We start from the raw sequence: 57,671 nt of genomic DNA, 5'->3' as shown, positions 1-57,671 counted from the left end.
GTGAAGTGCAGCGTCGTCGTTCCCACGTACAACCGGGTGGAGCTGCTCCGGCACACCCTCGATTCGCTGACCCGGCAGGACCTCCGGGAAGACGAGTTCGAAGTGCTCGTCGTCGACGACGGGTCCGGTGACTCGACCGCGGAACTCGTTCCACAGTACGAAGACCGCATCAACATCCGGTACTTCTTCCAGGAGGACCTGGGCTGGCGGGTGGCCAAGGCCCGCAATGTCGGCATCACCCACGCCCAGGGCGACGTCTGCGTGTTCGTCGATTCCGGGGTGCTGCTGCACTCCGGTGCTCTCCGGGCGCACGTCGAAGCCCACGCCGGGGAGAACCCCGTCGCGGTGTGCGGGTACGTCTACTGCTTCAACATCGACAACGAAGACGCCGAGCTGATCAACGCCGAAGTCGACTTCGACAACCCGTCCGCGACGATCGACAAGCTCCGGCGCGAGCGGCGCTGGCTCGACGTGCGGGAGGAGTTCTACCGCCGGCACACCGACGACTTCGGCGACCTGCCCGCGCCCTGGCTGGCCTACTGGACGTGCAATGCTTCGGCGCGCACCGCCCAGCTGCGCGCGGTCGGCATGTTCGACGAGGCGTTCCGCAGCTGGGGCTCGGAGGACGTCGACCTCGCCTACCGGCTGCACCGCGACGGCGCCCGGATCGTCCTCGCCCGTGACGCGGCCGCGATCCACGCGCCGCACCACAAGAGCTTCGAAGAGAACATGCGCGACGCCATGGCCAACCAGCGGTACATGGCAGCCAAGTACGACACGCCGCTCATCCGGATGCTCGCCGAGGACCCGCCGGTGATGTTCTTCGACTTCAACGAGGTCGCGATCGCCCGGGGCCTGCCGACCTGTGCCGAGTACCGCGCCGGGCAGGAGCTGGCCGGATGAGCGCCGCGCACGGCGGGAGCCCCGCGGCGCCGCCCCGGCTCTCCGTGGTCATCCCGACCTACAACCGCTGCGGGCTGCTGGCGAAGCTGCTCGGCCAGCTCGCCACGCAGCGGCTGCCCCGCGACGAGTTCGAGGTCATCGTCTGCGACGACGGCTCGTCCGACGCCACGGCGGAAACCGTCGAATCCTTCGCGGGACAGCTCCACCTCAAATACCACTTCCAGGAAGACCTGGGCTTCCGCGCGGGGGTCGCGCGCAACGCCGGCGCCAAGCTGGCGGCCGCGCCGATCCTGGTCTTCCTCGACACCGGGGCGATGATCGGGCCCGGTTTCCTCGAACACCACCTGGCCGCGCACGACGACGACCCGTGCGCGGTCGTCGGCTACGCCTACGGCTACAACCCCGAAGACCCGATGCCCGGGCTTGCCGACATGCTCGAGTCCGCAACGCCCGAGCAGGTGATCCTGGCCCTCCGCGACGAACCCGCGTTCCGGGACGTTCGCCACGACGCACTCGCGCAGTGCGGCTTCGACCTGAACCGCCGGGCGGTGCCGTGGTCGTTCTTCTGGACCAGCAACTGCTCCATGCGCGTGGCCGACTTCTGGGAGATCGGCGGCTTCGACGAGCTGTACCACGGCTGGGGCGTCGAGGACCTCGAGTTCGCCTTCCGGATCTTCAAGCGTGGCCTGCCCTTCCGGTTCCTGCGCGACGCGTGGCACGTCGAGTGGCCCCACGAGCGTGACATCCAGGGCAACTGGCAGAGCTTCCAGCACAACATGGACCTGTTCCTCGACCGGTACCAGGAACCCGTCGTCGAGATCGGCCGGACGCTGGTGCACAAGCGAGAGCTGTGGACCTGGGACGACGACTACCGGCACCTGAGCGATCTCCGCGATGGCATCGCCGAACCCGGTGCCGGGGCCGAGCTGCGCGACCTCGCCGGCCGGCTCGGGCCCGACGAGCAGGTGGCCGTCTTCGGTGCCGGCGACGACATCCCGGACGAGCTGGCCACGGCCGTGCTCTTCGAGTTCGACCGGGCCGTGCTCGACCGGGCCCTGGCGGACGGCAAGCACCGCGGTCACCACGCCATCGGCCTGCGGACCCCGCTCGCCGACGGGTCGGTGGACCGCGTGCTGCTCACCTCCCGGCTCGCCGGGTTGTGGACCCGCTGGGGTGCCGACCTGCTCGCCGAAGCCCGCCGCATCGGCAGGCGAGCGCCGTTGTTCGACGAGTCGGTTCTCGGGGACCGGCCGTGACACCTCCGGAGGGAGTGTCGTGAAGGAATCGTCATCCCCCAACCGCCTGGTCGGGCTGGTGCTGCCCCGGTGGCACATCGCGCGGCTGCTGGTGCACTCGGGCGGCCCGCTCGTCGCCCTGCTGCTGGTGGTGAACCTCGTCCTCGGCACGCTGCCCGTCGTCTTCGTCCTGATGACCAGCGTCGTACTGGGGCGGGTCCCCGCCGCCGTCGCGGGCGGCCCCGGTTCGGCGGCCTGGACCGGGCTGGCGACCGTGTTCGCCGCGGCCGCGGCCGCCTTCGTGGCCCAGCAGATCATCGCGCCGATCCAGAACTCCCTGGGCGAGTTCGTCGCCCGGCGGATCGACGGCCGGGTCTTCCGCGACCTGATGGCCACGTCACTGCGCAGTCCCGGAGTGGCCCCGCTCGAGGACCAGGACGTCCTCGACGACCTGGCCACGGCGGCACGCGACCTCGAGTTCGGGCCGCTGAGCCCGGGGCAGGCCGGCGCCGGGCTCCTCGCGCTGGTCGCCCGGTACACCCAGCTCGCGGGTTACGCCGTCGTCGTCGGTGTGGTGTTCTCCTGGCTCGCGGCGGCCGGACTCGTCGTGGTCGTCATGCTGTTCCGGTACGGGCAGCGCGGCGGGCTGCGCAAGTACGCCGAAGTGCGGATCGCGCTCGCCCGCGACGAGCGCAAGAGCGACTACCTGCGCCGGCTGGCCATCGAACCGGCCGCGGGCAAGGAGATCCGCGTCTTCGGGCTGGTGGACTGGCTCCGCGACGCGGTTCGCGAGGCGTTCCTCACCGTGATTCGCCCACTGTGGACGAAGAGGCGGAAGGTCTACCTGTGGCCCTTCGTGTTCTTCACCGGGTGCGCCCTCGCGGTCATCGGCACGACGTTCGCGGTGATCGGCGCGACCGCGCCGGAGGCACTGACGCTGACCGGGTTCGTGGTCGTCATGCAGGTCGTGCTGAGCGGGCTGCGGCTGGGCGAGTTCTACCCCGAAGCCGATCCGCAGACCGCGATCGGGATGATCGGGTACGACGCGGTGCGCCGGTACCGCTCGCGGGTGGACAGCTACCTCGAGGAGAACCCCGCCGCGCTGCTCCCCGGCCGCCCGGGCGCGAAGCCGGGCCCCGTCCCGACGCCGGCGTCGGTCATCCACTTCGACAACGTGGTGTTCCGCTACCCCGGGCGGGAACGCCCGGTGTTCGACGGTCTCGACCTGAAGATCCCGGTGGGGCACTGCACCGCCCTCGTCGGGGTGAACGGGGCCGGTAAGACCACGCTGGTGAAACTGCTGGCGCGGCTCTACGAACCGGAAAGCGGTGCCGTGCGCGTCGACGGCGTCGACATCCGCTCCTACCAGGTCGACGAGTGGCGGGCCAAGCTCGCCGTCATCTTCCAGGACTTCCTGCGGTACGAGTCCTCCGTCGCGGACAACATCGGCTTCGGGTCCCGGGACTTCCTCGACGACCGGGCCGGGATCCGCGCCGCCGCCGACGCCGTCGGGCTCGGCGAGTTCCTCGAGGCCCTCCCCCGTGGCCTGGACACCCCGCTGGCCCGCCAGCTCACCGGCGGCGCGGAACTCTCCGGCGGGCAGTGGCAGCGCGTCGCACTGGCCCGGGCGCTCTTCGCGCTGCGTCACGGCTCGCCGGTCATCGTGCTCGACGAGCCGACCGCGAGCTTGGACGTCCGGGCGGAGGCCGGGTTCTTCGACGAGTTCGCCGATCTCACCCACGGTGCGACGACCCTGCTGATCTCCCACCGGTTCTCGACCGTCCGGCACGCCGACCGGATCGTGGTGCTGGAGCACGGCAAGGTGACCGAGCAGGGCAGCCACGAAGAACTGCTGGCTGCGAACGGCCGGTACGCGCACCTGTTCCGGCTCCAGGCCGACCAGTTCGTGGACACCGCCGACATCGAGGAGGTGCCGGCATGAAGGAAGTGCTGGCCGGTTCGTGGAAGCTGATCGCCACGGCGTGGCGGATCGACCGGCGGAAGACCATCGTTTCGGTGGCTTTGATGGTGGCCGGTGCCGTGGCGGCGCCGCTGGTCGCGTTGGCGCTGGGCCGGATGGCCGACGCCGTCGTCGGCGGCCGGTTCGAGGCGGCCGCCTACGCCGGCGTCGTCGTCGCGGTCCTCGCCCTGGCGGCGTTCACCTTCGCCCACTTCGCCCACATCGCGTACTTCGAACTGTCGGAGCTGGCCGAGCTGGACTTCGACGAGCAGCTGATCGGCCTGTCCAACGGCTCACCCGGGATCGAGCACCACGAACAGGCCGCCCGCGCCGACACGATCACCGTGCTGCAGCAGGAAAGCCGTCAGCTGCGGGCGAGCCTCGAGGCACTGCTGCTGAGCGTCGGGCTCGTCCTCGCCGTCGTCGTCACCGGGGTCCTCCTGGCCACGACGAACCCCCTCCTGCTCCTGCTCCCGCTGGCCGCGATCCCGCCGCTGGTGGCAGGCAAACGAGCCGAGCAGGTGCTCGACCGGTCGAAGACGGAGACCGCCGAGCCGACGCGGGTGGCGCTGAACCTCTTCCGGCTCAGCACGTCGGCACGCGCGGCCGGCGAACTGCGCGTCTTCCGCCTGGGACGGGAGGTCCTCGGCAAGCACGAGCAGCTGTGGGACACGGCGACCCGGGGGCTGCGCCGGGCCCACCTCGTGGCCACCGGGATCCGGGCAGCGGGCCAGGTCGTCTTCGCCGTCGCTTACGTCGGCGCGGTGCTGCTCGTGCTCCGCGACGCCATCGCCGGCCGCCGCAGTGTCGGCGACGTGGTGCTCGTGCTCACGCTCGCCGTCCAGGTCAGCCAGCAGGTGACGCTCGCCGTCACCCTGCTGCAGACCCTGCAGCGGTCGGCCGGGGCCTACCGGCGCCTGGACGAGCTGCGCGACGCCGTGACCGAGGCGCACACCGGCACCGATTCCGCGGAACTTCCGCCGCCCGCCCGGCTGAACGCCGGGATCAGTTTCGAGGACGTCGCGTTCACCTACCCGGGCACCGACAGGCCGGTGCTCGAGAACCTGCGGCTCACCCTGCCCGCCGGCGCGACGGTCGCCGTGGTCGGCGAGAACGGCGCGGGCAAGAGCACGCTTGTCAAGCTGCTCTGCGGGTTCTACCGCCCGTCCGCCGGCCGGGTCCTGGTCGACGGCACAGACCTGCGCCGGCTGTCCATCACGGAGTGGCGCAGCCGGATCACGGCCGCTTTCCAGGACTTCGTGCGGTACGAGTTCTCCGCCCGGACCGCGGTCGGCGTCGGCGACCTGCCGCGGGTGTCCTCGGACCTCGCCGTCCGGGCGGCCATCGACCGGGCCGACGCGGCCGGAGTGCTCCGCGAGCTGCCGGAAGGCCTGGACACCCAGCTCGGCACGAGTTTCGCCGACGGCACGGAACTGTCCGGCGGACAGTGGCAGAAGCTGGCGCTCGGCCGGTCGATGATGCGGCAGGATCCGCTCCTGTTCGTGCTCGACGAGCCGACGTCGGCCCTGGACCCGGAGGCGGAGCACGCGCTGTTCGAGCGGTACGCGGCGGAAGGGCGCCGGCTCGGCGCGGAAACCGGGGCGATCAGCGTGTTCGTCTCACACCGCTTCTCGACGGTCCGCCACGCGGACGTGATCGTCGTGATCCAGAACGGCCGGATCGCGGAGATCGGCGACCACGCGACGCTGACGAAGTCGGGCGGCCTGTACGCGGATCTCTATTCCCTCCAGGCACGCGCCTACAGCTGATCCGGTCGGCCGCCGGCCGGCCGGAAAGGTGCACGGCGTCGGCACGATCGTGATGACCGCGGGCACCGTGGTCGGCTCGATGGCCGGCCAGAACTGGTGGCCAAGCTGGGCTTCCGGCCGCTGGGCGCCTCGGGCACGCTGCTGACCGCCGTCGGCTGCCTGCTGCCGGCCCGGGTGCCCGTGGGTGGCACGTACTTCGGCGACCTGTTCTTCGGGCTGCTCGTGTTCGGTCCCGGGCTCGGCGCCGGCGTCGTGGCTTCCTACATCGCGATGCTCACCGGTGTCCGGCCCGAGCACTCCGGCCTGGTGCGCTCGTCCTGTTCCGCTTCTGGCCGCGGCACCGGAAGGGTTCCCACGACCCGGCTCCGAGCACAGGAGCCGGGCAGCGCCCCGGCCCGGCCCGGCGTGGATCTTCGCACCCTGGGAGAAGGTCCTCCGCGGCGGCGGATCCATCATGGAGACGTCGTGCCCGGAGTGCGGACGTCCACCCGGGCGCAGCCGTTCACCCGGCCGGGCCACGGAATCGCTCACCCGACCTCATGCCGGCGCGCGCCCCGGGAACGGGCCGGCACCGGCTCGCACGCTGCCAGAAGAGAAGAGGCTCACCGTGACCGATCAACTGGACCGTCTCGACGCACCGCCGGGTGGCGAGTCGAACCCGGCTGCGACCACCGAAATCCGGAAGCCCTGGTGGCGTCGGCTGGGCATTTTCCCGCCTGCCCTTCTGACACTGGTGTTCTTCAGCTACGCGTTGCCGCCCTACCTCGGCCTCGACCCGAGCAAGGCCCGGGTCCCGAACCTGCGCCAGGACATCTGGTGGCACTACCCGGCGCTGGTGCTGCACATCGCCTGCGGGACGATCGCCTTCACCTCCGTCGTGCTGCAGCTGTCGCCGTGGATCATCCGCAAGCACCCCAAGCTGCACCGCGTCTCGGGCCGGGTCTACATCTACGCCGGCGTGGTGCCCGGCGGGGTGCTGGCCCTGCTCATCACCCCGTTCGCCGGCGGCCCGGTCGGCGACGCGATGGAAGGCGGGCTCTGGCTGATCTTCACGTTCGTGGCCCTGCGCGCGGTGCGCAGGCGCCAGTTCGCCAAGCACCGCCGCTTCATGATCTACAGCTACGCGTTGTGCGCCCAGATCATCTGGGGCCGGATCCTGATCCTCGGCCTGCTGATCTTCTTCCCCGAGGTGATCCAGCACAGCTTCGGGCTGGTGCTCGAGACGGCCAGCTGGATCGGCACGTTCATCAACCTGGCGATCGCCCAGTGGTGGCTGGAACGCACCGCGAAAAAGGGCTATGTCCTGCCGCGTCCGGAGAAGCCCACCCGGCTGACCACCGCGGCCGGCGGACCCCTTCCCCATGCCTGACACGGACGACCACGTCATCGAGGCCGGGCCCCGTGGCCGGGTGCTCGGCGGCCCGCCCCGCTTCCGTTCGTCCACCGGGGAGGGCTTCTCCGGCCCGCTGGCCGGTGCGAAGGTGAAGGGCCGGTGGATCGTGACGCGCCGGTCCGGACAGCTCGAGCTGATGTCGCACCAGAGCAGTCCCCCCGCGGGCTGAGCCCACCGAGACCAAGGAGACGTCGTGGCGATCGACGAAGCGAACCCGGCCGAGAAGCCCTCGCCGGCCCGGATGTACGACTACTTCCTGCACGGCGACAACAACTTCGCCGTCGACCGCGCCGCCGGCGACGCGGTCATCGGCCAGGTCGGCGAGCTGCTGACCAAGGACGTGGTCTGGGAGAACCGGAACTTCCTCGGGCGGGTCGTGCAGCACCTCGCGGCCGAGCACGGGATCCGGCAGTACATCGACATCGGCGCGGGCCTGCCCAGCCAGGAGAACACCCACCAGGTCGCGCGCCGGTCGGTGCCGGACGCGCGGGTGGTCTACGTCGACAACGACCCGGTGGTCGCCACGCAGGGCGCCACCCTGCTGAGCGACGAGGAGAAGCGGATCACGAGCCTCCTCACCGCCGATCTGCGCGACCCCGCGTCCATCCTGGAGCACCCGGGCCTCACCGGGCTGATCGACTTCGACGAGCCGGTGGCGCTGCTGTGCGTCGCGGTCTTCCACTTCATCACCGACGACGACGACCCGGACGGCATCCTGCGCGCGTTCCGCGACCGGATGGTGCCCGGCTCCTACCTGGCGCTGTCGCACCTCAACGCCGACGAGGCGCCGGACGAAGAACGCGCCAAGATGGAGGCCATCTACCGGAACGCGACGTCCCCGATGGTGTTCCGCTCCTTCGGCGCGATCGAGAAGCTGTTCACGGGCTTCGAACTGGAGTCACCCGGCCTGGTCCCCACCGGTCTGTGGCACCGCTCCGGCGACACCAACCGCCGGATGTACGGCGCGCTCGGCCGTCGGAACTGACCGGCCGGCTCCCGTCGGGCCCGCGAATTCGAGGAGATGAGGACATGAGCGAAGGAGCCGGCCGCACCGCGGTCGTGCTCGGCGGGAGCATGGCCGGCCTGCTGGCCGCGAAGGTGCTGGCCGAGTCCGGCGCCGACGTGACCGTGGTCGACCGGGACCGTCTGTCCGATACGGACAGCGCCCGGCGCGGTGTGCCCCAGGGCAGGCACACGCACGGCCTGCTCGCCCGCGGCCAGCAGGTGCTCGAAGAGCTGTTCCCAGGGCTCACCGCGGAGATGACGGCCGCGGGCGTCGAAGCCGGCGACCTGGGCAGCCAGTTGCGCTGGTACTTCAACGGCCGGCGGCTGAGTCCCGCCGAAAGCGGGCTGCTCGTCGTGGGCGGCTACCGGCCGGTGATCGAGTACCACGTCCGGCGCCGGGTGGCGAAGCTGCCGAACGTGCGGTTCCTGGAAGAGCACGACATCGTCGGTCTCGTCACCGACGAAGGCGGGACGTGCGTCACCGGCGCACGGGTGCAGCGGCGCGGCGCGGCCACGGTGGCCGAGACCCTGCACGCCGGCCTCGTGGTCGACGCCACCGGGAAGGGCAGCCGGACGCCGTCCTGGCTCACCGCACTCGGGTACCCGCAGGTCGCCGAAGAGCGGGTCAAGATCGGGCTGACCTACACCTCCTGCCGGTTCGCGCTGACGCACGACCCGTTCGGCGAAGACGTCTCGGTCAACCCCGTGGCCACTCCCGCGCACCCGCGGGGCGGCTTCCTCACGAAGCTGTCGGACCACCGGTGCATCGTCTCGCTGACCGGGGTGCTGGGCGATCACCCGCCGACCGATCCCGAAGGCTTCGTGGCGTACGCGCGGTCGCTGCCGGTGCCGGACATCTACGAGGCCATCCGCGACGCGCAGTTCCTCGAGGAGCCGACCGCGTTCCGCTACCCGGCCAGCATCCGGCGGCGGTACGAACGCCTGGAGCGGTTCCCGGAGTCCTTCATCGTGCTCGGCGACGCCGTCTGCAGCTTCAACCCCGTGTACGGCCAGGGGATCACCGTGGCGGCGTTGCAGGCGCTGACGCTGCGCCGGCACCTGCGCACCGGCGAGCCGATCTCGGCCCACGGCTACTTCCGCGACATCTCGCGGGTGCTGGATGCACCGTGGGAGATCGCCGCCGGCGGGGATCTCGGCTTCCCCGGCGCCGAAGGGCGCCGGACGGTGAAGTCGCGGATCAGCAACGCCTTCACCGCGAAGCTGCACGCCGCCGCCTCAGCCGACCCCGCGGTCACCGCCGCGTTCGTGCGCGTCGCCGGGCTGGTCGACCCGCCCACGGCGCTGATGCGGCCGTCGTTCGCGCTGCGCGTGCTGCGCGGCGCGCGCAAAGCGGCCTCCGCTCCCTCGCCCCCCGCCACTCCGGCGAGCCGGCCGTCCCGAGAAGAAAGCGAAAGGTGAAGACGTGGCCACACCGGAACCGTTCCGCATCGCCGTACCGGACGAGGCGATCGAAGACCTCCACCGCCGGCTGTCGCAAACCCGCCTGCCGGGCGACCTCGGCAACGACACCTGGGCCTACGGCACCAACCAGGAGTACCTCGCCGGGCTGCTCACGGCCTGGCGCGACGACTACGACTGGCGCGCGCACGAAGCGGCGATGAACGTCCACGAGCACTACCGCGTGGAAATCGACGGGCAGCCGGTGCACTACCTGCGCGCCCCGGGCGGGGACGGTGTCCCGCTGCTGCTGATCGGCGGCTGGCCGTGGACGTTCTGGGACTTCGCGGAGGTCCTGCCGCACCTCGCCGGGCACGAGGTGATCCTGCCGGACCTGCCCGGCTACGGGTTCTCGACGCCGCTGGCACGGCCGGGCATCGGCTTCGCCGAGATCGCCGAGATGTTCCACCACCTGATGACCGAGGTGCTGGGTTTCGAGCGCTACGGCGTCTACGGCTCGGACTGGGGCGCCATCGTGGGCCAGCACCTGGTGCACACCCGGCCCGAGGCCATCGCCGGTTTCCACAGCACGATGCCCTACCCGCTGGACGGCGCACCGGTGCCGCAGGAGCTCTGGGCCCCGGACGAGCAGGTGCGGCAGACGGCCAACGCGGCTTGGGCGCAGACCGGCAACGGCTACTTCCTGATGCACCTGACCCGCCCCCAGACGGTGGCCTACCTGGGTGACTCACCGGCGGCGACCGCCGCGTGGCTCGTGGAGAAGCTCCACGGCTGGACCGACCACGAGGGTGACTTCGAGACCGCCTACCCCCGCGACCGGGTGCTCACCACGCTTTCGCTGTACTGGTTCACCAACTCGATGGGCAGCGCGGCCCGGCTGTACGCCGAAAGCTTCCGCGCGCCGTGGGTACCGCGCCACGACCGGCTTCCGGTGATTGAGGTGCCGACCGCGGTCGCCGCCTACCCGAAGGAGCCCGCGGCCGTTCCGCGCAAGTGGGTGGAAAGCTACTTCGCCCTGCGGCGGTACACCGTGATGCCCCGCGGCGGGCACTTCCCGGCCGTCGAGGCACCGGAGAGCCTGGGCCGGGACATCAGCGAGTTCTTCGCGGAGCTGGCCGAGGACTGACCGCGGCGGCGAGCGCCGAGGTTCGAGGCCGAGGACGGGGACCGCTTCTTCCACAGGCACCCGAACACCTGACGCGCGGGTGGTCGCGGGTAGAACTGCGGACCCGCGATCCCCGCTCCCCTCTCCAGAATGGCGGCGGAGACGGGAGTGGCCACGTGCGCGTGTTGTTGTCGACCTACGGGTCGCGCGGGGATGTCGAGCCTCTGGTCGGGCTGGCCGTACGGGCGCGGGAGCTGGGCGCACAAGTGCGGGTGTGTGCGCCGCCCGATTTCGCGGAGCGCCTGGCCGGCGTCGGTGTGCAGCTGATCCCGGTCGGGTGGCCGGTGCGACCGGTGTTGCACGGGGCGACGCCACCGCCGGCCGGCGACCGGTCCCGGCGCGTCGCGGAGCTGATCGCCGCGCAGTTCGACGCGCTGGCCGCGGCGGCGCAAGGGTGTGACGCGCTGGTGGCGGCCGGGCTGATGCCGGTCGCGGCACGGTCGGTGGCCGAGAAACTGGGTCTGCGCTACCGGTATGCGAGCTACTGCCCGGTCATCCTGCCCTCGCCGCACCATTCGCCGGTGCCATTCGCGGAGCGACCGTTCCCGCCCGAGGCGACCGACCACAAGGCGCGGTGGGAGCTGGATGCCCGCAACTACACCGCGGTGTTCGGCGCCGCGCTCAACGCCCACCGGGCGGCGATGGGCCTGCCCGCCGTCGACGACGTCCGCCGCCACGTCCTGACCGACCGGCCCTGGCTGGCCGCGGATCCGGTGCTGGCGCCGTGGCCCGAGCCGTCGGCCCTCGACGTCGGGCAGACCGGCGCGTGGATCCTGCCGGACGACCGCCCGCTGCCCGACGAGATCACGGCGTTCCTCGATGCCGGTGATCCGCCGGTGTATGTGGGGTTCGGCAGCATGCGTGCCCCGGCCGACGTCGCCAAGGTGGCCGTCGAGGCGATTCGGGCCCAGGGGCGCCGGGTGGTCGTCGGGCGGGGCTGGGCCGATCTGTCGCTGGTCGACGATGGCGCGGACTGCTGCGCGGTCGGCGAGGTCAACCTGCACGCCCTGTTCGCGCGGATGGCCGCGGTGGTGCAGCACGGCGGCGCCGGCACGACGACGGTGGCCGCGCGGGCCGGCGCGCCGCAGGTGGTGGTCGCTCAGATGGTGGACCAGCCGTACTGGGCCGGGCGGGTGGCCGAGCTGGGCATCGGGGTGGCCCACGAGGGTCCGACGCCGACGGTCGAGTCGCTGTCGAGCGCGCTCGATCGGGCGTTGGCGCCGGAAACCGCTGCCCGGGCTCGGGCGGTCGCGGCCGCGATGCGGACCGATGGAGCCGCGGTGGCCGCGTCGTGGCTGCTCGATACGACCGGATCGGCGCGCTGAACCGATCCGCCACCGTGCGGCCTCTCGGTAGTATCGGGTCGGCTCGGGCAGGCAAGCCAGCACGGCGCCCGCCGCGAACAAGGCCGTGCCGATCAAACACGTAGGACGCCGCACGGTCGGCTGCCTCGTCAAGCTCGCCGACGGCCGGAAGCTGGTGCTCAACGGGTTCACCGAGGGAGCCGCCCTGCTTACCCTTCGGATTTTCGAGGCCACCGCGGGCCGGCACCGGCATGACGGAGGCGCTCTCGGGCCTCATTCTCCGACAGCGAGGTGACGGGCCGCCCGACCGCGTGCTGGTACTTGGCGTCGTAGGCCCTGGTCCAGACGCCTGCCGCCCACGCCCGCCGGAGTTCGCCGGCGCTGAGCTCCCGGCCACGCGCACGGCCATACGCGACGAGGAACCGGTGCGTGTCCTCGACGGTGGCCAGCTCGTCCGCGTTGACGGTCGAATACAGCGCAGCGGCGAAACCGGCCAGGACGGCTTCGCTCTCCGCGACCACGCTGTCCCAGTCGTGCACCACGAGCAGTTCGTCTCCGCTCCAGCGCAGGTTGCCGGCAAGCCAGTCGCAGTGGCCGAGCACGGCGTCGGACTCGCCGGCGCGCAGCCGGTCACGGGCACGGCGCCCGGCATCGTCGATCCACTCCGCGCCGGCTCCCTCGTCGAGGTCGACGCCGGGGTCCTCCGGACGCGGCCACAGTCCATCCCCGCCGTGGTTCCAGGCCGCCCACGACGGTGGCGGGTCGAGCGTGGGCACTTCGTCCGGCCTCGGAGCCGATCGGATCAGCCAGGCGAACGCCTCGGCGTTGGCCACGGCCGCGTGCTGCGGGCTCGGGAGCACCGCACCGCCGGGAACGTAAGCCTCCGCGGTCGCGACGTCGCCACCCAACGGCGCGGCGCCGGTCAGGGGCCGCGGACACGGATAGCCGGCCTGGAACACGCGGCGCTGGACTTCCACACACGCCGCGAGCCGCGGCGAGGCCGGACGAACCTTGACCACGACCTCACGGCCGTCAGCCAGCCGCAGCCCGATGACAGCGGACAGGAACCCGGCTCTGAACAACTCCTGCGCCGGCGGGCTGCCCAGCTGCTCCACGCACCACTGGGCAAGGCGGTCAGGATCGACTGCACGCGCGCGAGGTGGCATCGAAGCATCCTCACACGCTCTGCTGCTGTCCCGCACCTGAGACGCCGGCCGGCGGGGACCCCTCCCCGAGCTCCTCCGGTAAAACCGTTGCACGAGAACGACGAACCGAGGAGCCAGTCGTGCCCACGATCGGCAGATCGGCAGTGGCTTTGGCCGTCGCCACGGCGCTCGCCGGCTGCACCGCCACGCCGCCACCGCCTCCGCCTTCGCCACCGACGAGCAGCGCGGCACCCACCGCGAGCACCTCGCCGGCCCCCGACACCGCACACCAGGCCGTGTGCGGTCAGTTGGAGGTGTTTTCCGTCTTGGTGCTCCACTTCAGCGCCGGCCTCGCCAAAACGGTCATGCCCGATCCCGGCAGCAGGCGGGAAGCACCCGGGGCCGCCGAGCTCATCCGGCAAGCCGACCTGATCGCCGGCACCGGCGCCAAGCTGGCGAGGACCGCCCCGCCCGAGGTGAAGGCCGGCGTCGACACGGTGCTCAAGGCCGTCGCCGAAGCGAAGGCACACCTCAAACCCGGCGAAACCCACGGATCCGCCGTCGAGCCGATGTACCGCCAAGACACGGAGACCGCACGCGAGGCGCTCAACCGGTACGGCGCCTGCGGTCGGCACGGCTGAGAAAGCTAAGGTCCCCCTTCGGACACGGTGGATTCCCTTCGGGAGCAGGTCAACGGCCTCGGTATGCCGGGCTGGGGACGTCGGCCACCGGCACCCCGCCGCGGTGGGTCCCGAGATCGACCAGGCCGACCTGGCCGAGACCCCGGCTGCCGTCACCCCACGAGGCGATCGCGATCGTGTTGCGGCCGTCGGGCCGGAGGATGCCCGTGGGCAGTGAGAAGACGTGCTGCGGGCCGACGTTGTTGATGTACCGGCCCAGGTTCCAGCCGTTGACGAAGATCTGGGCGCGGTAGACCAGGGCCGGGTCGTCGTCGATGCGCAGACCCACCGCGGTGTCCTGGCCCGCCGGCAGGTGCAGCGAGAACTCCGTGCGGTACCAGGTGACACCCGGCTCGGTGCGGGCCGCGGGCAGGGACGTCCGCGGCCAGCCGCGATCGGGGAACCCGGGCAGCGACCAGCCCGCGCGTTCCCCGTAGAGGCCGCCGTTGTTGAACGGCCCGCGTACCGGGTCCGCGAGGTCTTCGCCGCCGAGGGCACCCTGGATCTTCCAATGCACGGCCGGGCTTCCGCCGGTGAAGGCCGCGGAAACCAGCCCGCGCGGCTGCTTGTGCGCGTCGTTGACGTCCCAGTCCTCGTTGTGGCCCATGTTCTCGAGCAGCACCGACAGCACGTTGTCCGGCTTCAGCGTGCCCGCGGGGATGGCGAACTCGTGCGTGCCGCCGGCGCTGCTGCCCAGGTGGGTGCCGTTCAGCCAGACGGAGTAGACGCCCTGGTTGCCGGTGATCCCGTTCAGCGTGACGGCCGTTTCGCCGCCGCTCGAGGAGAAGTGGCCGCGGTACCAGACGTCGCCGTGGTGGAACCCGTAGTCGTCGGCGTTGAGCACCGGCTGACCGGCCGGCGGCTTCGCAGGGTTGTTCGTCGTGGTGTGGTCGGCGGCCGTCCAGCTCGTGTCGTCGAAGTCCGGCCGCCGTTCCGGGGTCTCGTACTGCGTGCGCCAGCCGGTCAGCGCGGGCAGCGTGACCGGCGCCGGGCCGTCCAGCCTGCCCCGCAGGGTCCCGGCCGCGGTCCGGGTGACCGGCAGCGGACGGCCGTTCCACGTCACCCAGCGGATCGACGGCGGCGCCCACACTTCGAGGTCGCCGGCCCGGACGGTGTCGCCGGTCAGCGCGAGCAGCGGACCCGTCGCGGTGGCCGTGCGGACGAGGTCCGAACCGCGCTCGAGCACGGGCCCCGCGGCGGTGTCCTGCTTCCAGAAGGCCGCCGAGGCCGCGGTGTCGGCGATCAGCAGCTCCAGCGGGGCCCGGCCGCCGCCCTCGACCCGGACGCGGGCCAGCCCGCTGTGGCGGTAGTCCAGCCGCAGGTCACCCCGCGCGGCGTCCCACACGTGATCCACGGTGCCGTCGAGCACGGTCACCTTCGGCTCGCTGGAATAGCGAAACACCGTTTCGCCGTCCTGGCCGGTGCCGCCGTACAACACCGCGGTGTCGCGGCCGCCGATGCGGGCGTGCGTCATGAGCTCCGACGTCGAGTAGACCAGCCGCTGGCCGCCGAGGTCGTAGCCCGCCACGAGCAGCTTGGCCTCGCGCCCGTCGACGTCCAGCGCGCCCTGCTGCGGCACGGCCGCGTACGTCCCGTCGGGCACGGTCAGCGGGAACGTCGTCCGCTCGTGCGTGGTCGACGTGGTGTCCTTGTGCTGCGCCAGCAGGAACTGCGTCCGCGTGTCCGGATTGGACTGTGTCTTCACCGCGACGGCGGAGTTCGCGGCCGCGATGTCCGGGCCGGGGTCGGTCTTCGTGAGCGGCTCGACGGCCTGGGTGAAGTAGCCGATGCGCTTCTGCTCGTCGTACTTCGGGCCCAGCTGGCGGGGTTCGGAGATGGCGGCGCCGTAGTCGTAAGAGGTGTAGACCACGTTGGGATCGGGCAGCCAGCCCCAGCTGGTCCCGCCGTAGGTCATGTAGAAGTTCTGCAGGGTGAGACCGGAGGAGATGTTGTTCTTGTAGAAGACGTTCTCGAACGACGCATCGGTCAGTTCGCGGCACTTGTCGTAGCCGGGGCCACCCCACGGGTCGAACGAACCGCCCTGGAACTCGGCGACGAACATCGGGGTGTCCGGGGAGACCGGCCGGGTCCAGCGGAAGTCGGGCGCGGGCTTCCAGGCCTGCGGGTTGCGGCAGTCGAACAGGTTCGGGTAGCCGTCGAAGGCGTAGAGGTCCGGCGCGCCCGGCTTGCCCGGCGCCCATTTCCCGCCCGGCCAGACGTCGTTGTGGAACAGCGGCACGGTGATCCCGTCGGCCCGTGCCTTGTCGACCAGCGCCTGCATGTAGGCCGCGTCGAGCACGGTGCCGCTGTACTCGTTTTCGACCTGGTACAGCACGATCGGGCCGCCGCCGTCGGTGACCTGGTGCCGCTTGAGGATCGCATTGACCGCGGTGAACCATTCTTCGGCCGCGGCGACGTAGTCGGGCGCGCTCGTCCGGGCGACCCCGGCCTGCTTCGTGAGCCAGCCGGGGAACCCACCGGAGTCGGTCTCGGCGTTGATGTACGGGCCGGGCCGGGCGATGACGTAGATGCCTGTCTGCTCCGCGATGTCGAGCAGCTTGCCGATGTCGCGGATCCCGGTGAAGTCGTAGACGCCCTGCTTCGGCGAGTGGAAACCCCAGTCGAAGTAGACCGACACGGCGTTGAACCCGGCTGCCTTCATCTTCTGCAGCACGTCCCGCCAGAGGTCCGGGCTGGGCAGGCGCCAGTAGTGGAACTCACCCGACCAGACGTACAAGCGCTTGCCGTCGAGCTTGAGCGAGTATTTGTCGTAGGTGACGGTGTGCGCCGGCCGCGCGGCCGCCTCGGCGGTGGCCTTGCCCGCGAAGAGCCCGGCCACCAGCGCACCACAGAGCCCGAGTACCTGCAAGCGCTTTCCGATCCCCACGGGTATCCCTTCCGCCGGCGACCTTTCCGTCGATTCGAATCGAATTCGAATCCGCGGACAGTCAATGCCCTCGAAACGACGACACCGCACTATGGACCGGGGTTTTTCCACGTGTCAACGGTTCGGCCCGGAACTCCTGCGACCGGCCGGTCGGTTCCGCGACGCGACGAGGTGATTCGATTTTTTCGGCGATTATTCCGCGGCGCGCGGAAGCCACCGCCGGCGGCGCGGTAGGTTCACCGCATGGTGCGCGGAACCGGCCGAGCCGAGGGGATGCTGCTGGCCGCCGTGGTGGTCGCGGCCCTGGCCGTGACCGGGGTGCGGGCCAAGTCGCCTGGCACGTGGCTCCTGGAAGTCGTCTGGGTGCTGATGGGCCTGCCCCTGGTGCTGGCGTTGCGCAAGCGGTTCCCGCTGACGCGGCTGCTGTGCTGGCTGCTGGTCCTCCACGCGCTCGTGCTGTGCTACGGCGGCCAGTACACCTACGCGGAGACGCCGCTCGGGGAATGGGTGCAGGACTGGCTGGGGACGAAGCGCAACGACTACGACCGGCTCGGCCACTTCGTCCAGGGCTTCGTCCCCGCTGTCGCGGTGCGTGAGGTGCTGCTGCGCCGGACGCCGCTGCGGCCGGGGGGCTGGGTCGCGTTCCTGGCGGTGAGTGTCTGCCTGGCGATCAGCGCGTGCTTCGAGTTCGTGGAATGGTTCAGCGCGCTCGTCGCCGGCTCCGGCGCGGACGCTTTCCTCGCCACCCAGGGAGACGTCTGGGACACGCAGTGGGACATGTTCCTCTGCCTGTGCGGCGCGGTGCTTTCCGTGCTGGCCTGGCGCCGGGTCCACGACCGGCAGCTGGACGAATCCCCGCCGGGCGCTCAGTGCGGTTCGGTGGTGTAGCCGCCGTCGATGGCGAGGGTGGCGCCGGTGATGTCGCCGGCAACGGCAGTTGTCGCTGGTGAATTCCGCCGCAACCGGCGCTCGGCTCACACCGGGCGGAAGCTGCCCAGGCAGGGGTAGCCCGGGAGACCGGCTTTGGCCGGTTTGCCCGGCGGCGGGTAGCCCAGCAACCACAGCTGCCCGGTCACCGCGACGTTCGCGGCCAGCGAGATGTCGGCGACCAGCCGGAACCGCGTCTGCCGCCCGTCCGGGTACAACGCCCAGCCCGTCAGCCGCACCGCGGTACGGGCGCGCGGCACGAACGGCGTGTCGAGCGCGACCCGCAGTTCCACCCAGCTGTCCTCGGTGATCGGACGGCGGATCCGCAGGCTGCCGACGGCCATCAACAGCCCCAGCAGGAGGAACACCGCGCTGCCCCCGGCGATGCCGCCCACCGCGGCCGCGTCCGCGACGCCGGCGGGTTCGGACTCCACCGACGACACGACCGCGATCCCCGCCGCGCCCAGCACCAGGAACGCCACCCCGGTGACGGCCGCCCGCCGGGCCTGGAACGCCCGGTGCGCGGCGAGCACCGGATCACGCGACGGCGGCGTCGGGTGGCGCGGGACGAACTCGGCGAGCGCCGCCCCGGAAACGGGCGCGTCTTCGATCCGCCCGGACCGCAGCCACATCGCCCCCGGCGTGCGGACGAAGACCCGCCGGCCCGTGCCGAGCACCCACAGCCGTCGCTCGCCCGCCAGCTCCGTTCGCGGCCCGCCGGGGAGCCGGGTCCGCAGCCACCGCCCGTCCGGCAGCCGCACCGACACCCGCGAGCCCTTCGTGAGCACCCCGTCCGGAGCGACGTCGAGCCGGTGGTACGGCTCCCCGAAGAGACTCCGGACGCGCCGCTGGACGGTCAGGACGTAAGTCCACATCGCCAGCATGCCGCCGAAAACGCCGAAGTAGATGTAGGGCAGCGTGCTCCCCCACCCTTCGGTGAGCACGAGCAGCAAACCCAGCATGACAAGCGCACCGCTGAGCCCCATGCGGACAATGGTCAGCGCGGTCAATTGCCGGACAAACCCGGCAAACAGCGGTTCGGCCCCGGACGGCACATTCGGAATGGGCTCGTAAACGCGGACTCTGCCCGCGCCGGAAGTGTTGTCCATGCCTTGTCCCCCATCGGTCCGTGTGCTCGGCCGCGGCAGCGTATCCGGCCGGACAAACAGGACTCAGGCCGCCCACCGAACCCGGCCCCGGGTGGCGGAACACCGCGAGCCGGAGACGTCGCGGACAAGAGGATCACGCACATCCGGTCGTCCGCGATCGGGCGGAATCTCCGTCCGTGCGGCAATTCCCTCGCCGAGGGCGCGGGCGGATGGCCGGAGGATTCGAGCACCGCCGCCACGCCGGGTAGGGGGTGGGCGCAGACTACTCAGCGCGGCGGGCCGACGATGACGTTCCCGAACTTCTCCGCCGCCTCGGCCATCCGGGCCGGCGAGATCTCGAAACCGTCCGGCCGGGGTTCGGCCCGGTCGCGGCCCGCGTGGCGGAACATGCCCTCGATCCCCGCCGGGGTGTTGATCATCAACAGGTCCGCTGTCGTGGACGTGATGCGGTAGGCGTGCGGGATGTTCTTGGGCAGGAAGACGATGCCGCCCTCCGCGAGTTCCATTTCCTCCTCGCCCACCCAGACCAGCGCGGTGCCCTTGATGAGCATGAAGACTTCGTCTTCCTTGGTGTGCAGGTGAAACGGCGGCGCTTCGCCCTTGGCGACGTCGAACCGGCCGACCATCAGCTGGCCGTCGGTGGCCGCGCCGTCGAGCAGGATCGACAGTGTGCCGCCGTCGAGCCACTCCAGTTTCTGCTGCTGGTCGGGCTGGGCGAGGTAGGCCATGCTCATCGGGTGGCTCCGTTCGAAGTGGACAGTCCTGCATTCCGGAGATTCGTACGGACCGGATCGACGGTGAGCGGGGCCAGGACACGCGACTCGGCGGCACTCAGGCGCGATAAACGGACGATATCGTCCGGCTAAGCGGCTGTCAACGACCTCGGCGAAGCACCGAACTGCAATGATCGGAGCCGTGAGCGAGAGCAGAGGCGGACCTGGCAGGCAGCGGGAGCTCCGGCGAGACGCGATCGACAACCGCGACCGGGTCCTGGCGGCAGCCGCCGCCGCGGTCCGCCGGGAAGGGACCGCGGTCCCGATGGCCACCATCGCGGCGGACGCCGGGGTCGGCGTCGGGACCGTCTACCGCCACTACCCCTCGCGCGATGCGCTACTCGGCGCCCTGACGCGCCGGTCCTTCCAGCTCGTGCTGGAGACCGCCCGCCGAGCCGCGGCCCTCGACGGACCCCCGATCGAGAGGATCCGCTTTTTCCTCGAGCAGACCATCGAGCACGGATCGGACCTCGTGCTCCCCATGCACGGCGGCCCCACCACCAGCGACGAGGCCACGGTCGCGCTGCGGAACGAGGCCCACCGGACACTGGACTCGATCCTCGAACGGGGACGGCACGACGGCACGATCCGGCCCGAGGTCACCAGAGCGGACATCGTCACGTTCGGCGCGTTGCTGGCCCAAGGCCTCCCCCACGTCCCGGACTGGAAGTCCACCGCCCGCCGCCACGCCGACATCTACCTCGCCGGCCTCTTCAATCGCAGCGGCCGGCCAGATCCAGACAGCTGAACCGTCGCCGGGGTCAGCGCACTGATCGTCACCGCGGGGGCGCCCGCACCTGCCGCAACAGCGTCGCGAGAGGACGGCGATGTCCGCGCTCAGGACTCGGTGCCCGCCGAGGGTTCGTCCGGCACGGCGACGAGGCTGATGACCCGGCGGATGCGGCCGTCCCGGGTGTTGCCCGTCCGCGAGAGCACCGCCTTCTCGATCTCCTCGATCATCACGGCGAATTCGTCGTCACTCAGCCACACCGCCGCCTGCCGGTAGACCACGCCGTCCGCGGCCGGATCGGCGTGCTCGTGGGCGAGGTAGCGGTCGAAGTCCCCCATCAACGAGGCCGCGAACGCGGTGAACGCCCGGCGGTGGTCCGTCCGCGACATCGCCGCGCGCGCGGCGGGGTCGACCACCGCCTCCTCCTTGCGCACCCGGTAGCTGCGCTCCGTCGTACCGCGCACCCGCCGTTCTTCCGCCACCTCCAGCACACCCGCTTCGACCAGCGTCGCGATCTGCCGGTACATCGTCGCCGGCGCGATGTCCGGGATACGCGCCCAGTTGCGCGGTGGTCAGCGGGTCGGCGTCGAACAGCGCCTGCAGGATGCGCATCCGGACGGGCGCCGGCCCGCACCCCGCCGTCCTGCTGCTGCCCGGATCGGGGCGGCTGGACCGTGACGGCAACACCGCGCGGCTCCGGATGGACCTCGGGCCGGCCCTCGCCGCCGCGCTCGCGCAGCACGGGATCGCCACGTTGCGCTACGACCGGCGCGGGGTCGGCGCCACACCCGGCGACTGGCGCGCGACCGGGTTCACCGACAACCGCCGCGACGCTGCCGCCGCGGTGCGCGCCCTGGCCGCGCGACCCGACATCCGGACCGGCGCCGTCGGCGTGGCCGGTCACAGCGAGGGGGCCGTGCACGCCATGTCGCTCGGCGCGAACGCGGAGGTCGCCGCGGTGGTGCTGCTGGCCGGCTTCGCCTGCCTCGGCGAGGACGCTCTCCGCCGACAAGCCCGGATGATCGTCCGCGATCTGCCCGCGTTCGTGCGGCCGGTCCTGCGGGCCTTCGCCGGGCGGCAGCTGGCCCGGATCAAGGCGACCGGCGCGGACGTCACGCGGGTCGCCGGGATGCCGGTGAACGCCCGGTGGATGCGCAAGCTGCTCACCCACGACCCGCGCGCGGACCTGGCGAACATCCGGGTTCCCGTGCTGGCGGTCACCGGCGGCAAGGACGTCCAGGTCGACCCGGCGGACCTCGACGAGATCCGCCGGCTGGTGCCCGGCAAAGCCGAGGTCCACCGGATCGCCGACCTCACGCACCTGCTGCGCCGCGACCCCGGCCCGGCGTCGGTGCGGTCCTACCGCCGTCAGCTGCGCCGCCCGATCGACCCCGACCTGCTCGCCCGGGTGTCCGGCTGGCTCGCCCGCCGGCTCCGGGAAACGGCCCGGCCGCCGAACAGGCCTGACAAAACCGAATTCCGCATTGTTCCCGGGCTGCACGCTGCCCATTTGCTGCACGAAAGGAAAACCGTGAGCTTCTCCTCCGCCGTTCGCCGGAAAAGCGGGCTGGCTCTTTTCTGGGTTGTCACGTTCACGACGAGCTGGGCGTGCTGGGCCGTCGCGATCCTGCTCGGCGGGCCGCCGATGAGCTCCCCCACCGTCATCCCCTACCTGCTCGGCGGCTTCGGCCCGGTGCTCGGCGCGATCGCGGTCCGGGTGCGCCGGGCCCGCCGCCGGGAACCCGGGCCGGCCCATTCGGTGAGCTCCAGGCCGGGCGTGCGGTGGTTTTGGGTGCTGCCCCTGCTGGTGCTGGCCTCGGCCACCGTGGTGGCGGCGGCGTTCCTCGCGGACGCCCTCGGCGGTCCCCCACCGAGCTTGACCGCAGGACAGAACCTGATCACGACCGCCGGCGGCCCCGTTGCGTTCCTCGTCGGCATGCTGATCGGCGGGCCGCTGGCCGAAGAGCCCGGCTGGCGTGGCACGGCGTTCCCCCGCCTGCGCGCGTCGATGAGCGGCCTCCAGGCCGGCCTGCTGCTGGGTGTCGTGTGGGCGGTGTGGCACCTGCCGCTGTTCTTCATCCCGGGCACCGTCCAGGCGGCGTTCGGACTGCTCAGCTGGAGTGGGCTGCTGTTCACCCTCAGCGTCATTCCCATGGCACTGCTGACCGGATACGCCTACGAACGCGGCGGTGTGCCGGCGTCGATCGCCGTCCACTTCGGCGTCAACACGACGATCGCGCTGCTGACCGTCAATTCACCCCTAACGCCGGGGCTGGGGTGGGTGGTGCTGAGGGTCGTCGGGTTGGGTTTGCTCTGGTTGACCCCGCGGGGGGGCCAATCGGCGGCCCGGCCGGCCGAGGCGCTCCTCCGCCCGGCGACGGTCACCCGCGGTCCGAGTGAGTGAGTCAGGACTGGATTCCGTGGTGAAATTCACCTGCCCGCGGGCCGACTCCGGCCCAGCGCGCCGTCGGTGGCGAGAGCGGCGAGCACCCAGGCCATCGCCGGGGCGTTCTCGGCCAGCGCGGTCCGGTTGAGCCCGCCGACGCGATCGCAGGGCTGGTGGTAGCAGGGGTCGAACAGCTGCCCGGCCTGCCCGCCGTACACGGCGGCCTGCTCCGGGGTCTTCACCCCGAGCACTCCGGCGTCGATACCGCCGATCGGGATGCCGAGGTCGTGGAACGGAAGGTTGCTGCGACAGGCACCCGCATGCCGCAAAGACTGGAAGGGCTATCTGGTGCTCGGCGCGCTGGCGGCAGGCCCATTCACGCTCATCGCCGCCGCGGAACTGCGGATCACCGCCTCACTGGCCGCCATCCTCAACGCCACCGTTCCGCTGTTCACCCTGCTGATCGCAGCGGCGCGTGGCCAGGAAACCCTCACGGCCCGTCGCGTGGCCGGCGTGCTGCTCGGCGTGTTCGGTGTGGCCGTGCTCGTCGGCCTGGGTCCGCTGCAGCTCGACGTGAACCTGTTCGCCGCGGCAGGCGCCAGCCTGTTCGCCGCCCTGTTGTTGGCAGCCGGCGGGGTCTACGCCAAGACCTGCTTCCCGAGCACACCACCAACCCCCTGGCGGCCGGGCAGCAACTCGCCGCTGCGGTGCTCCTGCTGCCACCCGCCTTGGCCCTGCCCCCGAACGCGGTCCCTGACGTCGGTACCGGAGCCGCTGTCCTGGCGCTCGCCCTGGGCTGCACCGCGCTGGGGTTCGGCTTGTTCTACCGGCTCCTGGCCCGAGTCGGTCCCACCGGGGCGCTGTCGGTCACGTTCCTCGTGCCGGTCTTCGGCATCGCCTGGGGCACGGTGTTTCCCGGCGAACATCCCACGCTCGCCACCGGCACCGGTCTGCTGATCATTCTGGCCGGCATCGCTCTGGTCAACGCCGGACGACAAGGCCACCCTCGTCTTCATGGCGAGCACGTCCAGGACCATCCTCGGTACCGCTCTGGTTGCCGTGAACCTAACGGATAGCCACCGAGTAGCCCAGTGGAGGACACGATGGCCAGCCCACTACCGGCGCTGATCCGCGTCGCGGGACACGCAGACGTGCTGCCGGCCGTCGACATCTGGCGGCAAGCCAACACCGCCCGAGGTAAACCGCCCAGCCACGACCGCATCACCCGAGTACACGCCAAGCTGACCGAGCCGACGTCCCTGGTGCTCGTCGCGTTCCACGCCGGTGACCCCATCGGCATGGCTCTGGCTGAACCGGGCTGCGACCTCGACGGCACCGGTCTGCCACTAACCGAGTTGTGCCACATCTCCATGGTTTTCGTCCACCCCCACCATTGGGGGCGACGCGTCGGGCAACAACTGCTGGAAGCAATCGCCCGCCACGCTGCTCACCGTGGGCACACCTGCCTGCAACTGTGGACCGGAGCCGCCAATCGTCCTGCCCAACGCCTTTACCAGCGCGCCGGATTTCAACCCAGCGGCCGCACTAAAGAACTCGCCACCGGTGAGTCGATCGTCCACCTGATCCGCCGGCTTCCCGGTATGCCCACCTACGACCGGTGGTCCTCCATGCTTGGTGACCGTTAGCAGGAGAAGTCCGCTCGGATCTCGTAGGGCCGCATGATCTCAAGATCGCTGCCGTACAGGACGTTATACAGTTAACAGGGGATCGTTGCCTGACGGTGATCCGGCTCCGCGATCATTATCGTCAGGCAACGACGGCCGCGATGCGACCCCTGCGGTCGACGCTAGTCGCGGCGCAGCAGGGTCGTGAGCAGCGTGTCGTACTGACGCCTCTCGAATCGGAAGGGCCCGAGTCCCTCGAAGTCCTCGACGTCGGGCTCGTAGTCGGTCTGCCATCCGGGATCGGTCCAGACGACCTCGTTCCCCGTACGTCGGACGGCCACGGTCACCGCCCCGCAGCCAAGGTCACCGCATTCCGGGCACACGTACAACGCCAGGCGCCCGTCGGCAAGCTCGGCCGGCGCCTTCCCCAGAAGCCGCTGTACCTGTCGTTCCAAAAAACCGTCCGGCCAGGAGGGAACCAGCACGGACACCAGATCGGACATCACCGTGGCCCCGCCGTCACGCTGCTGCAGGGCCTCGCCGAACCGGACGCCGTCGATCACGAACTCCAGGAACTCCACCTGCGTTCGGTAGCCCCCACGACGCAGGGCTTCACCGCGGCGCAGCGCCGGAACCAGACTCAGGACTGATTGCCGTGCGCTCATCTGCGGTGGCTCCCGTTCTCGGGGGAATGGTCGCGGGGATGACCGCGGTGTCGTATCCGCACAATACCCACACCCACCGGCGTTTCCGCGTGCCCGAGCGTCAGGCGGTCGGCGGGGTCCAGTCGGCGGGCAGGCCGGACTGGGCCAGCAGGGTGGCAAGGCTGTAGTAGTCCCGGTCGCTGACGATCAGGCCCTGCCGCAGTTCGAGGATCGTCGTGGCGGGCACCGCGAACGGGGCCGGCGCGCCGTGGATCTGTCCCGAGTAGACGGTCTCGACGGCGATGTGGTCGCCGCCGCGGAACGACTCCTTGATCGTGACGTGCACGTTCGCGATCAACAGGTCGGTGCGCTGCTTCCAGGAGGCGACGCCGTCCCGGCCCGTCGAGACCACGTTGACGCCGAAGTCGGTGTAGGTGGCGTCGGTGGTGAACAGCTTCGCCAGCGCCTGCGGGTCGGTCCCGCTCCACGCCGACGCCCAGGCCGCCACGATGCCGGGACCGCCGTGCCCGGGTTGACGGTGGTCGGCGAACGCGCTGCCGCTGAGGACGGTGAGACCGAGGACAGCGGCGGCGAGAACGGCCAGAACGCGCTTCACTGCGGAGATCTTCATGGTGGTTTCCTCACTGTGGTGAAAGGGATCGGACGCCGGGGTGGCGTTGTTCTCGGTCACGGCGAGCTCCTCGCCTCGGCGACCGATCGTCGCCCTGTTAATGACCGTAACTATGCATTGCCATGTCATACTGAGTCAACCCATAACGCGAAACGAGGTGCTCGTGATGCCCGAGCAGCAGCTGACCCGACGTGACCGGTACCGGCGCCGGACCGTGGCCGAGATCAAGGAAGCGGCCATGGCCCAGGTGCGCTCCGGCGGACCGGAGGCGCTGTCGCTGGCCGCGGTCGCGCGCACCATGGCGATGTCGGCCCCCGCGCTGTACCGCTACTTCGCCGGCCGGGACGAATTGCTCGCCGAACTGGCCGGCGACGCGCACCTGGCGCTGGCCCGCACCCTCGAGGCCGCCGCGGCGGGCGCCGCCACGCCCGCGTCGCGGCTGCGCGCCGTCGCCATCGCGTACCGGGAGTGGGCACTCGCCCAGCCCCACGCCTATCGCCTGGCCTGCGAGTCTCCCCACGGCTGCGTCGCCTCGGGCGCGCAGCGGAGCATGAACGTGCTCCTCGACGTCGTGGCCGAAGCCGGCGCTCCCCCCGATGCGGCCGGCGTGCGGCACTTCGGGCTGGTGTGGTGGAGCAGGCTGCACGGACTGATCAGCCTGGAACTGGGGCAGCACACGGTGGGCACCGGGATCGATCCCGGCCTGCTCTACCGCAGCGAGGTCGAAACGATGGTGGACAGCCTGCGGCACCGCGTGACGGCAGGGCCACGACGTTAGGGCACATAGCGTGGCGATGGACCGGCAACAGTGCGACGGTCCGTTAGGATGCGGCGATGACCGGAGAACCGCCGAAGCCGAGCCGACGCGAACGGCTGCGGGCCCAGACGCTGCAGGAGATCGAGGACAACTCGTTCGCGATCATCGACGCCGACGGCGTCCACGCGCTCTCGATCGCGGCGCTGGCCCGGAGCATGGCGATGTCCGCGCCGGCGGTCTACCGCTACTTCCCGTCACGGAACGCACTGGTGGAGCACCTGATCACCCTGTCATACCGGCAGCTCACCGACGCCATGGCGCAGGCGGTGCACGGCAGCAGGCGAGCTACGCGCGCGCGGATCGGGCTGCTGGTCACCGCCTACCGCGACTGGGCACTGCGGCACCGGCGGCGCTACGGGATGCTCTTCGGCGAACGCGGCGGGGACCTGCCCGCCGACGCCGGCGGCCCGACCCCGCTCGACCAGGCGATGGCGCTGCTGATCGACGTGCTGACCGCCGTCGGCGACGGCTCGCGTGCGGACGCCACCAGTGGTGACCGCGCGCTTGACGGGCAGCTGGGCAAGTGGGCGCGGTCGCAGGAACGACCGGACACGAGCGCGCGGGTGGCCCGCGTCGCCCTCATGGTCTGGACGCGGGTGCACGGGATCGTCAGCCTCGAACTCACCGGCATGTTCGACGACCGGAGCATCGACGCCCAGCGGCTCATCGACCTGGAGATCGACGACGCCGTCCGTGCGCTCTCGGCACCCGCGTAGGACCGCACCACCCTCACATCGCGGAGCGGAACACGTGGTCGCCGGAGCCGACGCGGAAGACCGCGTAGCCGTTGCGCAGGCCCTCGAACCGCGCCTCCGGCGGCGCCTGCACGGCGCGGCCGTCCCGGGTGGGAACGAAGATTTCGGCCGTCGCTCCGGCGGGCACCCCGGTGCGCAGGGTGAAGCGCCCGTGTTCGCGGGTCCAAGCCGAACTCACCCGGCCCAGCGGCGAGTCGACGTGCGCCGACGCGTTCGTCAGGTCCCCGACGGGGTAGGGCTGGATCTTGACCGCGGTGTAGCCGGGCGCCGCCGGCTGGATCCCCGCGACGCGCTGGTAGAGCCAGTCGTCGACGGTGCCGAGGAAGGCGTGGTCGTGCGAACGTGAGGTGGCCGGCCACTCCTCCCACATCGTGGTGGCGCCGAGCGCGGTGAACCAGTAGCCCCAGCCGGGGTACGTCGGATTCGTGGCCACCTGGTAGGCGAGGTCGCCGTACCCGGCGTCGGTGAGCGCCGGGAGGATCAGCTTCGTGCCCAGCGCGCCGGTGTTCAGGTGGACCCCGCGGGTCTTGATGTCGTCGACGAGGTGGGCGACGACCGCCGGGCGGTCCGCCGCGGGGACGATGCCGAGGCTCAGCGGCAGCAGGTTGGAGGTCTGGCGGTAGCCGGCGGCGCGGTCGTCGTAGTAAGCGCCGGCGGACTTGTCGAAGAACGTCGCGTTGAGCGCGCTCGCGATCGTGGCCGCCAGCGTTTCGAAGTGCTCGGCGTCGTCGTCGTGGCCGAGGGCGTGCGCGATCCGGGCCATCGCCGTGGCGGTCCGGTGGAGGTAGGCGGTGCCGGCGAGGCGGGTGCCCTCGGGCGGGAACGCGGCGCCGGGTGCGAGCCAGTCGCCGTAGCTGAAGCCCGTGTAGATGTGCCCGGTCTTGACGATGTCCTGCTCGTAGTGGCCGAGCCAGGCCTTCATCGCGCCGTAGTTCTCGGCGAGCGGGCGGGTGTCGCCGTAGTACCAGTAGAGATCCCAGTTGATCAGGACGAAGCTCGCCGACCAGGCCGGGTCGGCCACCTTCTTGCCGCCCACGGTCGCGGGCACGGTCTGGCCGATCGTCCCGTCCGGGTTCTGGTCGTCGCGGTGCGCGCGCATCCAGTTCTCGGAGAAGGTCCGCATGTCGAAGTGGGCGATCGCGGAGTCGGCCGACAGGTGCGCGTCCGCGGCGTAGGGCCGCTTCTCGTACATCGGGGTGTCGGTCGGGACGGAGTGCAGGTTGTTGAGGATCGTGTTCGCTTCGGCGTCGTCGTAGCGGTTGAGCAGCGCGTTCGAGCTGGTGAAGCCGCCGGTGGTGGCGACCGCCGTGTGGACGCGCTCCGGAGTGACCGATTCGATGGTGACGCCCGCCGGCGCGGCGACCTGGACGTACCGGAAGCCGGCGTAGCTGTAGCTGGGCCGGTAGCTCTCCGGCCCGTTGCCGTTCAGGGTGTACGAGTAGGACTGCAGCTGCATGCCGAACCCGCCGGTGTTGTCGGTGGTGCCGTCCGGACGCAGCTTCTCGCCGTAGGTGATCTTCACCTGGGCGCCGGCGGGCCCGCGCACGGCGACCCGCGCCCAGCCCGCCGTGGTGGTGCCGACGTCGTAGACGTGCACACCGGCGCTGGGCGTGGTGACCGCGGTGACCGGCAGCCGGTCGGTCACCTCGATCGGCGGGAACGCCGCGGCGCGGAGCGTGCCCGCCGGGGCGGACACCGCCGCCGCCTGCCCCCAGCCGGCGTCGTCGAACCCGGGGCGGTTCCAGCCCGGCTGCTCCAGCCGCGCGTCGTAGGACTCGCCGAACCAGAGCGACTCCGTCCGGGTGGGTCCGTCGGCAACCTTCCAGCCGCTGCCGCTGGTGACCTGCCGGGTGCTGCCGTCCTGGTAGGTGATGTCGAGCTCGAGCTTCAGCTTCGGCTCGCTGTGCCAGGGCGAAGCCACCCACTCGTCGGGGTTCGTCATCGCGTAGTACCCGCGTCCCAGGCTCACGCCCACCGCGTTCCGGCCCGCTCGCAAGGCATCGGTGACGTCGTAGGTCACGTAGAGAGCGGTCTTGTCGTAGACGGTGAACGCCGGGTCGAGCTCGTGGTCGCCGATCCGGCCGCCGTTGAGGTAGAGCTTGTGGTAGCCGAGGCCGGCGACGTACGCGCGAGCGGACCGGATCGGCTTGTCCGCGGTGAACTCCTTGCGCAGCAGGGGTTCCGGTGGCGGCGGAGTGGTCACCGAGCTCCCCCACGGGCCTGCCCCGTACGCGGCCGCGTACAGCGCCTGCGGCCAGGCCGTGTCGTCGAAGCCGGGCTGCTGCCAGCCGGCCGCGGCGGTGTCGGCGGACTTCCAGGCACCGTCGGTGCCGACGTCGGCCGGGGCGCCCGCGCCTTCGAAGTGAAGCTTGCCCAGGAACCCGGCCGGACCCGGCGCGGCGTTGGTCGCCTGGGCGGCGATCACGTTGCGGCCGGGACGCAGGGCGGCCGCGATGTCGACGACGGTCGCCGTCCGCCAGGAATCGGCCACGGGTGGCGACGCCGCGATCTGCTGTCCGTTGACGTACACGGTGAAGCTGTCGTCGGCGGTGAGGTCGAGCCGGGCCGCGGTGAGCTGCTCGTCGGCGGGCAGTTCGAAGGCACGCCGGAAGTACCGCGTCCCGGCCGGCGCCGAGTCGGCCGGATTGCCTTGCGGGTACCAGATCCAGCTCGCCCCGTCGAACGACGGCGGCGTCGAAGCCGCCGGCGCGCCGATCCACTCACCCCGGAACTGGCCTGGCGCCAGGAACGCTGTCTCGAACGACGCCGGCTCACTCCACCGTGAAGCGCGCTGGGCGGCGTCCCAGACCTGGACCCGCCAGAAGTAGCGCGTGCGCGCTCGCAGAGCGGGCCCGGTGTAGGGAACGTCGAAGGATTGCGACGACCGCACTTCGCCGCTGTCCCAGACGTTCGCCGGCCCGGCGCGCTCGGTCGACACCGCGATCCGGTACGCCGACTGGCGGGCACTCCCCCTGCCGTCCAGGACCCAGCCCAGCCGCGGCCGGGCCACGTCGACGCCGAGCGGGTCGGCTTGGTGCTCGACCTGCAGCCTGCCGACCTGAAGGCCCCCGAGAGGAGCCGCCGGATAGGCTCCCGCGGGCGTCACCCCCAGGACCAGCAAGATCAGCGAGGCCGACGACGCCGTCATCAGGCGCGAAACCATCGCCTTCCCTCTCCGGTGACAGGTTGGCAGCCACCGGGCGAGTGCGCGATGTCCGCCGACGCCGCGACGGACGCGATGAGAGCGCACGAACGTCTCCCGCCGTCGTAAAAACGTTTCAATCAGCTCGGACTGTCTACAACGTCCATCGCGGCGAAACAAGAAACGACGGCGATCCTGTCCCGCCGACGTCGAACAGGACAGCCGATCAGCTCAGCACGGGAAGGCTCACGACGGCGGGCGTGGGTCACCTGGCCGCGGCGAGTTCGTCGCGCTGTCTCGACCACCACAGCCGGCCCTCCGGCGGCAGGGAATCGATCGGGTCGTAGTACGTGCCGGCCGTCGGGCCGCTCTCGTCGACGCTGAGCACCTGGGCGCGGTATTCGCTCGTCCAGCGGGAAACTCCGCGCATCCGGTCGTAGGACGCCGTCTGGTGGACCCAGCGCTTGCCGACGTACGGCACGTCGCAGACCAGTCTCGGCGTGGCGAAGCCCGGCAGGAAACCCATGATCCCGTCCTGGATGCGCTGGGCGGTGTGCAGCGGCACGCGCCAGTGCTCCGCGTTGGGGATCATGTCGCAGAGGTAGAAGTAGTACGGCGTGATCCCGGCGTTGTCCAGCAGGGCGAAGCACAGGTCCAGCACCGCCGCCGCGCTGTCGTTGACGCCGCGCATCAGCACGCCCTGGTTGCGGACGTCACGCACGCCGCGGTCCAGCAGGGCGCGGGCCGCCCCGGACACCAGCGGTGTCACCTGCTGGGCCGCGTTGGCGTGCGTGTGGACCGCCAGGCCGACGCCCCGGCTGCGCGCCGTCGCCGCGATCCGGGCGATGCCGTCGAGCACCGGCTCGGCCAGCCAGTGCTGCGGGAGGGCCACGAGCGCCTTGGTCGCCAGCCGGATGTCGCGGACCGACTCGATCTCCAGCAGGCGCCGCAGGAACGCCTCCAGCCGGGGCCAGGGCACGTTGGCGACGTCGCCGCCCGAAACCACCACGTCACGGACCGACGGCGTCGCCGCCAGGTAGGCCAGCATGCGGTCGAGCCGGTCTTCGCCGCGCTGGGCGAAGCGGTACTTCGCGACCTGCGGCGTCGACGGGCCGACGAGGTCCATGCGCGTGCAGTGCCCGCAGTACTGCGGGCACGTCGAGACGATCTCGGCCAGCACCTTCGTCGGGTAGCGGTGGGTCAGCCCCTCCACCGCCCACATTTCCGCTTCGTGCAGTGAATCGCGGCTTGCGTGGGGGTGGCTCGGCCAGTCCGGGTCCCGGTCGGAGAACACCGGCAGCATGTACCGGCGGACCGGGTCGGCGAGCATCGCCTTCGCCGACGGCGGCTCGTCCGGCACCATGCTGTTGAGCACCTGCGGGGGCAGCAGCAGCGACATCGTCGCGGCTTCCTCGCGGTCGCGCTGCAGGTCGGCGTAGAACCCGTCGTCGAGCAAGCCGCCGCAGACCTGGGCCAGCTGGCGGACGCTCTTGACGCAGTGCGCGCGCTGCCACTGCACGTCCGCCCACTCGCCGGCGCTCACGGCCGCCCAGCCGGGAAACCGCCGCCAGTCCGGCTCGGGCCGCACCGAATGTGTGTACTGGTACACGCTGAACGACCTCCACCGATCGCCGAATTCGCTGAGCCGGCGGGAAAACGCCGTGCCCGAACGCTAAGCGCGGCGCCGGGCGGCGGGCTTGGGTGCGCGCTACCCAACTTTCCGGTGTGCGCACCCAGCCCGGGCGCCGCCCCGACAAGGTGGGTAGTCACCACCCATCCGGCGACCGGGCCGGGCCGTGATGCTGGTCGACGACCGTTTGCCCGTTCCGCCGCGGTTCGCGCGGCGCCCCCGAGGGGAAACCATGAAACGGAAACCGCCGTTGCCGCGCCCGGGCCGGAGAGCCGCCTGGACGTTGGCGGCCCTACTGCTGCCCGCGCTCGTCACCGGGCCGCTGACCAGCACCCCCGCCGCCGCCGAGCCCGCCGGTCTGCGGCCCTACCGCGTCGACGTCACCAGTCCCGCGGTCGTGCGCGAACTGGCCGGCCAGGGCTTCGACGTCGCCGAAGGCGACAGCGGCAGCAGCGTCGAAATCGACGCCACCGGCGACCAGGCCCGCGCGCTCACCAAGCTCGGCATCACCGCCGTCCCCATGACGGGGACGGGCACGGCCGGCACGTCCGCGGCCCGGAAAGCCGCCGAACCCGGCACCTACGACGTCTACCGGCCCTACCTCGACCACACCTACGCCGGCACCGAAAACGGCAAACCGCGGCCGACGCTGTACGAGGAGTTCCAGGGCATCGCCGCCGCGCACCCCGACTTCGTCAAGCCGGAGATCATCGGGAAATCGCTGCAGGGCAAACCGATCCTCGCGCTGCGGATCACCAAGGACGCACGCCGGCCCGGCAACCGGGACGGCTCGAAGCCGTCGGTGCTCTACGTCGGCGGGCAGCACGCGCGGGAGTGGCTGGACAACGAGCAGGTCCGGCGCCTCACCCACCTGTTCGTGGACAACTACGGCCACCGCGGCCCGGCGAAGAGCACCGAAGGCACGCCGCTGGCCGGCGTCTCCTCGGCCGACCTGACGAAGATCGTCGACACGAAGGAGATCTGGGTCGTCCCGGTGGCCAACCCCGACGGCTACGACATCTCCTTCACCCCGGGCAACCGGCTGTGGCGCAAGAACGCCCGCGACACCAACGGCAACGGCAAGATCGACACCGGGGACGGCGTCGACCTCAATCGCAACTTCCCGGCCCACTGGGGGTTCGACAACGAGGACTCCTCGCCGGTGCCCACCTACGAAACCTACCGCGGCACCGGGCCGGAATCCGAGCCGGAAACCCGCGCGATGGACGGGCTGCTGGGCCGCATCGGGTTCAAGTTCCTGGTCAACTACCACGTCACCGACGCCGAGCGGCTGCTCTACGGGGTGGGCTACCAGATCGAAACCGCCGCCGCGGACGACCCGGTCTACCACGCGCTGGCCGGTGACGACGCGACCCCGGCGATCGGCTCCAACCCGCCGGGTGCGCCGAAGCCCTATATCCCCGGCCCGCTCTCGTTCCCGTTCCGCAACGGCGGCATCACCGACGACACGGCGAACACCGTCTACCACACGACGTCGTTCACCGTGGAGATGGACGGCGGCGACCCGGCCCGCGGCGGGGGTGGTTCCCGGTTCGAGTTCCAGGACAGCGACGCCGACATCGAGCAGGCGTTCGTCAAGAACCTCCCGTTCGCGCTCGACATCGCGCACTCCTCCGCGGATCCCGCAAACCCGGTCTCGCACCTGGGCCGCACCACGCCGGCGTTCGTCCCGCACACCTTCGGCGTCTCCTACGGCACCCCGCAGGAGGTCGCCGTCGACGCCAAGCGCGAGCTGGGCCCGGTCACCCTGCACTGGAGCGTCAACGGCGGCCGCGAGCGCACCGCGGCCACGCACGAATTCACCGGCGGCGAGCGCTACGGCAGCGGCTACAACCTGTACTACCACCAGCTGCGCGGCACGATCACCGGCACCAAGGCGGGCGACCAGGTGCGGGTCTGGTTCACCGCCCGTGCCGCGAAGGCCGACCCGTTCACCTATTCGGTGCGCTCCACCAGCGGCAACCCCGTGCTCGTGCTCGCGGCCGAGGACTACTCGGGCCAGCCGGGCGGCACCCTGGAATCGCCGCCGTACGCCGACCGGACCAAGCCGAACCACCTGCAGTACTACCGCTCGGCGCTGGACGCGAACAAGGTCGGCTACGACGTCTACGACGTGGACGCCGAGCACCGCACCGCGCCCGACGCCCTCGGCGTGCTCTCGCACTACAAGGCGGTGATCTGGTACACGGCCAACGACAGCTTCGTCCGGGGTGCCGGCGCACCGGGTCAGACGGGCACGTCGAAGCTGGCCGACGACGAGATCCTCGCCGCCCGCGACTACCTCAACGAGGGCGGGAAACTGCTCTACACCGGGCAGAACGCGGCCAACGCGCAGCTGCTCGGCGCGGCGTACAACCCGCACGGGGAACCGCCGTACTGCGACACCACGGGGTCCGGCCCGGGCACGGTGAAGGACTGCGCGGTGCTGACCGACGACTTCCTGCAGTACTGGCTCGGCGCGTACACCCACACCCAGGCCGCGGTCACCAAGGCGGACGCGAGCGCGCTGCCGCTGGTGGCGAACACCGCGTCCGGTCCGCTGCCGCTGAAGCTGGACGGCGGTGACTCGGCGGACAACCAGGTGCACACGTACGGCATGGTGACCGCGTCGAGCCTGCTGCCCGCCCGGCAGTTCCCGCAGTTCTCCTCGGAGGTTTCGGTCGGCTTCGCCGGGACATCGCCCTTCGAACCGGTCACCGGCACGCACTACGCGCTGTCGCCCTCGGTGCCGGCGAGCTTCGAGCGGCTGCGCAAGACGGTGGACCTGACCGGCGCCCGGACCGGCGACCTGTCGTTCAAGGTCTCCTACGACACCGAACCCCGCTCCGACTTCGTGCTGGTCGAGGCCCACCACGCCGGGCAGGACGACTGGACGACGCTGCCGGACCTCAACGGGCACACCTCGACCGACGCCGGCCTGTCCTGCGACATCAACTGGGACTCGCTGCACCCGTTCCTGGCGCGCTACCAGACGAACCCGTCGAAGGACACCACGAAGCCGGACTGCACGGCGACCGGCACGACGGGATCGTGGAACGCCGCCAGCGGCAACTCCCGCGGCTACCAGGACTGGAAGGTGGACCTGTCCCGCTACGCCGGCTCGCAGGTGGAGCTGTCGATCAGCTACGTGCAGGACTTCGCGGTCTCCGGCCTGGGCGTGTTCGTCGACGACACCGCCGTCACCGAGGACGGCACGGTCACCGACCGGACGTCGTTCGAGGACGGTCTCGGCGGCTGGGAAGCGGGCCCGCCCCCGCCCGGCACGGCCGTCACCACCGCCGCGGCCTGGGCGGCCCAGCCCGGCATCGGCTACCACTTCGGCGCCGGCGTCCAGACCGCGCGGACCGTCTACTGGGGCTTCGGCCTCGAAGGCGTCGACGGCTCGGACACCCGGGCCCGGCTCCTCGGTGACGCGCTGACCCACCTCGGCGTGCGCCACCGCTGAACCCGGTTCCCCGCAACCGAGAAGGCCCACCGGAGGTTTCCGGTGGGCCTTCTCCTCGTGGTCCGGGTCAGCGGGGTGCGAAGCCCAGCGGGCCCCGGACGCGTTCGGCATCGCGCGCCAGGGAGACCAGCGCGCCGTCGGCCTGCGGACGGCCGACCAGCTGCATCGCCACCGGGACCACGCCGTCGCGGGCGGTGGCGACCGGGAAGGTCAGCGCGGGCAGGCCGGTGAAGCTGGCCAGCGGGGTGTAGCCGATGTCGTCCTCGTGGTCGATGCCGGTGCGGGTGCGGGTCAGCGGGATCGTCGACCGCGTGCGGTCCTCGGCCGGGTCCCGCGGGACGGGGCCCTTCGGGTCCAGCGGCAGCAGCAGCGCATCGACGCCGAGGCCGGCGAACCAGCCGTTGTTGGCCACCCGCAGGCGGTGCTGGGCCGTGACGATCTCGTGCAGCCGGGCGTCGGTGACGTCGGCGCCCGCGGCGACCGCCTTCTCCGTTGCCGGACCGAGGTCCTCGGCCAGCCAGCCGCGCCACTGCGGCAAGGCGTCCCAGGCCGCCCGCGCGCACAGTTCCCACGCCGCCGAGCGCCAGCTCCAGGGCTCGCCCACGCGCACTTCGGTGACCGCGTGACCGGCCGTCCGCAAGAGTTCGATCGTGGTGCGGACGCCGTCGAGGATCTCCGGCTCGACCGTCGCGAGTGCCTCGGTCACCACGCCGACGCGGTACGGCCCGGCCGGGACCGGGCCGATCGGCAAGCCGCAGTGCCCGGCCGCGTAGGCGAGGTCGTCGGCGGTGCGGGCCACCCAGCCGGGCGCGTCCATCGACGGGCACAGCGGGAAGACGCCGTGGAGCCGGTCGGTGTGGGTCAGGCGCAACCCCACCACGCCGCAGCGGCCGGCGGGCCAGCGGACCGAGCCGAGCACGTCGGTGCCCAGCGCCAGATCGCAGATCCCGGCGGCGACCGCCACGCCGCAGCCGGTGCTGGAGCCGGCCGGGTCCAGCCGGGGGAAGTACGGGTTCCCGCAGCCGGAACCGATGCCCAGGTTCAGCTCGGTGGTCACCAGCTTGGCCACTGTGGACAGTCCACGGAGGCCGGTCAGCGGGGCCGCGCTGCGGCGCGGGTAGTGCCGGTGCCGGCGCAGCCCGAGCCGGGTCGCGAACCCGGCGACGTCGACGGTGTCCTTCACCCCGAGCCGCACCGGTGGCTCGCCCTCACGGAGCTCGCTGCAGGCGCGGTAGTGCGTATCCGCGGCGAACGCCCACGGGTCGGCCTCGGCGCCGAACTCCGCGGCGGTCAGCGCCCCGCGAGCCAGCTGCGCCGCCCGTTCGCGCAGCGACCACCGAAGCGGCTCGGGCAGCGGGCCGGGTGGCCGGGACCAGCCGGCGGCGAACGCCCGGGCCGCGGTGCGTGCACCGGTTTCCGTGGTGTCTTCGAGGGATTCGATCGATACCGGACTCATCGAGGCCGTCCTTCCGCTCGGGCCGCGGTCCCGCCACGGCGCGATACGACGAAGGCCCGCACCCCGTGGGGCGGGCCGGTCGCGCTGGTCGAAAACTGCGGTCACGCGGATCCGGCGACCCGCGCTTCGGCCGCCCCGAAGGGCGCCACCACGCCGGTCAGCGCGCCCGACCGCAGGGCTGCGGCGAGGCCGGCCAGTTCGTGGTCGAGCCTGCGGTCGCGGTCGAGGAAGCCGGCCCGGTCGCGGACGAAGGTGTACACGGCCCGGGTGCCCTCCCCCAAGGCCGCCGGGCCGCCGCGGAGGTCGATGGCCTGGCAGAGCGCGGCCAGGTGCGCCGCGGTGGCTTCGCGGACCAGTTCGGTCACCGCGCAGGCGTCGCGGGCGGCGATGGTGGCCATGCTGACCTTGTCCTGGTTGTGCGCCTCGGTGGAGCGCGAGTGGACGGTCGCGGGCGCCGAGCGCTGCAGTGCCTCGGCGACCAGCGCCGAGGTCGCGATCTGCACGCCTTTGAAGCCGTGCTGCGGCCCCTTCGCCGGCCCGGTCAGCCCGGCCGGCAGGCCGTTGCTGTACTTCTCGTCCACCACCAGGGCCAGCTGGCGGTCCAGCAGATCACCGGCGCTGGCGACGGCGACCTTCAGCGAGTCCATGGCCATCCCCACGTGCCCGCCGTAGAAGTTGCCGCCGTTGTGCACTTCCCCGGTTCCCGGCTCGAACAGCGGGTTGTCCGTGCTGGCGTTGATCTCCACCGCCAGCCAGCGGCCCGCCCACTCGAGCGTGTCGTGCAGGACGCCCAGCACGTGCGGGGCGCACCGCACCGAATAGCGGTCCTGGATCGGGTGGGCCAGCCGGGAGCCGCCGTCGCCGTTCAGCTCGGTGATTTCCCGCTGCCCGCGCGCGAACCCCGAGCCGTCGAGCAGCCGCCGCACCACGCCGGCCACGTGCACCTGACCCGGGTGGGGCTTGTTCGCGTGCGTCATCGGGTGGAAGTGGTCACGGTTGCCGCGCAACGCTTCCACGGCCAGCGCCGTCGCCGCCGCGCCCGCGACGCAGAGGTCGGCCGCCTCGGCGTAGGCGTGCACCGCGAACGCCGAGAGGAACGCCGTCCCGTTGATCAGCGCCAGCGCTTCCTTCGGCTCCAGCCGCACCGGCCGCAGGCCGGCGCCGGCGAGGGCCGCCGCGGCCGGGCGTTCGACGCCGTGCACGCGGACCGTGCCTTCGCCCACCAGCATCGAGGCGACGTAGCACAGGGGCACGAGGTCGCCGCTGGCGCCGACCGAGCCGCGTACCGGCACCACCGGCAGCAGGTCCGCGGCCAGGCAGTCCAGCAGCAGCCGGACCACCTCCGGCCGGATCCCGGACCGGCCGCGGGCCAGGCAGTTCGCGCGGATCAGCAGCGTCGCGCGAACCACGTCGTCCGGCGCGGCCGGGCCGGTCCCGGCGAGGTGGTAGCGGATCAGCCCGGCCTGCAGCGCGGCGGCGTCGGCCGGTTCGACCCGGCTGATGTTGCGATCACCGAATCCCGTGGTCACGCCGTACACCGGTGTTCCCGACGCGACGAGCGCGTCCCGCGCCGCGACCGACGCGGCCATGACGTCGTCCAGTCCCGCCGGAACCACCCCGCGGACGCCGGGCGTGCGCGAGGCGATCGCGACCGCGGCCGGATCGAGGGTGTCCGTGCCGACCTCGAACCCCGCGCCGGTCACGGCGAAACCGCCGCGGCGAACGCGCGGACGACGTCGCGGGCCTGGGCCGGGTTGAGGCGCGGATCGCAGCCGGTCCAATAGCGCGGCGTCGGGTCGTCGGGCAGGTCGACGCATTCGGTCACGTCGTCCGGGGTCAGTTCCAGGTGGATCCCGCCCGGGTGCGCCCCGGCCTCGCGCAGGGCCGCCACGAACCCGGCGACCTCCGTGCGGACGTCGTCGACCAGACGGATCTTCCGGCCGCTCGCCGCGCGTTGCCCGTTGCCGTGCATGGGGTCGCAGATCCACACCGGCAGGCAGCCCGCCTCGCGGGCCGCTCCGGCCAGCGCGGGCAGCACCCGGCGTACGTGTCCCGCGCCCATCCGGGCGACGAACGACAACCGGCCCGGCGTCCGCTGCGGGTCGAGCACGTCGATCAGGGCCTTCAGGTCCTCGCGGGCGGTGGCCGGGCCGAGCTTGACCGCGACCGGGTTGGTGATCCGGCTCAGCAGGCCGATGTGCGGCCCGGCCGGGTCGCGGGTGCGTTCCCCGGCCCACAGCAGGTGCGCGGATCCGCCGTAGGGGCCCGACGCGGCCGGGCGCACCAGCGCGTTTTCGTAGTCCAGCAGCAGAGCTTCGTGGCTGGTGAACACGCGGCGGCCCGACGCGGCGGCCAGGACGTCGAGCGTGGCGTGGATCGACGCGGCCCGCTCGCGGGCGGTCAGCAACCGGGCCGGGTCCGGCACGCGGGCGGCCGGATCCGCCGCGAGGGCGTTGACCGCGTCACCGCGGTACACCGGCAGGGAACCGCCGTCCGGCAGGCGTTCCACCGCGCTGGAGCGGGGTTTGGCGAACTGCCCGGCGATCCGGCCCACGGTCAGCGCCGGCACCGCGGTCGCGATCTCGACCAGATCGGCCAGCTCGGTCAGCTGCGCGGCCTTGCGGCGGGTGGTGTGCGCGGAGACCTCGTCGAACAGCTCCGCACAGTCGCCGCCCTGGACCAGGTACGCCGCGCCGGACGCGACCGCGGCCAGCTGGGTGCGCAGGTCCGCGCAGTCGGCCGGGGTCACCAGCGGTGCGGACGCGGCCAGCCGGGCGGTCACCCCGGCCAGTGCGTCGGCCGATGGCCACAACGGTTCGGTGGCCGGGGACGGGGCGGCGAGCGGCTCGCCGGGGCGGGGCGCGACGGTCATGACCCGGCCCGCACCCGGACACCCGCGCGGCAGCGCCGCTCGAGCTCGTCCAGCTCCGCCACCGACGGCGCGTCGATGACGAACATCGCCGCCCGGTCCCCCGATTCCCGCAGCGGCACCAGCTCGGTCCCGCTCGGCTTGAGCGCGAGCACGCACCGCACAGTCGCGTCGTCGTCGCGCTCCGCGCAGGTCGCGATCTGCGCGTGCACCTCCCCGGGGCTGAACCAGTGCACGCCCACGCCGAGTTCCGGGGCGACCTCGACGTCGGTGAGGACCCCGGCCGGGTGGTCGAGGTAGACCTGACGCGCCACGCGCGTCGGCGGCGGGAGCTCGGCCGGTTCGCCGAGCACCGCGCGCAGGTAGGCCTCTTCGAGGCTGACGCCCGTGGCGAGCCAGTGCAGCGCCATGATGCTGTCGCCGGGCGGCCGCGCGGCGATCTCGATCAGCACCGGCCGGCCCGAGTCGTCCAGCCGGTATTCGGCGTGCGCGACGCCGGTGCCGAACCCGAGCCGGTCCAGCACGGCGTGGTGGGTGTCCAGCAGCGCCGCCCGCGCCGGCTCGTCGAGCCCCGGGGCGGGCGTGGTGTGGCCGAGTTCGACGAAGAACCCGGAGTCCAGCCCGGTGGTCCGCTTGCCGGTGATCTCGGCGTAGCCGACCACGCCGTCGACGCTCAGCGACTCGACCGAGAACTCCGGGCCGCGCACCGGTTCTTCCAGCAGCAGCACCTCGTCCGGCCCGTATTCGGCCAGCGCGGTTTCGAGCCCGGCGGCGTCAGGGACGAACCGGACGCCGGAGCTGGCCAGCCGTCCGGCCGGCTTCAGGATCACCGGGAACCGCGGCTCGCCGCTGCCGGCGCGTTGCGACCGCGGGCTCCACTCGGCCAGGAACCGCCGCTGCAGGTGCTTGTCCCGGCAGACCGTCGCGGCCCGCAGCCCCGGCGAGGGCACGCCGAGCAGGTCCGCGGCGATCGCCGCGGGCAGGACGTACTGCTCGACCAGGCAGGCGACGCCGACGACGGCGAACCGCTCCGCCCAGCCCGCGACGACGTCCGCCACCACCGCGTGGTCCTCCGGGTCGGCCGCGGCGAAGCCGGCGACGTGCGAGAGATCGCCGCTGAGCAACGCTTCGGCGTGCGGTCCGCCGCGGTCGACGATCAGGGCGGCGATCCCGCACTCGGCCAGCACCCGCAGGTACCGCTGGTTCCACGCCACCGCCAGGCCGCCGAACAGCACGACGGCCGGTTTGGGGGTGCTCATGCCTGCTCCGTTTCGGACGGTCCCGCGGTGACGGGCTCCGGCTCGGGCGGCCGGGAAACCTCGTCCGTGCGGAACGCGCGGATCGTGATCACCACCCCGACGAGGCCGAGCAGGAGGCCGACCACGCCGTAGATCATCCGCAGCGTGCCCGCGGTGACGAAGACCGCCAGCACCGCGTAGACGACCAGGCGGCAGAGCCCGACGCTGGTGATCAGCAGGGCCATCACGCGGCCCTGGACGTCCACCGGCACGTGCTCCTGCACGCGGGTGCGGAAGATGTAGAAGGACTGGAAACTCACCCCGGCGAGCCCGTAGAGCACCATCGGCGCGGCCAGTGCGTGCGAGTAGGCGAGGGCGACCAGGGCGACACCCATGCCGATCACGCCGAGCGCGGCCAGCCGGTCGCGGTTGAGCCGCGCGGTGGCCAGCGGCAGCAGCAGGCCGCCGAGGATGGCGCCGAAGGCGAACATCGCGTCGATGTAGCCGAGCCCGCTCGCCCCGACGTGCAGCGCGTCGTTCGCGAACGGCGCGAGCAGCGTGTTCAGCACGTACAGCACGGCGAACAGGGTCAGCAGCATCAGGTACGACGGGATCATCGGCCGGTGCGTGCGCAGGTAGGTGAGCCCGGCGGCGGCCTCGCGGACCGCTTCGCGCCAGTTCTCGTTCTTCGTGCGCACCACGCGCTGGGTCCGGACGCCGAACACGAAAGCCGCGGAGCCGAGGTAGGACAGGACGTTGATGGCCAGCACCGCGCTCACCGACGAGCTGCCGAGGATGAACCCGCCGAGCGCGGCGCCGCTGACGTTGCCGATCTGCACCGCGACGCCGGTGGTGGCGTTCGCCGCGAGCAGCCGGTCCACCGGCACGATCTCGCGGACGAGGGTGGTTCCGGTGGGCACCGCGGTGGACTCGGTCAGCCCGAGCAGGAACACCATCACGAACACGTGCCAGGTGGCCAGGTTGCCGGTGACCTGCAGGAGGACGACCGACGCGAGCACGGTGGCCGAGGTCAGGTCGGCGAAGGCGAACACGAGCCGGCGCGGGAACCGGTCGATCAGGACGCCGATGACCGGGCCGAAGAACACCCCCGGCAGCGCGGCGGTCAGCAGCACCAGCGCCACGGCCCTCGGGCTCCCGGTCATGGTGAGCACCAGCCACACGTTGGCGACGAACTGCATGCCGTTGCCCACGTTGGTGACCAGCATGGCGCCGGCGATGCGGCGGTAGCCGACCGGGCGCAGCGGCTCGATCCGCTCACGCAGCAGGCCGCCGACGGCGGCGAAGAACCCGGACTCAGCCATCGGCCCGCTCCCCGGGATCGGTCTCCACGCGGATCGCCGCGTCACAGCTGCGGGTCAGCTCGTCCAGCGCGGCCGGGGTCGGCGCATCGATGAGGTAGGTCGCCGAGCGATCCGCCGACGAGCGGATCTCGCCCAGTTCGTCGCCCTTCGCGCGCCCCATCATGATCATCCGGACGCCGGCGTCGGGGGCGGGCCGCACAGCCGGGAAGAACCAGCGTTCGCGCAGCCAGGTCACCGGGACGCCCAGGCCGTCGGCCCGCATCCCGGTGAGCACGCCCGGGGTGTGCGGGACGTACTTCTGCCGGGCCCAGCGCACCGGCTCCGGGTAGGACACTCCTTCGCCGAGGGCCACCGCGAGCATCGCGGGTTCCATCGGCTCGCCGGTGGCCAGGCCGTAGAGGGTGATGATGCTGTCGCCGGCCGGGCGGGCGGCGATCTCCATCAGCCGCACCACGCCTTCGGGGGTGACCCGGTACTCGGCGTGCGCGACGCCGTCGCGGAAGTCCAGGCGCCGCAGCACCTGCTCGTTCACCGCCCGCACCGCGGCCTGCTGCGCCGCGGTGAGCGCGACGTCCGGGACGGTGTGGCCGAGTTCGACGAAGAACCGCCCACTGTCCTCATTGGTCAGTTTCCCGGTGATCCCGGTGAACCGGACGCGACCGTCGTGCACCAGCGCTTCGACCGAGACCTCCGGCCCGGGCACCAGTTCTTCGAGCAGCATCGGCGCGGCGAAACCCGGACGGGCGAGGGCGGCGGCGAGCTCTCCGGCGGAGCCGACCCGGCTGACCCCGGCGCTGGCCTGGCCGTCGAGCGGCTTGAGCACGGCCGGGAACGTCGTCCAGTCCGCCGCGTCGGCCGTAGGCAGCAGGCGCGAGCGCGGGCTCCATTCGGCGAGGTACCGGCGCTGCAGCAGCTTGTTCCGGCAGACGCGGCCCGCCCGCAGGCCGGGGCCGGGCAGGCCGAGCAGGTCGGCGAGCACGGCACCGGTTTCGACGAACCCTTCGCCGAAGACCAGCACGCCCCGCACATCGTAGGCGGCGGCCCAGCCCGACACGGTGTCGATCACCCCGGCGCGATCGGTGCCCTCGTGCCAGGCCAGCTCGGCGATCGGCGCCATCGGGTGCCCCGGGTCGGCGCGGCGGGCGTCGTCGTAGTGGCGGGCGAACGGGCTGTCCTCGTCGACGCCCAGTACCCGCAGCCCGCGCGCCGCGGCGGCGGGCAGCAGGTCGGGGTACCGGGCGGCGACGAACATCCCGAGCACCACCACGGCACCCGGGCGGTCTTCGGCGGTCATTGCGTCCTCACCTTCGGGATGGCGCCACCGGCGGGTTCCCCGGCGACGGACAAGTTCGGCAACGCTCCGTCGCCGTTGAGCGCGGCTCCGGCCGCCACCAGCAGCGCGTCGCGCCCCCGGGCGGCCAGCACCTGCACGCCGGCCGGCGAGCCCTCGCGCGAGAGCGTCATCGGCAGGGAAAGCACCGGCAGCCGCGCGAAATTGGCCACGAGCGTGAGTGCCCCCGGCCCGTCCACAGCGGACGGTCCGGGCAGTGACGTCGAGGCCGAGCGCTCGGCCGGGTCGGGCAGCCCGGTCTCCAGCGGCAGCACGATCAGGTCGTAGCGCCGGGTCAGCAGCTCGCCGGCGGTGCGCACCGCCGCCTCCTGCCGGGCCAGCAGGTCCTCGTGCTGGGACCGGCCGATGTGCGCCCCGGCGGTCATCGCCCGCACCGTCTCCGGCTGCAGGGCGAGACCGGGGCGGCCGCGCAGCCGGCCGAAGCCGTCGTGCGCTTCCTTGGCCAGCAGCTGCCCGGCTGCTTCGATCATGTCCCACAGCTGCGGCAGATCCGCCCGCGTGACGTCGTGGCCGAGCGCGGCGAGCCGGTCGTGCGCCACGGCCAGCGCGGCCAGCAGGTCCGGGTCCGTGCCGCGCGGGGCGGTCACGGCGATCCGCAGCGGCCCGGCGGCCGGCCCGTCGGCGAGCCCGAACGCGGCGGCCAGCCGGCGGGTCCGCCACAGCCACGCGAGGTCGTCGGCGGTGCGGGTGATCAGCCCCGGCGCCTCCATGCTCGGCGCGACGCAGTGCACCCCCTCCAGCAGCTCGGGCGACGGCGTCAGCCGCAGCGCGGTCACGCCGCAGTAGACGGCGGGCCAGCGCAGCGAACCGCCGGAGTCGGTGCCCACCGAGACGTCGCAGAAGCCGGCCGCGACGGCCACCGCGCTGCCGGTGCTCGACCCGGCCGGCGACACGTGCGGGAAGCGCGGGTTCCGGCTCGGTTTCTTCGTGCCCAGCGCGCATTCGGTGCTGGTCACCTTGCCCAGCGCGAGCAGGCCGCGGCCGGCCAGCACCCGCGCGATCCGGGCGGACACCGCCGGCCGCACCGCGTACCCGGCGGGGATGCCGAGTTTCGTCGCGAAGCCGGCGACGTCGACGGTGTCCTTGAAGGTCACCGATTCCCGGGCCGGCCACTCCGGCCGGCCCGCGGCGATCTGCCGCGGCTTCACGAACGCGCCGTACTCGGGGTCGAGCTCCTCGATCTGCGCGGCGAGATCGGCCCGCATGCCGGTGACGTCGAGGTCGCCGGCGGTCAGCGCCGCCCGCCGGTGCGCCAGCGGGCGGGTCAGGCTCCTGTGCCGTGCGGCCTGCTCGGGGGTGAGCGGGCGGCTCATCGCGGCGGGTCCAGGGGCACCAGGGACGGCGTCTTCGCGGTCCGGTCGTTGACCTGCAGCCGGTCGACGACCACGATTTCGAAGGCGTCGTCGTCGCCGCGGAGAGCGAACCGCAGGTCGATCTGGGAATCCAGCAGCCGCGCCCGCAGCGCGTCCACGTCCGGCGTGGCGCCCGCGGCGGGGACCACGCGGATTTCGAGGCGTTCGGGGTCCGCCTCGCGCCACGCCGCCTGCGCCGCCACGACCGAGGCGTCCGCGCGGGCGAGGCCGAGCAGCTCGTCCGGGGCGACCAGGGTGCCGGCGAACTTGATCAGCGCACCCTCCCGGCCGAGCAGCCGCAGGGCCCGGTCGCCACCGCACGCACACCGCGTCCAGCGGGCCCGGTCGCCGATGCGGTAGCGCACCACCGGGCTCACCGCGTCCTCGTGCAGCGTGGTGACCAGGACCGAGCCGTCGACGACTTCGACGTGCTGGTGCGGGAAGACGTGGAACGTCGTGGCGTCGCAGTCCGGGCCGTTGTGCCCGATCACCCACGTCTCGGTGGAGCCGTAGTTGCCCCACAGCCCGACCCCGGGCACCTCTTCGCGGCACAGCCGGACCAGCGATTCCGGGCACGGCTCGCCGAAGAACAGCGCGGCCCGCAGCCGGCGCAGGATCGGGTGCCGCAGCCGCAGCGCCAGTGCGAGCACCTGCTCCAAGGTGGACGGTGTGCCGCACAGCGCGGTGGTGCCGTGGGTGTCCAGGAAGTCGAGCCACTGCGGCCATTCGCCGGCTTCGACGTGCCCGAGCCCGATGGCGTCGGCGCCGCAGCGTTCCGCCAAGCCGTTGTAGAAGTAGTGCGCCGACCAGAGCCGCCCGGGCATGGCGAGGTTCGCCAGCACGTCGCCGGGGCCGAGCGGCCGCCAGTGGCCGAGGATGGCGTCCAGGTGCATGGCGATCGGGATCCAGGCCACCTTCGGCGCCGCGGTGCTGCCGCCGCTGGTGAACAGATACGCGCCGCCCCGCCCGGGCTGGCCCGAGGCCAGGGTCATGGACGCGGTGATGTCCTCGCGCGTCATCTCCGGCACGTCGGTGAAGGAGAACTCGCCCGCCAGGTCCAGGTGCGCGTAGCGGTCGGAGAAGAACGGGAGCCCGGCGGCCTGCCGGACCACGTCGCGCAGTCGCTTGTCCACTTCGGTCATGAGTTCCTCGCTACCGGGATCAGGGCTCGGGGCCGCTGCCAGGCCGGCAGCGCTTCGACGGCGGCCGCGAGCGTGGCCGGCACGCCCGCCCCGGCCGCGGCGGTTTCGGTCGGTTCGACGGTGACGGTGAACCACTCGCCGCGGACGTCGTCGCGTTCGGGACGGCACCGCAGGACGTGGCCGGGCGCGGCCCCGGCCAGCTCGCTCAGCAGCCGGTCGACGTCCAGCCGGCGGCCGTTGACCTTCAGCAGCCGCCCGTCCCGGCCCTCCCAGCGGAACGTCGCCGGGCCGGTGACGCGCACCAGGTCGTCCAGCCGGTGCTCACCGGGCGGCGGTTCGCCTTCGCGCGCGGCCAGGCGCGGGCTCGACACGGTCAGCCGGCCCTCGCCCGCGGCCAGCAGGGCGTCGGCGAAGCGGACGTCGGGCGCGAGGGTCCACTCAGGGCTCCCGCCGTGTTCGCGGGTGGCGACCAGGCCGGTTTCGGTGGAGCCGAACAGCTCCACCAGCCGCGCCCGCGGCCCGAGCGCGGCCCGCACCGCTCCGGCCGCCTCGGGGATCGCGGCGCTGCTGAACACCATCGTGACCCGGGAACAGTGCGCGAACGCGTGCGACGAGCGTTCCAGCACCGCGAACGACGCCGGCAGCAGCACCAGCAGCGGGTGCCGCGCGGCACCGACGTCGAACGCGGCGGTCTGCGGCACCTGCCGCACCGGCACGCCCAGGACTTCCGGGAGCCGCACCCCCGTCAGGTGCCCGTACAGGTGCGCGGGCGGGGCGTGGGTGAACACGGCGTCGACCCGCACGGCCGGGTCGGCGTCGAGCAGCCGGGCCAGCAGCTCGGTTTCGGCCACCAGCTGGACCTCCGTGCGCAGCCAGCCGACCGGGGCGCCCGTGGTGCCCGAGGTGCTGAACCGCGTGACCGGGGCGGTGGTCACGAGAACACCCCCAGCACTTCGGCGTCGTGGCGCTTGCGCTCGATCAGCGCGGTGATCGAGCCGACGCTGCGGAAGGTCGTGAGCAGGTGGTCCTCGACCAGGTCGACCGAGATGCCGAAGGCCTGCTCCAGCTTCGCGACGCAGTCGAGCACGCCGAGGCTGTCGTACTTCTCCGGCGCGATGTCGGCCAGCGGCGTGTCGTCCTGCGCCGCGTCCAGCTCGACGCCGAGCACGCCCGCCAACGCCGTGCGCACGCCTTCACGGATTTCTTCGGTGGTCATCGCGCGGTGCCTTCCTCTGCGCTCGCCCGGGCTTCCGGGACGTAGTGGTCTCGGGGATCGGTCGGGAAGAAGGAGACGAACACCCGCTCGGCCGGCACCAGCGCGGCGAAACTACGGCGCAGCTGCTCGGCGTACCCGGCCTTGAACTCGTCGTCGCGGTCCTGCGCCACGACGCAGGACACGAACGCGTACGGGAGCTCGAGCGGGAACGGCCCGCTGTAGACGGACCCGGGCGGCTCGAACCGGGTGATCACGTGGGCGGGGGTGACCCCGGCGCGGCGCCAGAAGAACGTGAGTTCCTTGGCGATCCGCCGCCGGTGCGGTTCGTCGAGCTCCGGGCAGCGCACGATGGTGGTCGGCATCGCCGGCCCTCCCTTCAGAGGTTGAGCGGCGGCAGCAGGGCCGCGGGATCGGTCAGCCAGGCCCGCAGCAGCGCCCCGAGGCAGTCGGCGAGCGGCCCGGCCGGGGTGCGGGAGAGCGGGCTCCACGAGTAGTGGCCGTCCCCGAGGTCCACCCGGGCCAGGAAGCGGGCGACGCAGTCGCGGTCGGAGTCCCGGCCGAGGCACTGGTCGGCCAGCACCACCTGGTAGGTGCTGGTCAGTTCGGGCAGGCCGCGGGCGGTGCCGGCGTAGCCGCCGATCGACCGGGCGTAGGCGGCCAGGCCCGCGTGCAGATCGGCCGCGGCCGGGCGCGCACCGAGCAGGTGCAGCACCCGGGCGGCCTGCGCGGTCGCGCTCGCGGTGGCCGTGCCGGCCGGGGTCGGCCGGGCCAGGCCGCCGTCGCGGCAGAGCGTCACGAACGCCACCACGCGGGCGGCGTCGAGGATGGTGGCGGGGTGCCCGCCGGTGAGGCGGTCGGCCAGCTCGACCGCGGCGGTGGTCGACACCAGATCCGATCCGCGGCCCAGCCAGTAGCCGAAGCCGCCGTCGGGGTTCTGCAGGTGTTCGATCCAGCGGCACAGCCGGGGCTCGTCCAGCTGCTGCCCGCTCGCCCGCAGCGCCTCGAACGCCCACTGCGTGCAGCGGACTTCCGCGCCCCGGCCCGGCATGTACATCACGCCGTCCTCGAACGGCAGCTGCGCGTCCCGCAGCCAGCGGGCCAGGCCGGGCGCGGGGGCCCCGGCCAGCACCGACGCGAACAGGCCTGCCGCGGTGGCGAGGCTGTCCCCGGCGGCGTCCGGGCTGCGGTAGGTGTACCCGCTGCCCGGCAGCCGGCACCGCGCGATCGCGCCGGCGATCGAATCCGCCTCCGCCCCGGAGATGGCGTGGCCGAGCGCGGTCAGCGCGCCGACCGCCGAGAAGCACGCCCAGACGTCCGAGCGGCCGTAGCCGGGCCAGCGCTCGTAGCCGCCGGCGGGCAGGCGCCGGTCCTGGATCCAGGCGATCACCCCGGCCCGGTCCGCCGGTTCCGCGCCGAGGACCCGCAGGGCGCGGACCGCCCGGAAGGTCGCCCACAGGCAGGCGTCCGAGCCGGGGGCGAAGCGGAAGCCGCCCCCGGGCGTCTGCTGCGCGCGCAGCCACGCCACGAGCCGGCCGGTCTGCCACGGGAACGCGGCGTCCGTCGTGGCCCGCCAGGCGTGGACGCCGTAGTAGCAGGCGCGGGCGTCCGACGGGCTCGAACCGGGCTGCCAGTTCAGGCCGCCGTCCGGGCGCTGCAACGCGGCGAGCCAGCCGGCGAGCCCGGCCGCCTCCGGGACGGCGGAACCGGTGGCTTCGGCGAGCGTCCGGGTCGCGTAGTAGGTGGCCCACACGTCCGGCGGCTGGCCGGCGGTCATCGCGAAGCCGCCCTCGGCGGCGCGCGTGCCGTGCACCCACTCGGCCACGCGGGCGGGCTCGTCGACCGCTTCGCCCAGGTCCAGCAGGGCCTGCGTGCAGTAGTAGGTGGCCCAGCCGTCCGACGCGAGACCGCGCTGCCAGGCATGCCCGCCGTCGGTGTTGCGGCGCGACCGGACGAAGGCGGCGATGCCCTCGCGCCCGGCCGGGCTGCGGCCGAGCCGGCGCAGCGTGCGGACCGCCGCGTAGGTGCACCACAGGTCGGCGTCGCCCTGGCGCAGGCCGCCGTCGGCCAGCGCCGGTTCCGGCACGGTCGCGGTCATCGGGCGCGCACCACGTTCGTGCGCTTCCAGTTCTTCTGGCTGCCACCGGCCTTGCTCACGGGGGGCAGCTGGCTCACCGCGACGACGTCGGTCCAGGTGATGCCCGCGTCGGCGAAGCGGCGGCTGACCTGCTCGGTCAGTTCACCGTCCGGCCCGGTGACGTCGACGTCCTTCTCCACCACCAGCCGGGCCCCGCCGTGGGCGTCGAGCTGGATGAGGTAGCCGGTGAGCCGCGGGTCGTCGTAGACCAGCGCGCCGACGCCGTGTTCGTCGAGCTGCACGCCGCCGACGGTGACCTGCTCGGCGCGGCGGCCGTGCACCCGCAGCAGCGGCAGGCCCAGCCCGCAGCGGCAGAGGTCGGGGAGGATGTCGGCCGCGTCACCGGTCGCGAAGCGCAGGAGGGGGCGGGCGTGGTTGTTGAGCGTCGTGGTGACCAGTTCGCCGGACTCGCCCGGCGCGGCCGGGACCAGCTTGTCCCCCCGCCGCAGCTCGACCAGGTGCCCGGATTCGAGCAGGTGCAGGCCGCCGTCGCCGCAGGTGGCCGCGATCGTGCCGGTCTCGGTGCTGCCGTAGGAGGCGTCGAACACCTTCGCCGACCAGTCCGCGGCCAGCTTCGCCCGCTGGCCGGGCAGGGAAACCTCGCCGAGCAGCATGACCGCCCGGACGCCGGCGGTGACGTCGGCGAGCGCCCCGGTGGTCTTCAGCACGCGCGTCCACTGGGTGAGCACGCCCGGCGCGCCGAACACGACGGTCGGGCGATAGCCGCGGAAGAGCCGGTCCAGCCGGTCGAAGTCGCAGATCCCGGTGGCGAACGGGTAGCAGCGCAGGAACGTGTGCCCCAGGTACTCGGCGACCGCGGCGACGAAGTCGCCGACCGGGGCGACGTCCGAGGGCAGCAGCGCGGCGACGCGGTCCGGCTCACCGGTCAGCACGGTCCGCCACAGGCTGCCCACCCCGATCACGTTCGTGATCGTGTCTTCGGCCGTCCGCGGGGTCGGCGTGGCCCGTCCGGAGGAACCGGAACTTTCGTAATACCCGATCGGCCCCTTGACCTCGGTCGCCAGGAAGCCGGTGGGATCGGCTTTCAGCTCGTCCTTTTCCAGCACGCCGACGTCTTCGAAACGCCGGTCCCGGATCGCGGGATCGGCCGCGTAGCGCGGCACCCGGTCCGCGCGTTCCCACAGCGCGGCCAGCTTCGCCCGCTGGATCCCGCGCACCACCAGCGGGTCGTAAGCGCAGCCTTCCAGCAGCTCCCGCTGGGCGTGCGCGACCTGGAACGCCTGGACCGCGGACAGCCTGTTCAACCACATGGCGAACGATCTCCAGTCGAGTGGGACGACCCGCGGCGACGAAACGCGGGAGCCGGGACGCTCCGGCCCGTCCACCCTCGCCCGCCGGCGGCGGCGCGCGCATGGGTGCAGCGCACCCAAAGAGTCCGCCCGGCCACCACCGGTGGGCCCGGAAATGTTTCCCGCAGTGACGAAACGATTTCGGGCCGTACGCACAATTGCGCCACCCAGGGGAAAGCCGGTATTTCTCCCCGCACGGCGAGCGGTTCATTACGTAGCATTCCCGCGGGGAGCGGACCGGCCGCGCGCGAAACCGTCGATCGCGGGTCCCGTACCGCAGGAGGGGTGGCAATGCTCATCGGACGGCAGGCGGAACTGGCCGGCCTGGCCCGGTACTTCAGCTCGGCGAAGGCGTCCGAGGGAGCGATGGTGGTGCTCGCCGGCGAGCCCGGCATCGGCAAGACGTCGATCGCGGAAGCGGCCGCCGAACACGCGCGGGCGGCGGGCATGGTGACCCTGCGGGGGCGCGCCGGTTCGACCGGTCCGGCGATCCCGTTCCGCCCGTTGGCCGAAGCGCTGCTTTCCCTGGCCCGCACCGAACGCATCCCGGACGACGAGACGCTGACGCCGTACCTGCCCGCGCTGGGCCGGCTGGTGCCGGACTGGGCCCGGCCGGAGCCGCGGGAGACGTCGCTGATCGTGCTGGCCGAGGCGATCCTGCGGCTGACGTCGTGGTTCGGCCGCGACCGCGGCTGCCTGCTGGTGATCGACGACCTGCACTGGGCGGACCGGGAAACCCTGACCGTGCTGGACTACCTGGCGTCCAACCTGCGGGACCAGCCGGTGCTGGTGCTGGCCACCGTGCGCCTCGGCGCGTCCGCGGCCGCCGAGCTGGTGAAGACGCTGGCCCAGCGCGGCGACGCGGTCCACCTGGAACTGGAACGCCTCGACCGCGCCGGGACCACCGAACTGGTGGCCTCGATCCTCGGCTGTTCGCCGGACGAGGTCGGCGAGCCGGTGGCCAAGCACCTCTACGCGCAGAGCCGGGGAAACCCGTTCGCCGCCGCCGAACTCACCCGCTGCGCTTTGTCCACAAAGGATCTCGTCCGCCGTCCTTCGGGCTGGCGGCTGGTCGGCGGGACGCGAAGACAGGTGCCGCTCAGCATCGTCCAGGCGGTCGAGCAACGCGCCCTGCAGCTCGGCCCGGACGGCATGCGGCTGCTCTCGGTGGCCGCGATCATCGGCCGGACCTTCCCGCTCCCGGTGGTGCAGCGCTGCGTCGGGCTCGACGACCGCACGCTGCTCACGCACGTCCGCGCGGCGATCGCCGAACGCCTGCTCACCGGCGGCGACGGCACCCCCGGCTGGTACTCCTTCGAACACCCGCTCACCGAAGAAGCCCTGCTGTCACTGACCACCGCGGCCGACCGCGTCGCGCTGTCGAGCCGCGTGGCGCAGGCGATCGCGGAGCTGTACCCGGGGTTGCCCGGTACCTGGTGCCACCTGGCCGCCGACCTGCACCGGCGTGCCGGCGACCTGCCCGAGGCGGCCCGGCTCTACCTGGAAACCGCCCGCCGCGCCCTGCACGCCGGCGGCCAGGCCACCGCCATCGCCGTGCTCGACGACGCCCTCGGCATGCTGGCCGCCGGCCCCGGCGAACCGGCGTGGCGCGAGCTGCGCTGGGAGCTGCTCGAAACGCTGCTGACCGCCCTGGCCGAGGACGGCCAGTTCGACCGCGCCGCGGAGGTCGCGGCCGAGCTGCGGCTGGGAAATCCGTTGTGGGACACCGGGCACCAGGTCCGCCAGCACGTCCGGATGGCGTGGGCGGCACAGGTCGCGGGCCGCTGGGAAGACGGCGTCCGCCAAGTCGCCGTCGCCCGCTCGCTCCTGCCGCCCGACGCGCCGGAATCCGACACAGCGGTGATCGACGTCGTCGACGCCCACATCACGGCGTGCCGCACCGGAGCGGACGCCGACCACGTCAGCCGCAGCGAAGCGCTGGCCCGGCGGGCGATCCGCGGCGTCGCCCCGGGCGACGACCCCGAGACCGCGTGCAAGGCCTGGTTCGCGATCGGGTTCAGCACCCGCAGCCGCTCGCTGGCCGAGTCCGACGAGGGCTACCGGCGCACGCTCGCACTGGGCACCGAGCACCAGCTGATGACCTGGCGCAACCACGGCCTGATCGGGCTCGGCGGCAACACCTGGCTGGCCGACGGCGAAGGCACCGCCCTCGAATACGCCTACCGCGAAACCCTGCGCTCGGGGTGCATCACCCTGGCCACCAACGTGCACGCCAACCTCGCCTACGCCGCCGTGCTGCGCGCGGACTTCGAGGAGGCGGACCGGATCCTCACCGCGAGCCTGGCCGAGTGCGGGCGGCTGCGGCTGCAGTCGGTGATCCGCTACGCCCTGATGCTCCGGGCGGTCGCGGCCGCCCATCGCGGGCGCCGTCAGGAAATGCGCACCGCACTCCGGGAATTCCGGGCCGCGGGCGGGGAAACGTCGCGTGAAGCGCCGCTGGCGAAAGGCCTCGCCGAGCTCTTCTGCGCGCTGCTGACCGAAGATCGCGAAGGCGCGCGGGCGCTGGCCGCCGAGCTGATGGCCGACTACGGCGGCATGGAAACGTACTTCCACTTCTCCGGCACCTACGGGCTGGTCCCCCTGCTCGGCGCGGTGGACGGCACCGGCGATCCGGCCGAAGTGGAGCAGGCCGCCGCCTCGCAGGTCGGGCAGATGCGCTGGAACCGCCAGTTCCTGGCGTTCGCCCGCGCGGTGCACCACGGCCGGGCCGGGCGCGTGGAAGCGGCGGCGGAGGCGGTGGACGCGGCCGTCGCCGATTCGGCGGTCTTCCCCACCGCCCGCCACCTGGGGCTGCGGCTGGTCGCCGAGAGCGCGCTCGCCGACGGCTGGGGCGAACCGGGTCGCTGGCTGACCGAGGCGGAGAACCACTTCCACGGCAGCATCGACGTCCTCGCCGGGGCCTGCCGGTCCCTGCTGCGCCAGACCGGCCGCCCGGTGCGCTACCACGGCTCGGGCACCGAGCGCATCCCGCCGAAGCTGCGCGGCCTGGGCGTCACCCGGCGCGAGTTCGAGGTACTGCAGCTGATGCCGGAGCGGCTGGGCAACCGCGCGCTGTCGCAGCGGATGCACATCTCCGTGCGCACGGTGGAAAAGCACGTGGCCAGCCTGCTGGCGAAGCTCCAGGCGGCGGACCGGACGACGCTGTGCGAGTACGCCACCACCGTGCTGGCCGACTCCACACCCGGCTGAGCGAGCCGGCGAACGACGACGGCCCGGTCCGCGTGGACCGGGCCGTCGTCCGTGGGCGGTCAGCCGATGCCGACGACCGTGCTCGGGTCCCCGGCCAGGGCGGCGACGGCGAACGCGCCGACGGTCATCCCGGTCAGGACCGCCGAGCGCACCCAGGGCCGCTGCCAGGCGGGCAGCACCTCGGTGCCCTCGGCCTCGACCTCGGCCGGCTCCGCTGCGGGCTGGACGTCCTCGTGCATTTCTGGTGCTCCTTCCGGGTGAACATTTCTCTCTACCGTGGTACAAGAGCAGAATCGGGTTCCGGTGATACACCGGATGGCGTTTCCGGGGCCAGCAGGGAAATCGCCGGAACCCGGCCGGCGAATCCGAGCCGCAGCAGGCCGTGGCCGATCCCGGCGAGACCGTGCAGCAGACCCGGCGTGGGCACCGCGCCCGGGGTGCCGCACGCGAGCGCGCCCCGCGGCAGCCGGACCGGCTCACCGACGAGCCGGGCCGCGTCGAGCACGCCGAGTTCGCCGTGGCACAGCGAATGGTCGGCCGACGGCACCCGCTCCCGCAGCGCCGCCCGGAAGCGGGCGACCACCCGGGAACCCGGATCGGCGCCGGCGAGCACCAGCCCGGCCAGGCCCGTGCACCAGCCGAGGCCGTCCACCCCGTCGCCGCCCGCGGGCGGCACGCGCCCGGCCAGCCGCAGTGCGTGGACGACCCCGGCGCGGCCGAACCGGAATCCCGCCGTGGGCAGCGGTGCGCTGTGTTCGAGCCGGTCGGCCAGTTCCGCCACGAGCGCGGCCGCGTCCGCCCGGCCCGGACCGGCGTGCGTGGCCGCCGACGCGGCGAGCAGGGTGCCTGCGATGCCGTCGCCGACGTCCGCCAGCTCGGTCTCCCGGGCCGCTACTGCGGCCGCCCGCAGGGCCGCGGGGACCAGCTCGGCGAACGCGCGGTCGTCGAGCAGCCCGGCCAGCCGTCCGACGGTGTAGGCGAGGCCGCCGAGCCCGCTGAACGCGCCGGGTCCGACGCCGGCCGCGAGTGCGGGGTGCGCGTCGAGCAGCGCGATCAGGCCCGGCAACGGCCGGACCGCGCGGGCCGCGGCGTCGAGGAACCGGTCGTGCCCGCTGAGCCGGCCCAGCTCGGCGAGGAAGAGGGCCACCCCGCAGTAGCCGTCGCCCAGCGACGCGCCGAGCTGGCGCACGCACCAGCCGCCGTCTTCGGCCGGTTCGAGCGACGGCCAGTTGAGCCGCACGGCGTCGGTGCAGCCGCGGCCGATCAGGTCGTCGCCGACCGAGACGGCCAGGTCGAGCAGCCGCGCCGGGTCGGGGGTTCCGCCGCCGGCCGTGTGGCCGGGCGGCGTCGTGTGCGCGCCGGGCGGCGTCAGCGTGGCGATCGCGGCGCGCGCGAACCACAGCTGGGCGCGCAGGTCCCGCTCCCCCAGCCGGTCGATCCGGCCCCGCGCCGCGGTGAGGCCGTCGGTCTCCAGGACGTCCGGCAGCAGCGTGCCGGTGGTCGTCCGGACGTCGCGGCCGTCGACGTCCGCGACGAAGAACGGGATGTCGCCCTCCGCCAGGTCGGCCCGGGACGCCTCGGCGAAGCGGCCGAGGTACGGGTACGCGGTGACCTCGCCGAGCGCGGCGAAGGCCTGCTGCCGGCCGTCGATCTCGCGCAGGAACGCGGGTTCGGTGGACTCGCGCAGCAGATCGGCGTACCACTCGCTGGCCCGCGGAATGATCCGCAGCCCCGTCCCGGCGAACCGGTCGAGCCCCCGGGCCAGGACGTCGCGGTGCGCGGCGAGCCGCCGGTACCCGGCCCGGAAGCCGTCGACGAGGTCACCGCCGTGGGCCGCCGGATCGACGTCCGGTCCCGGCCGGTGGTGCCCGGCGGTGTACGGCGCGGGCCCCCGGACCAGGCGCATCCGGTCGGTGCCGGCGCCGGCCCAGCCGGGCAGGTCGTACGGGAACCACCCGGGCCGGGCACCGAAGGCGGACAGGTCGAGCCGTCCGTGCGGCCCGAACACCGGGCGCGGCAGGACGAACGTGTTCAGCACCGACGTCTCCACGGCCGTCAGCGCGGGATCGTGCCCGCCGTCGGTGTGCGGCGTCCACCGCGGCTGGAAGAGCGTTTCGACGTCGACGACCACGGGGTGCTCCCCCGCGGCCACGACGTTCTCCGCGTGGATGTCCGTCGCGCCGAGAACGTGCAGCAGGGCCAGCTGAGCCCCGAGGCGGCGGTAGTACCGGCCGACGTCCCCGGCGGGCCGCGCGCTGATGTACTCGACCCAGGCGTACCCGGGCCGCTCCAGCACCTCCGCCCGCCCCGGCGCGAGGGCACCGAGGATCGGGGCGAGGTCGGCGAGCAGCTCGTTCCACCGCGCGTGCAGCCCGGCCGGCCGCGGCCGGTAGATCACGCGGGCCCCCGAGGCGAAGCCGAGCTCGCACACCGTCCGGCCGTGGCCGTGAGCGTCACCCCGGCCGAAGACGACCGACGTGAGCACCCCGGCGTCCCCGCCGGCCAGCCCGGCCAGCGCATCACGGTCGTCGTCCAGCCGGGTGAGCAGCTCGGTCGCGGCACCGACGGCGTTGTGCGTGACGGCCGTCAGCAACGCCTCCAGGCCCGGGTGTTCGGCCAGGACGTCCGCGAGCGACACCCGCGCGACGAAGTCCGCGAACCTCGCGCGGGCGTCTTCACCGGCGAGTCCCTCGCGATCGGCCCGGAGCCGAGCGACGAGCGTCCGGGCGGCGAAGGAGCACAGGCGATCGCCAAGCCAGTCCTCGAAGCCCCGCACGACCACGGCCGGGGCGTCACCGAGCCGCCGGGCCGCGGCCTCGACGAGCGGCCGCACCACAGGCCGGAAGCACCGGGCACCCGCACCGGGCGAGTGCGCGGCGGGCGTTGAGGACCGCACTCGCGACATGGCCGCGAGCATGTCACCCACCGGAGTGCGGCACATGGGTGCGGCCTACCCAGAAAGCGGCCCATTGCGGACACCGGCACCGTTGTCCGGCAGGTCCTGCCCCTGCGTGAACGCAAATTCCCGTGCTGCATAGGGCGTTATACAGTTACCGAGGGATCAATGCCTGGCGGTGATCCGGTTCCCCGATCATCATCACGCCAGGCAACGTTCGTGCTGCTCCCACCGGCCGACGAGCTTGCTCAGGATCGGATGTCCAGGTTTCCGGAACCCCGCAATCACCACCGCGCTGGAAGCGCTGCACGAGACCCATGGCGGGCGTCGATGGTCAAGATCGACTCTCGGGCGCGGGTCAGGCGGCCCAGGCGTCTTCGGTGAGTTCGTCCTGTCCCGCGCCTTCACGCCACGGACCCGATCGGTCCGCGGTGAGCACGGAGGCCGGGTTCCGGGTCAGGGTTTGTGGCCGACTCCGGCCAGCATCACGGACTCGCTGGGGTCCGCGAAGTCGATCACGGGCGTGTCGGGGCCGCTGTCCTCGGGGTGCCAGGACGCCGTCCAGGTGACACCGGGCTCGAGCAGTGCGAAGTCGCCGAACAGCGCACCGAACTCCGCCTTCGACCGCAACACGTGTTTGCTGACGTCGTCGTCGTACATCCGGATGATCGCGTG

At 72.5% G+C, this 57,671-nt stretch carries 46 protein-coding genes and 1 pseudogene (1 of these 47 running past the window's edge); 21 read left to right on the top strand and 26 right to left on the bottom strand.

The window, feature by feature from the left end; translation table 11 throughout:
- The 10 genes from ACFVYA_RS27900 to ACFVYA_RS27855 form a co-directional block, all read left to right on the top strand.
- On the top strand, positions 1 to 903 hold the 3' portion of the coding sequence (locus ACFVYA_RS27900) for a glycosyltransferase (protein WP_387049156.1). 12 nt of this gene lie to the left of the window's left edge; 903 of the gene's 915 nt are visible here — the last part of the coding sequence; its start codon lies beyond the left edge, outside the window; it ends in the stop codon at positions 901 to 903.
- Positions 900 to 2,159: a glycosyltransferase family 2 protein gene (locus ACFVYA_RS27895; protein WP_387049154.1), complete on the top strand. Its 1,260-nt coding sequence runs from the start codon at positions 900 to 902 to the stop codon at positions 2,157 to 2,159. Before ACFVYA_RS27900 ends, ACFVYA_RS27895 begins: the two co-directional genes overlap by 4 nt.
- Positions 2,160 to 2,178: 19 nt before the next feature.
- Complete coding sequence (locus ACFVYA_RS27890) at positions 2,179 to 4,080, top strand: ABC transporter ATP-binding protein (protein WP_387049152.1); 1,902 nt, start codon at positions 2,179 to 2,181, stop codon at positions 4,078 to 4,080.
- Complete coding sequence (locus tag ACFVYA_RS27885; RefSeq protein WP_387049150.1) at positions 4,077 to 5,867, top strand: ABC transporter ATP-binding protein; 1,791 nt, start codon at positions 4,077 to 4,079, stop codon at positions 5,865 to 5,867. Before ACFVYA_RS27890 ends, ACFVYA_RS27885 begins: the two co-directional genes overlap by 4 nt.
- A 607-nt stretch (positions 5,868 to 6,474) precedes the next feature.
- Positions 6,475 to 7,236, top strand: a complete 762-nt coding sequence (locus ACFVYA_RS27880) for a DUF2306 domain-containing protein (RefSeq protein WP_387049148.1) — start codon at positions 6,475 to 6,477, stop codon at positions 7,234 to 7,236.
- A complete protein-coding gene (locus tag ACFVYA_RS27875) occupies positions 7,229 to 7,429 on the top strand; it encodes a hypothetical protein (protein WP_387049146.1) in 201 nt (66 codons plus the stop codon). The genes ACFVYA_RS27880 and ACFVYA_RS27875 overlap by 8 nt, the downstream gene beginning before the upstream one ends.
- Before the next feature lie 24 nt (positions 7,430 to 7,453).
- Positions 7,454 to 8,245, top strand: coding sequence for an SAM-dependent methyltransferase (locus ACFVYA_RS27870; RefSeq protein ID WP_387049144.1), 792 nt, complete (start codon positions 7,454 to 7,456; stop codon positions 8,243 to 8,245).
- Positions 8,246 to 8,289: 44 nt separating this feature from the next.
- Positions 8,290 to 9,684, top strand: coding sequence for an FAD-dependent oxidoreductase (locus tag ACFVYA_RS27865; protein WP_387049142.1), 1,395 nt, complete (start codon positions 8,290 to 8,292; stop codon positions 9,682 to 9,684).
- A gap of 4 nt (positions 9,685 to 9,688) precedes the next feature.
- Positions 9,689 to 10,810 carry an epoxide hydrolase family protein gene (locus ACFVYA_RS27860; RefSeq protein ID WP_387049140.1) on the top strand — a complete coding sequence of 374 codons (1,122 nt, stop codon included), beginning with the start codon at positions 9,689 to 9,691 and terminating at the stop codon, positions 10,808 to 10,810.
- Between the two features lie 155 nt (positions 10,811 to 10,965).
- On the top strand, positions 10,966 to 12,174 hold the full coding sequence (locus ACFVYA_RS27855; protein ID WP_387049138.1) for a glycosyltransferase: 1,209 nt from the start codon (positions 10,966 to 10,968) through the stop codon (positions 12,172 to 12,174).
- A gap of 188 nt (positions 12,175 to 12,362) precedes the next feature.
- Here the strand turns inward: ACFVYA_RS27855 and ACFVYA_RS27850 are convergent, their stop codons facing one another.
- Positions 12,363 to 13,268, bottom strand: a complete 906-nt coding sequence (locus tag ACFVYA_RS27850; protein ID WP_387049136.1) for a phosphotransferase — start codon at positions 13,266 to 13,268, stop codon at positions 12,363 to 12,365.
- 170 nt (positions 13,269 to 13,438) lie between these two features.
- Here ACFVYA_RS27850 and ACFVYA_RS27845 point away from each other — a divergent pair, with 170 nt between their 5' ends.
- Positions 13,439 to 13,939, top strand: coding sequence for a hypothetical protein (locus ACFVYA_RS27845; protein ID WP_387049134.1), 501 nt, complete (start codon positions 13,439 to 13,441; stop codon positions 13,937 to 13,939).
- Positions 13,940 to 13,988: 49 nt separating this feature from the next.
- Here the strand turns inward: ACFVYA_RS27845 and ACFVYA_RS27840 are convergent, their stop codons facing one another.
- Complete coding sequence (locus tag ACFVYA_RS27840) at positions 13,989 to 16,865, bottom strand: beta-galactosidase (protein WP_387049133.1); 2,877 nt, start codon at positions 16,863 to 16,865, stop codon at positions 13,989 to 13,991.
- Positions 16,866 to 17,108: 243 nt separating this feature from the next.
- On the opposite strand from ACFVYA_RS27840, the gene ACFVYA_RS27835 reads away from it, so the two are divergent.
- Entirely contained in the window at positions 17,109 to 17,753 is a 645-nt protein-coding gene (locus tag ACFVYA_RS27835) for a DUF2238 domain-containing protein (protein ID WP_387049131.1), read from the top strand.
- Positions 17,754 to 17,839: 86 nt separating this feature from the next.
- Here the strand turns inward: ACFVYA_RS27835 and ACFVYA_RS27830 are convergent, their stop codons facing one another.
- Positions 17,840 to 18,778 (bottom strand): hypothetical protein, encoded by a 939-nt coding sequence (locus ACFVYA_RS27830; protein ID WP_387049130.1) that lies wholly within the window; start codon positions 18,776 to 18,778, stop codon positions 17,840 to 17,842.
- A 389-nt stretch (positions 18,779 to 19,167) separates the two neighbouring features.
- Positions 19,168 to 19,635, bottom strand: coding sequence for a cupin domain-containing protein (locus tag ACFVYA_RS27825; RefSeq protein ID WP_387049128.1), 468 nt, complete (start codon positions 19,633 to 19,635; stop codon positions 19,168 to 19,170).
- Positions 19,636 to 19,816: 181 nt separating this feature from the next.
- Here ACFVYA_RS27825 and ACFVYA_RS27820 point away from each other — a divergent pair, with 181 nt between their 5' ends.
- The gene (locus ACFVYA_RS27820; RefSeq protein ID WP_387049127.1) at positions 19,817 to 20,422 is read left to right on the top strand and encodes a TetR/AcrR family transcriptional regulator; all 606 of its coding nucleotides are present in this window, start codon (positions 19,817 to 19,819) and stop codon (positions 20,420 to 20,422) included.
- Between the two features lie 89 nt (positions 20,423 to 20,511).
- Here ACFVYA_RS27820 and ACFVYA_RS27815 read toward each other — a convergent pair whose 3' ends face one another.
- Positions 20,512 to 20,931 (bottom strand): ArsR family transcriptional regulator, encoded by a 420-nt coding sequence (locus ACFVYA_RS27815; RefSeq protein WP_387049125.1) that lies wholly within the window; start codon positions 20,929 to 20,931, stop codon positions 20,512 to 20,514.
- A 77-nt stretch (positions 20,932 to 21,008) separates the two neighbouring features.
- Between ACFVYA_RS27815 and ACFVYA_RS27810 the strand changes: the two genes are divergently transcribed.
- Entirely contained in the window at positions 21,009 to 22,808 is a 1,800-nt protein-coding gene (locus ACFVYA_RS27810; RefSeq protein WP_387049123.1) for a serine aminopeptidase domain-containing protein, read from the top strand.
- Positions 22,809 to 22,834: 26 nt separating this feature from the next.
- On the opposite strand, the gene ACFVYA_RS27805 is transcribed toward ACFVYA_RS27810, so the two are convergent.
- Entirely contained in the window at positions 22,835 to 23,041 is a 207-nt protein-coding gene (locus ACFVYA_RS27805; protein ID WP_387049121.1) for a hypothetical protein, read from the bottom strand.
- A 25-nt stretch (positions 23,042 to 23,066) separates the two neighbouring features.
- On the opposite strand from ACFVYA_RS27805, the pseudogene ACFVYA_RS27800 reads away from it, so the two are divergent.
- From ACFVYA_RS27800 to ACFVYA_RS27790, 3 genes and pseudogenes are all read left to right on the top strand, one after another.
- Positions 23,067 to 23,327, top strand: a pseudogene (locus ACFVYA_RS27800) (EamA family transporter); the annotation flags it as partial.
- A gap of 113 nt (positions 23,328 to 23,440) precedes the next feature.
- Entirely contained in the window at positions 23,441 to 23,866 is a 426-nt protein-coding gene (locus ACFVYA_RS27795; protein ID WP_387049165.1) for a DMT family transporter, read from the top strand.
- 15 nt (positions 23,867 to 23,881) lie between these two features.
- Positions 23,882 to 24,436: a GNAT family N-acetyltransferase gene (locus tag ACFVYA_RS27790; RefSeq protein ID WP_387049119.1), complete on the top strand. Its 555-nt coding sequence runs from the start codon at positions 23,882 to 23,884 to the stop codon at positions 24,434 to 24,436.
- A 161-nt stretch (positions 24,437 to 24,597) separates the two neighbouring features.
- On the opposite strand, the gene ACFVYA_RS27785 is transcribed toward ACFVYA_RS27790, so the two are convergent.
- Both ACFVYA_RS27785 and ACFVYA_RS27780 read right to left on the bottom strand, forming a co-directional pair.
- A complete protein-coding gene (locus ACFVYA_RS27785; RefSeq protein WP_387049117.1) occupies positions 24,598 to 25,080 on the bottom strand; it encodes a hypothetical protein in 483 nt (160 codons plus the stop codon).
- 100 nt (positions 25,081 to 25,180) lie between these two features.
- Positions 25,181 to 25,750: a nuclear transport factor 2 family protein gene (locus ACFVYA_RS27780; protein WP_387049116.1), complete on the bottom strand. Its 570-nt coding sequence runs from the start codon at positions 25,748 to 25,750 to the stop codon at positions 25,181 to 25,183.
- A 106-nt stretch (positions 25,751 to 25,856) separates the two neighbouring features.
- Between ACFVYA_RS27780 and ACFVYA_RS27775 the strand changes: the two genes are divergently transcribed.
- Positions 25,857 to 26,468 carry a TetR/AcrR family transcriptional regulator gene (locus ACFVYA_RS27775; RefSeq protein WP_387049114.1) on the top strand — a complete coding sequence of 204 codons (612 nt, stop codon included), beginning with the start codon at positions 25,857 to 25,859 and terminating at the stop codon, positions 26,466 to 26,468.
- Between the two features lie 56 nt (positions 26,469 to 26,524).
- Entirely contained in the window at positions 26,525 to 27,223 is a 699-nt protein-coding gene (locus tag ACFVYA_RS27770; RefSeq protein ID WP_387049112.1) for a TetR/AcrR family transcriptional regulator, read from the top strand.
- Between the two features lie 13 nt (positions 27,224 to 27,236).
- Here ACFVYA_RS27770 and ACFVYA_RS27765 read toward each other — a convergent pair whose 3' ends face one another.
- Together ACFVYA_RS27765 and ACFVYA_RS27760 are read right to left on the bottom strand one after the other, a co-directional pair.
- The gene (locus ACFVYA_RS27765; RefSeq protein WP_387049110.1) at positions 27,237 to 30,425 is read right to left on the bottom strand and encodes a family 78 glycoside hydrolase catalytic domain; all 3,189 of its coding nucleotides are present in this window, start codon (positions 30,423 to 30,425) and stop codon (positions 27,237 to 27,239) included.
- A gap of 244 nt (positions 30,426 to 30,669) precedes the next feature.
- The gene (locus ACFVYA_RS27760) at positions 30,670 to 32,013 is read right to left on the bottom strand and encodes a KamA family radical SAM protein (RefSeq protein WP_387049109.1); all 1,344 of its coding nucleotides are present in this window, start codon (positions 32,011 to 32,013) and stop codon (positions 30,670 to 30,672) included.
- 253 nt (positions 32,014 to 32,266) lie between these two features.
- Here ACFVYA_RS27760 and ACFVYA_RS27755 point away from each other — a divergent pair, with 253 nt between their 5' ends.
- Positions 32,267 to 35,500: a M14 family zinc carboxypeptidase gene (locus tag ACFVYA_RS27755; protein ID WP_387049108.1), complete on the top strand. Its 3,234-nt coding sequence runs from the start codon at positions 32,267 to 32,269 to the stop codon at positions 35,498 to 35,500.
- 67 nt (positions 35,501 to 35,567) lie between these two features.
- Here ACFVYA_RS27755 and ACFVYA_RS27750 read toward each other — a convergent pair whose 3' ends face one another.
- The 13 genes from ACFVYA_RS27750 to ACFVYA_RS27690 form a co-directional block, all read right to left on the bottom strand.
- Entirely contained in the window at positions 35,568 to 36,956 is a 1,389-nt protein-coding gene (locus ACFVYA_RS27750; protein ID WP_387049106.1) for an amidase family protein, read from the bottom strand.
- A 101-nt stretch (positions 36,957 to 37,057) separates the two neighbouring features.
- On the bottom strand, positions 37,058 to 38,659 hold the full coding sequence (gene hutH, locus ACFVYA_RS27745; protein ID WP_387049105.1) for a histidine ammonia-lyase: 1,602 nt from the start codon (positions 38,657 to 38,659) through the stop codon (positions 37,058 to 37,060).
- On the bottom strand, positions 38,656 to 39,828 hold the full coding sequence (locus ACFVYA_RS27740; protein WP_387049104.1) for a 3-deoxy-7-phosphoheptulonate synthase: 1,173 nt from the start codon (positions 39,826 to 39,828) through the stop codon (positions 38,656 to 38,658). The genes hutH and ACFVYA_RS27740 overlap by 4 nt, the downstream gene beginning before the upstream one ends.
- Positions 39,825 to 41,084 (bottom strand): acetyl-CoA carboxylase biotin carboxylase subunit family protein, encoded by a 1,260-nt coding sequence (locus ACFVYA_RS27735; protein ID WP_387049102.1) that lies wholly within the window; start codon positions 41,082 to 41,084, stop codon positions 39,825 to 39,827. The genes ACFVYA_RS27740 and ACFVYA_RS27735 overlap by 4 nt, the downstream gene beginning before the upstream one ends.
- Positions 41,081 to 42,385: an MFS transporter gene (locus ACFVYA_RS27730; protein ID WP_387049100.1), complete on the bottom strand. Its 1,305-nt coding sequence runs from the start codon at positions 42,383 to 42,385 to the stop codon at positions 41,081 to 41,083. Before ACFVYA_RS27730 ends, ACFVYA_RS27735 begins: the two co-directional genes overlap by 4 nt.
- Entirely contained in the window at positions 42,378 to 43,679 is a 1,302-nt protein-coding gene (locus ACFVYA_RS27725; RefSeq protein ID WP_387049099.1) for an ATP-grasp domain-containing protein, read from the bottom strand. Before ACFVYA_RS27725 ends, ACFVYA_RS27730 begins: the two co-directional genes overlap by 8 nt.
- A complete protein-coding gene (locus ACFVYA_RS27720) occupies positions 43,676 to 45,049 on the bottom strand; it encodes an amidase family protein (RefSeq protein ID WP_387049097.1) in 1,374 nt (457 codons plus the stop codon). Before ACFVYA_RS27720 ends, ACFVYA_RS27725 begins: the two co-directional genes overlap by 4 nt.
- Positions 45,046 to 46,230, bottom strand: coding sequence for an AMP-binding protein (locus ACFVYA_RS27715; protein WP_387049095.1), 1,185 nt, complete (start codon positions 46,228 to 46,230; stop codon positions 45,046 to 45,048). The genes ACFVYA_RS27720 and ACFVYA_RS27715 overlap by 4 nt, the downstream gene beginning before the upstream one ends.
- Positions 46,227 to 47,165, bottom strand: a complete 939-nt coding sequence (locus ACFVYA_RS27710) for an AMP-binding protein (RefSeq protein WP_387049093.1) — start codon at positions 47,163 to 47,165, stop codon at positions 46,227 to 46,229. Before ACFVYA_RS27710 ends, ACFVYA_RS27715 begins: the two co-directional genes overlap by 4 nt.
- Positions 47,162 to 47,446: an acyl carrier protein gene (locus tag ACFVYA_RS27705; RefSeq protein WP_387049091.1), complete on the bottom strand. Its 285-nt coding sequence runs from the start codon at positions 47,444 to 47,446 to the stop codon at positions 47,162 to 47,164. The genes ACFVYA_RS27710 and ACFVYA_RS27705 overlap by 4 nt, the downstream gene beginning before the upstream one ends.
- Positions 47,443 to 47,808 carry a hypothetical protein gene (locus tag ACFVYA_RS27700; RefSeq protein ID WP_285991926.1) on the bottom strand — a complete coding sequence of 122 codons (366 nt, stop codon included), beginning with the start codon at positions 47,806 to 47,808 and terminating at the stop codon, positions 47,443 to 47,445. Before ACFVYA_RS27700 ends, ACFVYA_RS27705 begins: the two co-directional genes overlap by 4 nt.
- Positions 47,809 to 47,822: 14 nt before the next feature.
- A complete protein-coding gene (locus ACFVYA_RS27695; protein WP_387049089.1) occupies positions 47,823 to 49,541 on the bottom strand; it encodes a prenyltransferase/squalene oxidase repeat-containing protein in 1,719 nt (572 codons plus the stop codon).
- Complete coding sequence (locus tag ACFVYA_RS27690) at positions 49,538 to 50,851, bottom strand: phenylacetate--CoA ligase family protein (RefSeq protein ID WP_387049087.1); 1,314 nt, start codon at positions 50,849 to 50,851, stop codon at positions 49,538 to 49,540. The genes ACFVYA_RS27695 and ACFVYA_RS27690 overlap by 4 nt, the downstream gene beginning before the upstream one ends.
- Positions 50,852 to 51,181: 330 nt before the next feature.
- Here ACFVYA_RS27690 and ACFVYA_RS27685 point away from each other — a divergent pair, with 330 nt between their 5' ends.
- Entirely contained in the window at positions 51,182 to 54,100 is a 2,919-nt protein-coding gene (locus ACFVYA_RS27685; protein ID WP_387049085.1) for a helix-turn-helix transcriptional regulator, read from the top strand.
- A 59-nt stretch (positions 54,101 to 54,159) separates the two neighbouring features.
- Here the strand turns inward: ACFVYA_RS27685 and ACFVYA_RS27680 are convergent, their stop codons facing one another.
- The 3 genes from ACFVYA_RS27680 to ACFVYA_RS27670 all read right to left on the bottom strand — a co-directional run.
- Positions 54,160 to 54,339 carry a hypothetical protein gene (locus ACFVYA_RS27680; RefSeq protein WP_285991930.1) on the bottom strand — a complete coding sequence of 60 codons (180 nt, stop codon included), beginning with the start codon at positions 54,337 to 54,339 and terminating at the stop codon, positions 54,160 to 54,162.
- Positions 54,340 to 54,371: 32 nt separating this feature from the next.
- A complete protein-coding gene (locus ACFVYA_RS27675; RefSeq protein WP_387049083.1) occupies positions 54,372 to 57,005 on the bottom strand; it encodes a type 2 lanthipeptide synthetase LanM family protein in 2,634 nt (877 codons plus the stop codon).
- A gap of 447 nt (positions 57,006 to 57,452) precedes the next feature.
- The coding region (locus ACFVYA_RS27670) for an SAM-dependent methyltransferase (protein WP_387049081.1) at positions 57,453 to 57,671 on the bottom strand (219 nt) is incomplete at its 5' end.

The sequence above is a fragment of the Amycolatopsis sp. NPDC058278 genome, assembly GCF_042881395.1.
Classification (GTDB): domain Bacteria; phylum Actinomycetota; class Actinomycetes; order Mycobacteriales; family Pseudonocardiaceae; genus Amycolatopsis.
The sequence above is the reverse complement of the archived record's forward strand: the minus strand, read 5'-3'. Positions and strand labels throughout refer to the sequence as shown.

Excerpts from the sequence above, each read along its gene's own strand:
- ACFVYA_RS27895 (WP_387049154.1), top strand. The coding sequence starts at position 900 with ATGAGCGCCGCGCACGGCGGGAGCCCCGCGGCGCCGCCCCGGCTCTCC.
- ACFVYA_RS27885 (WP_387049150.1), top strand. The coding sequence starts at position 4,077 with ATGAAGGAAGTGCTGGCCGGTTCGTGGAAGCTGATCGCCACGGCGTGG.
- ACFVYA_RS27875 (WP_387049146.1), top strand. The coding sequence starts at position 7,229 with ATGCCTGACACGGACGACCACGTCATCGAGGCCGGGCCCCGTGGCCGG.
- ACFVYA_RS27865 (WP_387049142.1), top strand. The coding sequence starts at position 8,290 with ATGAGCGAAGGAGCCGGCCGCACCGCGGTCGTGCTCGGCGGGAGCATG.
- ACFVYA_RS27835 (WP_387049131.1), top strand. The coding sequence starts at position 17,109 with ATGGTGCGCGGAACCGGCCGAGCCGAGGGGATGCTGCTGGCCGCCGTG.
- ACFVYA_RS27830 (WP_387049130.1), bottom strand. The coding sequence starts at position 18,778 with ATGGGGCTCAGCGGTGCGCTTGTCATGCTGGGTTTGCTGCTCGTGCTC.
- ACFVYA_RS27825 (WP_387049128.1), bottom strand. The coding sequence starts at position 19,635 with ATGAGCATGGCCTACCTCGCCCAGCCCGACCAGCAGCAGAAACTGGAG.
- ACFVYA_RS27815 (WP_387049125.1), bottom strand. The coding sequence starts at position 20,931 with ATGTACCGGCAGATCGCGACGCTGGTCGAAGCGGGTGTGCTGGAGGTG.
- ACFVYA_RS27810 (WP_387049123.1), top strand. The coding sequence starts at position 21,009 with ATGCGCATCCGGACGGGCGCCGGCCCGCACCCCGCCGTCCTGCTGCTG.
- ACFVYA_RS27785 (WP_387049117.1), bottom strand. The coding sequence starts at position 25,080 with ATGAGCGCACGGCAATCAGTCCTGAGTCTGGTTCCGGCGCTGCGCCGC.
- ACFVYA_RS27775 (WP_387049114.1), top strand. The coding sequence starts at position 25,857 with ATGCCCGAGCAGCAGCTGACCCGACGTGACCGGTACCGGCGCCGGACC.
- ACFVYA_RS27770 (WP_387049112.1), top strand. The coding sequence starts at position 26,525 with ATGACCGGAGAACCGCCGAAGCCGAGCCGACGCGAACGGCTGCGGGCC.
- ACFVYA_RS27765 (WP_387049110.1), bottom strand. The coding sequence starts at position 30,425 with ATGGTTTCGCGCCTGATGACGGCGTCGTCGGCCTCGCTGATCTTGCTG.
- ACFVYA_RS27755 (WP_387049108.1), top strand. The coding sequence starts at position 32,267 with ATGAAACGGAAACCGCCGTTGCCGCGCCCGGGCCGGAGAGCCGCCTGG.
- ACFVYA_RS27750 (WP_387049106.1), bottom strand. The coding sequence starts at position 36,956 with ATGAGTCCGGTATCGATCGAATCCCTCGAAGACACCACGGAAACCGGT.
- ACFVYA_RS27740 (WP_387049104.1), bottom strand. The coding sequence starts at position 39,828 with ATGACCGTCGCGCCCCGCCCCGGCGAGCCGCTCGCCGCCCCGTCCCCG.
- ACFVYA_RS27735 (WP_387049102.1), bottom strand. The coding sequence starts at position 41,084 with ATGAGCACCCCCAAACCGGCCGTCGTGCTGTTCGGCGGCCTGGCGGTG.
- ACFVYA_RS27730 (WP_387049100.1), bottom strand. The coding sequence starts at position 42,385 with ATGGCTGAGTCCGGGTTCTTCGCCGCCGTCGGCGGCCTGCTGCGTGAG.
- ACFVYA_RS27725 (WP_387049099.1), bottom strand. The coding sequence starts at position 43,679 with ATGACCGCCGAAGACCGCCCGGGTGCCGTGGTGGTGCTCGGGATGTTC.
- ACFVYA_RS27720 (WP_387049097.1), bottom strand. The coding sequence starts at position 45,049 with ATGAGCCGCCCGCTCACCCCCGAGCAGGCCGCACGGCACAGGAGCCTG.
- ACFVYA_RS27715 (WP_387049095.1), bottom strand. The coding sequence starts at position 46,230 with ATGACCGAAGTGGACAAGCGACTGCGCGACGTGGTCCGGCAGGCCGCC.
- ACFVYA_RS27705 (WP_387049091.1), bottom strand. The coding sequence starts at position 47,446 with ATGACCACCGAAGAAATCCGTGAAGGCGTGCGCACGGCGTTGGCGGGC.
- ACFVYA_RS27700 (WP_285991926.1), bottom strand. The coding sequence starts at position 47,808 with ATGCCGACCACCATCGTGCGCTGCCCGGAGCTCGACGAACCGCACCGG.
- ACFVYA_RS27695 (WP_387049089.1), bottom strand. The coding sequence starts at position 49,541 with ATGACCGCGACCGTGCCGGAACCGGCGCTGGCCGACGGCGGCCTGCGC.
- ACFVYA_RS27690 (WP_387049087.1), bottom strand. The coding sequence starts at position 50,851 with ATGTGGTTGAACAGGCTGTCCGCGGTCCAGGCGTTCCAGGTCGCGCAC.
- ACFVYA_RS27685 (WP_387049085.1), top strand. The coding sequence starts at position 51,182 with ATGCTCATCGGACGGCAGGCGGAACTGGCCGGCCTGGCCCGGTACTTC.
- ACFVYA_RS27680 (WP_285991930.1), bottom strand. The coding sequence starts at position 54,339 with ATGCACGAGGACGTCCAGCCCGCAGCGGAGCCGGCCGAGGTCGAGGCC.
- ACFVYA_RS27675 (WP_387049083.1), bottom strand. The coding sequence starts at position 57,005 with ATGTCGCGAGTGCGGTCCTCAACGCCCGCCGCGCACTCGCCCGGTGCG.